Origin of the sequence: Streptomyces sp. NPDC004667, assembly GCF_040609475.1 — a bacterium.
Taxonomy (GTDB): Bacteria; Actinomycetota; Actinomycetes; order Streptomycetales; family Streptomycetaceae; genus Streptomyces.
This window is the reverse complement of sequence record NZ_JBEXKC010000044.1, coordinates 1-55,133: the sequence shown is the minus strand read 5'-3', so window position 1 is coordinate 55,133 and position 55,133 is coordinate 1. Positions and strand designations below refer to the sequence as shown.

The 55,133-nt window shown below is 72.5% G+C and carries 55 protein-coding genes and 2 pseudogenes (1 of these 57 running past the window's edge); 37 read left to right on the top strand and 20 right to left on the bottom strand.

Going from position 1 to position 55,133, the window contains the following annotated elements; all coding sequences use genetic code 11:
- A protein-coding gene (locus ABZW32_RS23765; protein ID WP_356218940.1) for a class I SAM-dependent methyltransferase crosses the window boundary here: on the bottom strand, positions 1-258 show its beginning. The gene continues 486 nt to the left of window position 1, outside the view; only the first 258 of its 744 coding nucleotides appear in the window; its start codon is at positions 256-258; its stop codon lies off the left edge, out of view.
- 91 nt (positions 259-349) lie between these two features.
- Complete coding sequence (locus ABZW32_RS23760) at positions 350-1,360, bottom strand: transposase (RefSeq protein WP_356218937.1); 1,011 nt, start codon at positions 1,358-1,360, stop codon at positions 350-352.
- 288 nt (positions 1,361-1,648) lie between these two features.
- On the opposite strand from ABZW32_RS23760, the gene ABZW32_RS23755 reads away from it, so the two are divergent.
- Positions 1,649-2,236 carry a TetR/AcrR family transcriptional regulator gene (locus tag ABZW32_RS23755; protein WP_356218934.1) on the top strand — a complete coding sequence of 196 codons (588 nt, stop codon included), beginning with the start codon at positions 1,649-1,651 and terminating at the stop codon, positions 2,234-2,236.
- Here ABZW32_RS23755 and ABZW32_RS23750 read toward each other — a convergent pair.
- Together ABZW32_RS23750 and ABZW32_RS23745 are read right to left on the bottom strand one after the other, a co-directional pair.
- A complete protein-coding gene (locus ABZW32_RS23750; protein WP_356218976.1) occupies positions 2,233-3,183 on the bottom strand; it encodes an NAD-dependent epimerase/dehydratase family protein in 951 nt (316 codons plus the stop codon). The genes ABZW32_RS23755 and ABZW32_RS23750 overlap by 4 nt on opposite strands.
- Before the next feature lie 14 nt (positions 3,184-3,197).
- Complete coding sequence (locus tag ABZW32_RS23745; RefSeq protein ID WP_356218931.1) at positions 3,198-3,827, bottom strand: ScbR family autoregulator-binding transcription factor; 630 nt, start codon at positions 3,825-3,827, stop codon at positions 3,198-3,200.
- Between the two features lie 116 nt (positions 3,828-3,943).
- Here ABZW32_RS23745 and ABZW32_RS23740 point away from each other — a divergent pair, with 116 nt between their 5' ends.
- From ABZW32_RS23740 to ABZW32_RS23695, 10 genes are all read left to right on the top strand, one after another.
- Positions 3,944-4,918: a ScbA/BarX family gamma-butyrolactone biosynthesis protein gene (locus ABZW32_RS23740; protein WP_356218928.1), complete on the top strand. Its 975-nt coding sequence runs from the start codon at positions 3,944-3,946 to the stop codon at positions 4,916-4,918.
- A gap of 355 nt (positions 4,919-5,273) precedes the next feature.
- A complete protein-coding gene (locus ABZW32_RS23735; protein WP_356218925.1) occupies positions 5,274-5,843 on the top strand; it encodes an NADPH-dependent FMN reductase in 570 nt (189 codons plus the stop codon).
- Positions 5,843-6,454, top strand: coding sequence for a serine O-acetyltransferase EpsC (epsC, locus tag ABZW32_RS23730; RefSeq protein WP_030228479.1), 612 nt, complete (start codon positions 5,843-5,845; stop codon positions 6,452-6,454). Before ABZW32_RS23735 ends, epsC begins: the two co-directional genes overlap by 1 nt.
- A 91-nt stretch (positions 6,455-6,545) precedes the next feature.
- Positions 6,546-7,634 (top strand): cysteine synthase family protein, encoded by a 1,089-nt coding sequence (locus ABZW32_RS23725; RefSeq protein WP_356218922.1) that lies wholly within the window; start codon positions 6,546-6,548, stop codon positions 7,632-7,634.
- A gap of 160 nt (positions 7,635-7,794) precedes the next feature.
- Positions 7,795-9,126, top strand: a complete 1,332-nt coding sequence (locus ABZW32_RS23720; RefSeq protein ID WP_356218919.1) for an MFS transporter — start codon at positions 7,795-7,797, stop codon at positions 9,124-9,126.
- Positions 9,123-10,358, top strand: a complete 1,236-nt coding sequence (locus ABZW32_RS23715; RefSeq protein WP_356218916.1) for an ATP-grasp domain-containing protein — start codon at positions 9,123-9,125, stop codon at positions 10,356-10,358. The genes ABZW32_RS23720 and ABZW32_RS23715 overlap by 4 nt, the downstream gene beginning before the upstream one ends.
- Entirely contained in the window at positions 10,358-11,698 is a 1,341-nt protein-coding gene (locus ABZW32_RS23710) for an ATP-grasp domain-containing protein (protein ID WP_356218913.1), read from the top strand. Before ABZW32_RS23715 ends, ABZW32_RS23710 begins: the two co-directional genes overlap by 1 nt.
- Positions 11,695-12,957 (top strand): hypothetical protein, encoded by a 1,263-nt coding sequence (locus tag ABZW32_RS23705; protein WP_356218910.1) that lies wholly within the window; start codon positions 11,695-11,697, stop codon positions 12,955-12,957. The genes ABZW32_RS23710 and ABZW32_RS23705 overlap by 4 nt, the downstream gene beginning before the upstream one ends.
- A gap of 143 nt (positions 12,958-13,100) precedes the next feature.
- Complete coding sequence (locus tag ABZW32_RS23700; RefSeq protein ID WP_356218908.1) at positions 13,101-14,345, top strand: serine hydrolase domain-containing protein; 1,245 nt, start codon at positions 13,101-13,103, stop codon at positions 14,343-14,345.
- Positions 14,346-14,427: 82 nt separating this feature from the next.
- Positions 14,428-14,901, top strand: a complete 474-nt coding sequence (locus tag ABZW32_RS23695; RefSeq protein WP_356218905.1) for a GNAT family N-acetyltransferase — start codon at positions 14,428-14,430, stop codon at positions 14,899-14,901.
- 33 nt (positions 14,902-14,934) lie between these two features.
- On the opposite strand, the gene ABZW32_RS23690 is transcribed toward ABZW32_RS23695, so the two are convergent.
- Positions 14,935-16,599, bottom strand: a complete 1,665-nt coding sequence (locus tag ABZW32_RS23690) for a bifunctional 3'-5' exonuclease/DNA polymerase (RefSeq protein WP_356218974.1) — start codon at positions 16,597-16,599, stop codon at positions 14,935-14,937.
- Between the two features lie 201 nt (positions 16,600-16,800).
- Here ABZW32_RS23690 and ABZW32_RS23685 point away from each other — a divergent pair, with 201 nt between their 5' ends.
- Positions 16,801-17,982 (top strand): DUF2786 domain-containing protein, encoded by a 1,182-nt coding sequence (locus ABZW32_RS23685; RefSeq protein WP_356218902.1) that lies wholly within the window; start codon positions 16,801-16,803, stop codon positions 17,980-17,982.
- Positions 17,983-17,998: 16 nt separating this feature from the next.
- On the opposite strand, the gene tatA is transcribed toward ABZW32_RS23685, so the two are convergent.
- Positions 17,999-18,250: a Sec-independent protein translocase subunit TatA gene (gene tatA, locus ABZW32_RS23680; protein WP_356218899.1), complete on the bottom strand. Its 252-nt coding sequence runs from the start codon at positions 18,248-18,250 to the stop codon at positions 17,999-18,001.
- 140 nt (positions 18,251-18,390) lie between these two features.
- Between tatA and ABZW32_RS23675 the strand changes: the two genes are divergently transcribed.
- Positions 18,391-20,448: an FUSC family protein gene (locus tag ABZW32_RS23675; RefSeq protein ID WP_356218896.1), complete on the top strand. Its 2,058-nt coding sequence runs from the start codon at positions 18,391-18,393 to the stop codon at positions 20,446-20,448.
- Between the two features lie 119 nt (positions 20,449-20,567).
- On the top strand, positions 20,568-20,813 hold the full coding sequence (locus tag ABZW32_RS23670) for a DUF397 domain-containing protein (protein ID WP_356218893.1): 246 nt from the start codon (positions 20,568-20,570) through the stop codon (positions 20,811-20,813).
- A gap of 124 nt (positions 20,814-20,937) precedes the next feature.
- Here ABZW32_RS23670 and ABZW32_RS23665 read toward each other — a convergent pair whose 3' ends face one another.
- Positions 20,938-21,447, bottom strand: a complete 510-nt coding sequence (locus ABZW32_RS23665) for an ATP-binding protein (RefSeq protein ID WP_356218890.1) — start codon at positions 21,445-21,447, stop codon at positions 20,938-20,940.
- A 327-nt stretch (positions 21,448-21,774) separates the two neighbouring features.
- On the opposite strand from ABZW32_RS23665, the gene ABZW32_RS23660 reads away from it, so the two are divergent.
- The 5 genes and pseudogenes from ABZW32_RS23660 to ABZW32_RS23640 all read left to right on the top strand — a co-directional run.
- The gene (locus ABZW32_RS23660; protein ID WP_356218887.1) at positions 21,775-22,653 is read left to right on the top strand and encodes a helix-turn-helix transcriptional regulator; all 879 of its coding nucleotides are present in this window, start codon (positions 21,775-21,777) and stop codon (positions 22,651-22,653) included.
- Between the two features lie 90 nt (positions 22,654-22,743).
- Positions 22,744-24,201 (top strand): aldehyde dehydrogenase family protein, encoded by a 1,458-nt coding sequence (locus tag ABZW32_RS23655; protein ID WP_356218884.1) that lies wholly within the window; start codon positions 22,744-22,746, stop codon positions 24,199-24,201.
- A 103-nt stretch (positions 24,202-24,304) separates the two neighbouring features.
- The gene (locus ABZW32_RS23650; RefSeq protein WP_356218881.1) at positions 24,305-24,814 is read left to right on the top strand and encodes a DinB family protein; all 510 of its coding nucleotides are present in this window, start codon (positions 24,305-24,307) and stop codon (positions 24,812-24,814) included.
- An 83-nt stretch (positions 24,815-24,897) separates the two neighbouring features.
- Positions 24,898-25,656, top strand: a complete 759-nt coding sequence (locus ABZW32_RS23645; RefSeq protein ID WP_356218878.1) for a MerR family transcriptional regulator — start codon at positions 24,898-24,900, stop codon at positions 25,654-25,656.
- A gap of 152 nt (positions 25,657-25,808) precedes the next feature.
- Positions 25,809-26,447: pseudogene (locus ABZW32_RS23640) on the top strand (VTT domain-containing protein); the annotation flags it as partial.
- 164 nt (positions 26,448-26,611) lie between these two features.
- Here the strand turns inward: ABZW32_RS23640 and ABZW32_RS23635 are convergent.
- A complete protein-coding gene (locus tag ABZW32_RS23635; RefSeq protein ID WP_356218875.1) occupies positions 26,612-28,258 on the bottom strand; it encodes a threonine/serine exporter family protein in 1,647 nt (548 codons plus the stop codon).
- Positions 28,259-28,450: 192 nt separating this feature from the next.
- Positions 28,451-28,945, bottom strand: coding sequence for an inorganic diphosphatase (locus ABZW32_RS23630; RefSeq protein WP_007264878.1), 495 nt, complete (start codon positions 28,943-28,945; stop codon positions 28,451-28,453).
- A gap of 153 nt (positions 28,946-29,098) precedes the next feature.
- On the opposite strand from ABZW32_RS23630, the gene dacB reads away from it, so the two are divergent.
- The 7 genes from dacB to ABZW32_RS23595 all read left to right on the top strand — a co-directional run bounded on the left by dacB (position 29,099) and on the right by ABZW32_RS23595 (position 36,820).
- The gene (gene dacB / locus ABZW32_RS23625; protein ID WP_356218872.1) at positions 29,099-30,550 is read left to right on the top strand and encodes a D-alanyl-D-alanine carboxypeptidase/D-alanyl-D-alanine-endopeptidase; all 1,452 of its coding nucleotides are present in this window, start codon (positions 29,099-29,101) and stop codon (positions 30,548-30,550) included.
- Positions 30,551-30,589: 39 nt separating this feature from the next.
- Positions 30,590-31,735, top strand: a complete 1,146-nt coding sequence (locus ABZW32_RS23620) for a zinc-dependent metalloprotease (protein WP_356218869.1) — start codon at positions 30,590-30,592, stop codon at positions 31,733-31,735.
- A 194-nt stretch (positions 31,736-31,929) separates the two neighbouring features.
- A complete protein-coding gene (tilS, locus tag ABZW32_RS23615; protein ID WP_356218866.1) occupies positions 31,930-33,000 on the top strand; it encodes a tRNA lysidine(34) synthetase TilS in 1,071 nt (356 codons plus the stop codon).
- A gap of 67 nt (positions 33,001-33,067) precedes the next feature.
- Complete coding sequence (gene hpt / locus ABZW32_RS23610) at positions 33,068-33,628, top strand: hypoxanthine phosphoribosyltransferase (RefSeq protein WP_030228417.1); 561 nt, start codon at positions 33,068-33,070, stop codon at positions 33,626-33,628.
- 217 nt (positions 33,629-33,845) lie between these two features.
- The gene (ftsH, locus tag ABZW32_RS23605; RefSeq protein WP_356218862.1) at positions 33,846-35,879 is read left to right on the top strand and encodes an ATP-dependent zinc metalloprotease FtsH; all 2,034 of its coding nucleotides are present in this window, start codon (positions 33,846-33,848) and stop codon (positions 35,877-35,879) included.
- Between the two features lie 96 nt (positions 35,880-35,975).
- Positions 35,976-36,584 (top strand): GTP cyclohydrolase I FolE, encoded by a 609-nt coding sequence (gene folE / locus ABZW32_RS23600; RefSeq protein ID WP_007264872.1) that lies wholly within the window; start codon positions 35,976-35,978, stop codon positions 36,582-36,584.
- 14 nt (positions 36,585-36,598) lie between these two features.
- Positions 36,599-36,820, top strand: a complete 222-nt coding sequence (locus ABZW32_RS23595; protein WP_356218859.1) for a hypothetical protein — start codon at positions 36,599-36,601, stop codon at positions 36,818-36,820.
- A gap of 8 nt (positions 36,821-36,828) precedes the next feature.
- Here ABZW32_RS23595 and ABZW32_RS23590 read toward each other — a convergent pair whose 3' ends face one another.
- The 6 genes from ABZW32_RS23590 to ABZW32_RS23565 form a co-directional block, all read right to left on the bottom strand.
- Positions 36,829-37,314 carry a DUF3180 domain-containing protein gene (locus tag ABZW32_RS23590; RefSeq protein WP_356218856.1) on the bottom strand — a complete coding sequence of 162 codons (486 nt, stop codon included), beginning with the start codon at positions 37,312-37,314 and terminating at the stop codon, positions 36,829-36,831.
- Positions 37,315-37,372: 58 nt separating this feature from the next.
- Positions 37,373-37,981, bottom strand: coding sequence for a 2-amino-4-hydroxy-6-hydroxymethyldihydropteridine diphosphokinase (gene folK, locus ABZW32_RS23585; protein ID WP_356218853.1), 609 nt, complete (start codon positions 37,979-37,981; stop codon positions 37,373-37,375).
- Positions 37,978-38,337: a dihydroneopterin aldolase gene (folB, locus tag ABZW32_RS23580; protein ID WP_351815760.1), complete on the bottom strand. Its 360-nt coding sequence runs from the start codon at positions 38,335-38,337 to the stop codon at positions 37,978-37,980. Before folB ends, folK begins: the two co-directional genes overlap by 4 nt.
- Positions 38,338-38,468: 131 nt before the next feature.
- On the bottom strand, positions 38,469-38,912 hold the full coding sequence (locus tag ABZW32_RS23575) for a nuclear transport factor 2 family protein (RefSeq protein WP_356218849.1): 444 nt from the start codon (positions 38,910-38,912) through the stop codon (positions 38,469-38,471).
- Between the two features lie 28 nt (positions 38,913-38,940).
- Entirely contained in the window at positions 38,941-39,813 is an 873-nt protein-coding gene (gene folP / locus ABZW32_RS23570) for a dihydropteroate synthase (protein ID WP_356218846.1), read from the bottom strand.
- A 493-nt stretch (positions 39,814-40,306) separates the two neighbouring features.
- Positions 40,307-42,154 (bottom strand): phosphatidylglycerol lysyltransferase domain-containing protein, encoded by a 1,848-nt coding sequence (locus ABZW32_RS23565; RefSeq protein ID WP_356218843.1) that lies wholly within the window; start codon positions 42,152-42,154, stop codon positions 40,307-40,309.
- A 152-nt stretch (positions 42,155-42,306) separates the two neighbouring features.
- Here ABZW32_RS23565 and ABZW32_RS23560 point away from each other — a divergent pair, with 152 nt between their 5' ends.
- Complete coding sequence (locus tag ABZW32_RS23560; protein WP_356218840.1) at positions 42,307-43,416, top strand: alpha/beta hydrolase-fold protein; 1,110 nt, start codon at positions 42,307-42,309, stop codon at positions 43,414-43,416.
- A gap of 52 nt (positions 43,417-43,468) precedes the next feature.
- Here the strand turns inward: ABZW32_RS23560 and ABZW32_RS23555 are convergent, their stop codons facing one another.
- The gene (locus ABZW32_RS23555; RefSeq protein ID WP_356218837.1) at positions 43,469-44,440 is read right to left on the bottom strand and encodes an ATP-binding cassette domain-containing protein; all 972 of its coding nucleotides are present in this window, start codon (positions 44,438-44,440) and stop codon (positions 43,469-43,471) included.
- A 150-nt stretch (positions 44,441-44,590) separates the two neighbouring features.
- Between ABZW32_RS23555 and ABZW32_RS23550 the strand changes: the two genes are divergently transcribed.
- The 4 genes from ABZW32_RS23550 to ABZW32_RS23535 all read left to right on the top strand — a co-directional run bounded on the left by ABZW32_RS23550 (position 44,591) and on the right by ABZW32_RS23535 (position 48,173).
- The gene (locus ABZW32_RS23550) at positions 44,591-45,280 is read left to right on the top strand and encodes an ABC transporter permease (protein ID WP_356218834.1); all 690 of its coding nucleotides are present in this window, start codon (positions 44,591-44,593) and stop codon (positions 45,278-45,280) included.
- A gap of 4 nt (positions 45,281-45,284) precedes the next feature.
- Complete coding sequence (locus ABZW32_RS23545) at positions 45,285-45,950, top strand: ABC transporter permease (protein WP_356218831.1); 666 nt, start codon at positions 45,285-45,287, stop codon at positions 45,948-45,950.
- 40 nt (positions 45,951-45,990) lie between these two features.
- On the top strand, positions 45,991-46,974 hold the full coding sequence (locus tag ABZW32_RS23540; RefSeq protein ID WP_356218828.1) for an ABC transporter substrate-binding protein: 984 nt from the start codon (positions 45,991-45,993) through the stop codon (positions 46,972-46,974).
- 98 nt (positions 46,975-47,072) lie between these two features.
- Positions 47,073-48,173, top strand: coding sequence for a hypothetical protein (locus ABZW32_RS23535; RefSeq protein ID WP_356218825.1), 1,101 nt, complete (start codon positions 47,073-47,075; stop codon positions 48,171-48,173).
- Positions 48,174-48,229: 56 nt separating this feature from the next.
- Here ABZW32_RS23535 and ABZW32_RS23530 read toward each other — a convergent pair whose 3' ends face one another.
- The 4 genes from ABZW32_RS23530 to ABZW32_RS23515 all read right to left on the bottom strand — a co-directional run bounded on the left by ABZW32_RS23530 (position 48,230) and on the right by ABZW32_RS23515 (position 51,036).
- Positions 48,230-48,562, bottom strand: a complete 333-nt coding sequence (locus ABZW32_RS23530) for a hypothetical protein (protein WP_356218822.1) — start codon at positions 48,560-48,562, stop codon at positions 48,230-48,232.
- A gap of 80 nt (positions 48,563-48,642) precedes the next feature.
- Entirely contained in the window at positions 48,643-48,858 is a 216-nt protein-coding gene (locus ABZW32_RS23525; RefSeq protein ID WP_356218820.1) for a hypothetical protein, read from the bottom strand.
- A gap of 129 nt (positions 48,859-48,987) precedes the next feature.
- A complete protein-coding gene (locus ABZW32_RS23520) occupies positions 48,988-49,845 on the bottom strand; it encodes an arylamine N-acetyltransferase (protein WP_356218818.1) in 858 nt (285 codons plus the stop codon).
- 48 nt (positions 49,846-49,893) lie between these two features.
- The gene (locus ABZW32_RS23515) at positions 49,894-51,036 is read right to left on the bottom strand and encodes an NADH-quinone oxidoreductase subunit D (RefSeq protein WP_356218815.1); all 1,143 of its coding nucleotides are present in this window, start codon (positions 51,034-51,036) and stop codon (positions 49,894-49,896) included.
- A 31-nt stretch (positions 51,037-51,067) separates the two neighbouring features.
- On the opposite strand from ABZW32_RS23515, the gene ABZW32_RS23510 reads away from it, so the two are divergent.
- The 6 genes and pseudogenes from ABZW32_RS23510 to ABZW32_RS23485 all read left to right on the top strand — a co-directional run.
- Complete coding sequence (locus tag ABZW32_RS23510) at positions 51,068-51,559, top strand: PH domain-containing protein (RefSeq protein ID WP_356218812.1); 492 nt, start codon at positions 51,068-51,070, stop codon at positions 51,557-51,559.
- 173 nt (positions 51,560-51,732) lie between these two features.
- Positions 51,733-53,007 (top strand): PH domain-containing protein, encoded by a 1,275-nt coding sequence (locus ABZW32_RS23505; protein ID WP_356218971.1) that lies wholly within the window; start codon positions 51,733-51,735, stop codon positions 53,005-53,007.
- A 174-nt stretch (positions 53,008-53,181) separates the two neighbouring features.
- Positions 53,182-53,514 carry a hypothetical protein gene (locus tag ABZW32_RS23500; protein ID WP_356218809.1) on the top strand — a complete coding sequence of 111 codons (333 nt, stop codon included), beginning with the start codon at positions 53,182-53,184 and terminating at the stop codon, positions 53,512-53,514.
- A gap of 20 nt (positions 53,515-53,534) precedes the next feature.
- Entirely contained in the window at positions 53,535-53,846 is a 312-nt protein-coding gene (locus tag ABZW32_RS23495; protein ID WP_266839869.1) for a pore-forming ESAT-6 family protein, read from the top strand.
- A 47-nt stretch (positions 53,847-53,893) separates the two neighbouring features.
- Positions 53,894-54,274 carry a DUF6507 family protein gene (locus ABZW32_RS23490; RefSeq protein WP_356218806.1) on the top strand — a complete coding sequence of 127 codons (381 nt, stop codon included), beginning with the start codon at positions 53,894-53,896 and terminating at the stop codon, positions 54,272-54,274.
- Positions 54,271-55,133 (top strand): annotated as a pseudogene (locus ABZW32_RS23485) (hypothetical protein); the annotation flags it as partial. The gene ABZW32_RS23490 and the pseudogene ABZW32_RS23485, both read left to right, overlap by 4 nt.

The window sequence follows — 55,133 nt, the reverse complement described above, 5'->3', positions numbered from 1 at the left end:
GGTGACCCGTCCGTGGGGGTCGCGCGCCGCGAGCTTCTCCAGCATCTGCTCGGAACCGTCGATGCCGTGCACCGTCAGCCCGCGCTCCGCGAGCGGTATCGCTATCCGGCCGTTGCCCACGCCGAGTTCCAGGACGCGGCCGCCCTCCGGGGCCAGCTCGGCGAGGAAGTCGACGGCGTCCGAGATGTCCGGCGACGCCGGGGGGTACATCAGGTCGTACACGTCGGCGAGGGCGTCGTACGTGGTGGGAGATCCCATGGTTTCCTCTTTCGGAAGGGGTGTGGTCGACGGCGTTTCGTGGCGCCGGGCAGCGCGAGTGCCGGACGGGCGCCGGGCCGTCGTGTGTGGTCTATGCCGCCGCGGGCAGGGCGGCGAGGTGGTACGGAAGGTCCGCCGTGGGCTGCCGGCCGTACGCGTACGCGGCCGAGACGAGCGTCATGTGGTGGTGCCAGCCCGGAAACGACCGGCCCTCGAAGTCGCCGAGCCCGAGATCGCTCTCCATGTACCGCACGGCCTCCTGCGCGAGTCTCAGCGTCCTTGTCAGCGCGAGCAGTTCCTCGGTCCGACGGTGCGCCATGTTGGTCAGCCAGGTCCGGTCCGCCGGCCGCCCCGGACGGGTCCGGGTGGTGAAGGCGCGGTACGAGGGCTGCCCCTGGTCCGCGTGCACCGGCCCCGACATCGCCGTCGCGGCGCGTGCGAAGGCCAGGTGCCCGGGGACCGCCACCACGAAGTCGTGGCCGCGCAGGGCGAGGCCCCGGACGAACGCCTCCGCGCCGGCGTGCGAGGACACGTCGGCCACGACCGGCACCGCGGGCAGCCGGGTGTGCGTGGCCAGCGCGTCCACGAGGCCGAGGGCCTGCACCTCGGCGGGCCGGTGGGCGACGCCGTCCGGGATGCGGACCCGACGGCGCCGGGCGGGATCCCCCGTCCAGCACTCGGGCAGGTACAACGCCCAGTCGACGGGCAGCGCTTCGCGGTCCCCGGCCAGGAACAGTCCGGTGCCGACCTGCCCGTTGACGGACCGTCCGTCGATCGGGCTGAAGCGGCGGTGCACCCCGCAGGAGTGGTCGCCGCGCTTGCGCAGGACCACGTCGTCGAGCACCCAGGCGCGGGGAGCCGTGCGCTCCTCGGCCCAACGGGCCAACTCCCGGCGGACCGGTTCCCAGTCCCATGGACTGGCGTTGACGAACTGGTGAAGTGACTGAAAGGCCGTTTCCCGGTCCGATACCGCTGCGGCGAGCCGCCGCACGGTCTTCTTGCCGGATGTGCCGAGCAGCCCGCGCAGGTAAACCTCGGCCCATCGACGCTGGTCGGTCCGGCGCAGGCTGCCGAAGGTGGCCTCGGCGAACACTGAGATCATGCAAAAAGAATAGCGAACGTTCTGTTTTTTTCTAGGGCTGCTCTAGGGTGGTGGACTACTTCGGCAAGTCGTGCGGTGAACCGCCCATTGATGCTCGGTCAGCCGTTCCGAAGGCTCCGGATACGTGGAGAAACCGGTGCGTTTTAGGCAACTAGGCCTTGTCTGATGGGCGTGGTGTTCCGCACGCTGGCCCCCACGGGCGTCGCAGAAGGTGCCCACCCCAGCGCACGACACCCACGCACGACATCCACGCGCGATCCGTCCGGGTGTGGCGACATCGGAGAGAGCATGGTGCAGCAGGAGAGGGCAGTCCGGACGCGCGGTACCGCCGTACTGGCAGCCGCTTCGGAGTTCTACCGCGCCGGATACGGCGGGACGTCCCTGAAGGCGATCAGCAAGGCCGCGGGCATCTCCATGGGCGCGGTCACCTTCCACTTCGACAGCAAGGCCGAACTCGCCGAAGCCGTCGCCGAGGAGGGGTGCGCGGCGGTACGTTCGGCGCTCGACGAGGCGGCCGACCGCCGCCGCGGAAAGGCCCTGGTCGACCTCGGCAACGTGATGCTGGAGCTGGCCCGTCTGCTGAGGGACGACGTCACCGTACGCGCGACCGCCCACCTCGCCCGGGAGCTGCCCGACATAGAGGACTGGACTTCCCTGTGGCACCCCGTCGTGGCGGGGCTGGCCCGCGAGGCCTACGACAAGGGCGAACTGCACGCCGCCGCCGACCCGGCGGGCGTCGCGGCGCTCGTCGCGCACCTGATCTGGGGGGCCGAGGCGACGCTGCGCAGCGCGTGTCCGGACGGGCCGGGCGGGGCGGTGGACCAGCTGGAGGGCATCTGGCTCCTCGTCCTCGACGGGATCGGCGCCGAGCGCTAGCGGAGAGGCCCGGGCCGGCCCAGCGCCCCCCGGTACCAGGGAGCCGCCGACGCCAGGCGCGCCACCGGACCCGGACCCGGAGGGCAGTGCGCCACGCGCCACACCTCGTCGCTGCGGTACCAGTGGTCCCGCGCCAGCAGGGAGAACTGCCGCTCGCTCACGGTCCCCGGTGTGGCTCGCAGCAGGCTCACGCACTCGTCCCACGCCAGGTCGGTGTCCACGGACGGCAACACGCCCAGCTCCGCCAGCTCCGCCAGCACCTCGCCGGTGCGCACGGGCGAGGGATGGCCGGCATGGAACACCCGCCCGGTCGCCCCGCCGTTCCCGGGGAGGGAGGGCAGGACGGCGAGCGCTGCGACGAGCCGGGCCAGGTCGGTGACGTCCACGGCGGAGAGCAGGCCCCGGCCGCCGTCCCACCGCGCGGGCACCCGGTCCACGAGTTCGGCGAGGGCGGGAACCACCCACCGGTCCCCGGTGCCCATCACCAGTCCCGGCCGCAGCACGGTCGCGCCCGCTGCCAGCGCGTGCGCCTCTCCGGCCAGCCGGGTCCGGCTGGTCGCCGACACGGGGGCCGGTACCAGCTCGCCGACGGCGGCACCCCGGTGCGGCCCGGGGCCGTACACCGCCGCCGTGGACAGGTGGACCACCCGCCCGGTACCGGCCCGGACGGCCTCGGCCATCAGGGCCGCCGTACCGCGGACGTTGACCGTCTCGCACAGGGCCTCGTCCGGGCTGACCACGCCGGCCAGGTGCAGCAGCACGTCCGCGCCCTCGCACGTGCCGGCCAGGGACCCGGGCCGCGCGAGGTCCGCCGGGACCCACTCCGTGGCGCCGCCCGCACCGGTCCCGGGCGCCCGCCGCCCGACGGCGCGGACGGACACGTCCCCTCGGCGGCCGAGCTCCCCGAGAACCGCCGCCCCGATGAAGCCTGTCGCACCCGTGAGCACCACCCGCAGCGGGTTCACGGGGTCCCGGGCCGGCGGGGCTCGGGCGTGGCGCGCAGTTGGGCCAGTGTCCGCGGGGTGGCGATGCACGGCAGGAGGTACTTCCAGAGCGCGGCGATCCGCTGCGGGAGATCCGTACGCCCCGTCGCGATCTGCGAGAACAGCTGCGTCCCGCTGTACGCGCCGACCAGTACCTGGGCGAACTCCCGCTCGTCGACGCCGGGCAGCAGCTCGCCCCGTTCGCGGGCCACGAGGAGCAGGCCGTGGAACTGCTCCACCCACTGCTGGTACGCGGTGTCGTCCTGGAGGCCGAACTCCCCCTGCTCGACGGCGAGACGCACACCGGCCCGGAAGAGGACGTTCTCCTGGAGCTCCCGGCCCACGTGGAAGGTGATGTCGATCAGCCGCTGGAGCCCGTCCTCACCCGGCGGGAGCTGGACGTAGTCCCGCTGGGCCAGCATGACGCAACGGGCGAGGTCCTGCTTCGACTTGAAGTGGAAGTACATGCCGCCCTGGGTGACGCCGGCCCGCCCCATGATCATGCTGATGCTGGCGCCGTGGAACCCGAGCTCGTCGAACGTCTCGGCGGCGGCGCGCAGGATCGCCTCCCGGGTCTTCAACGCACGGTCCTGCTTCAACCCCGCCATGGATCACACCGCCGGCACTCGACAAACAAAACGAACATTCTCTATTTTACAGAGGGGCCTCCGTCGACCGTCAGCTCGGGGGCCGCACACGCACGAAAGTGCACGCAAGGGGGAACATGCTCGTCACCGCCCATGGGCCGAAATCCGCCGGAGCACCGGTCCTGACCACCACCGTGCCCCGGGAATACGTCCACCGCGCCGCCCTCTCCGAGGTATTCCTCACGGGTTGGCAGCGCACCGGCGCCCACGCCTTCACCATCACGGCCCAGTGGCCGCGCAGCCACAGCTTCTACACCGCCACGGCGGGGCTGCACGATCCGCTGATGCTGTGCGAGACCGTGCGCCAGACCTTTCCGCTGCTGCTCCACACCGCGTACGGAACCCCGCTCGGCCACCAGCTGAGCTGGTCGCGGTTCAGCTACGCCCTCAATCCGCACGCGCTGCAGGTCGAGCGCACCCCCGCCGAGCTGGAACTGCGGGTCACCGGCACCGAGTTCGTAGAACGCCGGGGCATCCCGGCCGCGGTCTCCCTCGACATCGCAGTCTTGCGTGACGGCACGCAGATCGCCGTTGCCGACAGCCGGTTCGGCTGCATCGCACCCGCGGTCTACCGACGCGTCCGCGCGGACCGCGCGGACCTCCCGCGGGTGTTCGCCGCGGTCCCCGATCCGATCGCCCCGCTCGACCCCGCGACGGTGGGCCGGGACAACGCCCGCGACGTCGTGCTCGGCCGCTCGGACATCCCGGGCCGCTGGCCCCTGCGCGTGGACGCCACCCACCCCGTCCTCTTCGACCACCCCGTCGACCACGTTCCCGGCATGCTCCTGCTGGAGGCCGCACGGCAGGCTGCCCACGCCGTGTACCCCTCGGGGGGAACGGTGCTGCCCACCTCGATGGACATCACCTTCCACCGCTACGTCGAATTCGACTCCCCCTGCTGGATCGAGGTCCGTCCCCACCCCTCCCCCGGAGTGGCCCCCGGGGCGTTCCGGATCGATGCCGTCCAGGGCGGGGAGGTCGCCTTCACCGCGGAGGTCACCGTCGTGCCGCCCCCGTCTCGGACGCGCCCGGCGGCAGCACCGTCCGTCTGACGCCGGCTTCGGGACGTCCGGCTCCCCCAGGGGGCCGGACGTTTCGGCGGCGGCTCCTGCCAAGCCCCAGGTCACCCACCACGACCTGGGGCTTTCGCCTTGTCCGGCCGTGGCCGCCGTCCGTGGGCCGCGGGGAGCCGCTCCGGGGCGTTGCCGGACGGTGTGCGGTGTCGGAGAGCGGATGCCGGACACGGTGTGCCGTGCGGGTGTGGTGGGTGCGTAGTGGGGGTGGGGTGGGTCTCCGGCGGGGTCCTAGTGGGGTTCGAGTCCGGCATCGGGGTCGGCTGGCACCGTTGCGTGGGGGACGCGGGCCGGTCGTAGGCCTGTCGGCCGAGGCCCGGATGAAGGAGTTCCTGTGGTGAAGATCGTTTTGATGTCGGGCAGTACCCGTCAGGACTCGGTGAACGGCGCCGTGCTGGAGACGGTGCGCCACATCCTGGCGGGGCTGCCGGACGGGCACGAGAGCGTGTCGCTGGCCGTGGCGGACCTGCCGTTCTACGAGGCCGGGCTGGAGCGGTCCGGTGCCTCGGCAGCGGTGCGCGAGGCCCAGGAGCTGGTCGCCGGCGCCGACGCGCTGTTCATCAGCACCCCCTCCTACAACGGCGAGATGCCGGGCGCGCTGAAGAACGCGCTGGACTGGCTGTCCCGCGGCATCGACGGCCCGAGCGCGCTGTCCGGGAAGGTGACGGCCGTGGCCAGTGCCTCCCCCGGAGCGCGCGGCGCCCTCGACGCCCAGGCCGGGCTGGTCGGCGTACTCACCCGGTGCGGTGCGCGGGTCGTGGAGCACGAGCCGGTCTCCGTCGCCGGTGCGGGCGGGCAGGCCACCGAGGACGGCCGGTACACCGACCCGGAGCTCGTGGCGCGGCTGGAGAGCCTGACCGGCGCGGTGCTGGCGGCGGTCGACGCGGCCGAGGTGCTCGTCTGATGGCCGGAGACCGGATAGGGCTCCTCCGGATCATGAAGGAGGACCTGGAGGTGGTGGTGGCGCGGGACCCGTCCATGCGCAACCGCCGCGAGGCGCTGCTGCACGCGGCGCTGCCCGCGCTGTGGTCGCACCGGGTCGCGCACCGGCTGCACCGGCGCGGGATGCGGATGACCGCGCGGATCATCGCCTGGTACGCCCGCCGCGGCACCGCCGTGGAGATCCACCCCGGTGCCGTGCTCGGCCGGCGCGTGTTCATCGACCACGGCGCGGCCGTCGTGATCGGCGAGACCGCGGTGGTCGGGGACGACGTGACCATCTACCACCAGGTGACGCTGGGCGCCGTCGGGTGGTGGAGCGACAACGCCCGCCCCGAGGGCGAGCGCCGCCATCCGGTGGTGGGCCGCAACGTCGTGCTCGGCACGAACGCCACCGTGCTGGGTCCCGTCACCATCGGCGAACACGCCGTCATCGGCGCACAGGCGCTGGTCAACAAGGACGTGCCCCCGGGAGCGCGGGTGCTGGCGGCCACCGCCGTGATCAAGGCGGTCGGCAAGGAGCCGGAGCCCATGGAGGACCTGTACGCCGTGACCGCCTCGGCCGGCTCCTGGTAGCCCCGTCCGCGTTCCGGCCCCGCCGGCGTACGGCCGTCCGTACGACCACCCGAACCAGCAGCCGTACGAACCGACTTGTGAGGACCCAGACGTGGACAGCAGTGAGAACCGCCGCATCGCCGACAGCATCGAGGACCTGATCGGGTCGACCCCGCTGATCCGCCTGCGCTTCGAGGACACCGCGCCGGGCACCGAGGTGCTGGCCAAGCTGGAGTCCGCCAACCCGATGTCCACCAGCAAGGACCGGGCCGCCCTGTTCATGCTGCGGGCCGCCGAGGAGCGCGGCGAGATCACGCCCGGCAGCGGCACCGTCATCGAGGCGACCTCCGGCAACACGGGCATCTCGCTGGCCGCGCTCTGCGCCGCCCGCGGCTACCGCTGCGTGATCGTGCTGCCCGACAGCGCCACCCGCGAGCGGGTCGCCCTGCTCAAGGCGCTCGGGGCGGAGGTCGTGCAGACCCCGCGCGACGCGGGGTACTCCGGCGCGATCGCCAAGGCCGAGGAGCTGCACGCCTCGATCCCCGGGTCCTGGTTCCCCTGCCAGCACGAGAACGCCGACAACGTGCGGGCGCACTACGAGACCACCGGCCCGGAGATCTGGGCCGACACGGCCGGCCGCGTCGACGTGCTCGTCTGCGGCGTGGGCACGGGCGGGACCCTGACGGGCATCGCGAAGTACCTGAAGGAACAGGACCCGACCATCCGGGTCGTCGCGGTCGAGCCGGAGAACTCGCCCGTGCTCTCCCAGGGCACCGGCGGCCAGCACCGGATCCCCGGCCTCAACGGCGGGTTCGTGGCCCCGACCACCGACGTCGCCCTGATCGACAGCGTGGTGACCGTCTCCGACGAGGACGCGATGACCGCCGCCCGGGGGCTCGCCCGCCGTCAGGGCGTCTTCGTGGGCGTCTCCTCCGGCGCCGTCGCGCACGCCTGCGCCCGGCTGGCCGCGCATCCGGACTACATCGGGGCCTCGATCGTCACGGTGCTGCCCGACACCGGCGAGCGCTACCTCAGCCTCTGGGAGGAGGACGAGGCGGAGGCCGCCGCGGCCGCCTCCCGGGACGGCGGCGCGGTCAAGCACGTCGCAGAGCAGTCCGTCGCCGAACAGCCCGTCGCTGAGCAGCACGTCGCCGGGAAGGCCGCCACCGGGCAGTCCGCCGCGCTGACCGCGCGGTCCTGACCCCCTCCGCCGCGGGGCCGGCTGCGCCCTCCCCTTCGCAAAGGAACCCAGACATGCCGGTGACCGCCCAGCACGCCGAGTCCGTCCCCGTACCCGTACCCGTACCCGTACCCGCCGAGAGCGCCGGCCCCGCCGGCGGGGGGCGTGAAGGGGCCGCGGCATGAACGTCCGCGACCTGCATCCGAACATCAAGCTGAGGCTCGGCGTCGGATTCGTCCAGCGGCTGCTCGGCATCATGCTGATGCCGCTGATGGTCATCCACCTCGCCGCGCTCTACGGTGCGGCCGCGGCCGGCGTGCTGACCATGGTGGTCGCCGCCGCGGGCATCGCCAGCAACTTCCTCGGCGGCCACCTGGCCGACGTCCACGGCCGCAAGCCGCTGATGGTCGCCGGCGAGGTCGGCGCGGCCCTCACCTTCGGGCTGCTCGCCCTGGCCAACTCGCCCTGGTGGCAGTCCGGGTCGGTGACCTTCGTCCTCTTCCTGCTCAACACCTGCCTCGCGAGCGCGGCCACCCCGGCCGCCGACGCGATGATGATCGACGTCTCCACCCCCGAGACCCGGACGCTCGTCTACACGATCAACTACTGGTCGATCAACATGGCGTTCACCGCCGGCGCCCTGATCGGCGGCTTCTTCTACGGTGACCACTTCACCCTGTTGCTGACCGCCGCGGCCGTACTGTCCGCGGCGACCGCGCTGGTCGTGCGGTGGTGGATCGCCGAGAGCGCCCCGGAGTCCGCCAAGGAGCAGGCCGCGGGCGTTCCGGCGATGCTCCGCGGCTACCTCGCCGTCTCCCGGGACCGGGTGTTCCTGCGGCTGGTGGGCGCCGCGATCCTCACCCGGGCCGTCGAGGTCCAGATCGGCTACTACATCGCCGTCCGGCTCGCGGACGAGTTCCCCGAGCAGGCGCTGGCCGGCCTGGAGCGCTGGTTCCCGGCGGTGGACGGGGTCGCGATGCTCGGCATCCTGCGGGCGGTCAACACCGCGCTGGTCGTCGTCTTCGCCCTGTTCACGGGCAGCATGTTCCGCCGGCTCCCGGACCGGGTGCGGCTCTACGCGGGCATCGCCGTCTTCACCGCCGGATACATGGTCCTCGCCGTCAGCAACAGCGGCTGGATCCTGATCGCCGGCGCGGTCGTGTTCACCCTCGGGGAGATCATGAACGTGCCGGTCAAGCAGGCCATCCTGGCCGACCTCGTCGACCCGGTCGCCCGCACCAAGTACCTGGCCGCCTACGGACTGGTGCCGCGCATCGGACTGCTCGTCGGCTCGCTGTGCGTGACCGTGGGGGCGTTCCTCTCCCCGGTCGGCATGAGCCTGCTCTACGGAGCCGCCGGCCTCGGTGCCATCCTCGTCTACCGCTCCCTGCTGCCGCTGCGCGAGGCCCGCCGGGCCGCCGCCGAGCAGGACCCCGCCGCCGAGCAGGAACCCGCCGCCGCGGACCAGAACCCGCAGGCCGCCGCGCCTGCCCGGAACGGAGCCACGTCATGACCCACCCCCGCACCGCCGGCCGGCTCCTGATGGTGATGCCGTACGAGCAGCTCGTCCGCAAGGCCGTCGAGGCCGGCTTCCGGGTCTGGTCGGTCTGGGACCCGAAACTGCGCACCGCCGCCTACCTCGACCAGGTCGCGGCGCACTCGGAGGAACTGCTCCTCACCGACTTCGAGGACGAGGCCGCGCTGCGCGCCCTGGTGGCCCGCACGGCCCGGGAACACCGGGTCGACCACGTACTGCACCTGGGCAGCGAGAAGAGCATGGCCCCGGTGGTCGCCGAGGCGGAGGCGCTGGGCCTGTCCCCGAACAGCGCCGCCTCGGTGCGGCTGCTCAACGACAAGCACGCCATGCGCGGCCTCCTCAACGCGGCCGGGGTCTCCGTGGTCCGCGCCCGGGAGGCCGCCGGCCTCGCGGAAGTCGAGCCGCTGCTGGCGCAGTTCGGGTTGCCGGCCGTGGTCAAGCCCACCAACTCCGCCGGCAGCCGCGGGGTCGCGCTGGTGCGCACCGCCGCGGACCTGGCCGAATGGACCGAGCGGGTCAAGGCGGCCGGCATCGAAGGCCCCTTCATCGTCGAGGAGTTCCTGGAGGGCCCGGAGTTCAGCGTGGAGACCCTGAGCGTCGGCGGCGCGCACCAGGTCGTCGGGATCACCGCCAAGCAGACCAGCGGGCCGCCCGGATTCGTCGAGACCGGGCACGTCCATCCGGCCCCGCTCGACCCGGCGCGGGCGCAGGCGATCCGCTCCACCGTCACCGCCCTGCTCGACCTCTCGGGCTTCGCCTTCGGCCCCGCCCACACCGAGGTGATCCTCACTCCGGCCGGGCCGCGCGTCGTGGAGTCCCAGGCCAGGCTCGGAGGCGACCGGATCCCGCTCCTCGTGGAGGTGGCCACCGGCTTCGACCTGGAGGCCGCGATCTTCCGCGGGCTGGCCGGGGAGGACGTGCGGGCGCCCGCCGCCCACCGGTACGCCTCCGTCGGCTTCTTCCGGCTGCCCGCGGGACGGCTGGAGTCCGCCGAGGGCCTGGACGGGCTCAAGGCCCTGGACCACGTGCACGCCGTGCACTTCCCGTACGGACCCGGTGACGTCCTCCCGCTCACCACCGATTCCGGCACCCGCCACGGCTACGCCGTCGTCGACGCCGCGAGCCCCGCCGAGGCCGCCGAGCGGATCGCCGCCGCCCACGCGGCGCTGCGCGCCCGGACCACCCCCACCCCGAAGGAAGCCCCGTGATGACCGCGCCGACCGCGCAGACCGCGCCCGCGCCCGCTCCCGTCCCCACCCCGGGCGCCGCCCCCGCCGACCGGACCGTGCTGCTCGTCGGCGGTACCGACCAGCACCTGGAGCGGGCCAAGGACCTGGGCGTCCGCGTCGTACTGCTCCAGCACCCCGACAAGGTCAACGCCTTCCAGACCGGGCTGGCCGACGTCCTCCTGATGATCGACTACACCGACTGGGCGACCGTACGGCCGCTCGCCGAGGCCGCCCGCGAGGTCTGGGACTTCGACACCGTCATCTCGCTCACCGAGGGCGGCCTGGACATGGCGGCCCGGCTGAACGACCACTTCGGCTTCCCCGGCACCCGCCCCGAGGTCAGCCGTCGCATGCGCAACAAGTACCTGATGCGGCAGCACCTGACCGACCACGGGCGGCTGTCGATCCACTGGGACCGGGTCACCGACCGGGAGTCCCTGGACGCCTTCGCCGGGCGGGCCGGCTTCCCGTTCATCGTCAAGCCCACCGACGCCACCGCGAGCTTCGGCCTGATCAGGGTGGACGGCGCCGGGGAGCTCGACGCGGTGTGGGAGCGGATCGAGGAGCTGCGCGGACGGCGCACCGACCGTGGCTCGACCCTGTACACGGTGAACGAGTTCCTGATGGAGTCCTACCTCGACGGCCCCGAGTTCAGCGTGGAGGCCCTCAGCTTCGCCGGCCGCCACGTGGTGGTCGCCGTGACGGAGAAGCTCGTCGACGACACGCACTTCGCGGAGCTGGGCCACGCCCTGCCCGCCCGGCTCGCACCCGAGGACCACGCCCGGATCACGGCCGCGGTCGCGGACTTCCTGGACACGATGGGCGTGACCGACGGGCCCAGCCACACCGAACTGCGCCTGGGATCCCGCGGCCCGGTCGTCATCGAGTCCCACAACCGGGTGGGCGGCGGCCACATCAACGAACTCGTCGAGGCGGCCTACGGGATCGACCTCATGGGCTACGGAATGGCCTGGCCCCTGGGCCTCGTCGAGCCGCTGGCCGGGCCCCCGGCGGCCCGCGCCGGGGCCTGCACCCGCTTCGTGCTCCGCGACCCCGGAACGGTCACCGCCGTGTCGGGCGTGGAGGAGGTCGCCGCCCGCGCCGACGTGCTGGCCGTGGAGGTCTCCGTACGCCCCGGCGACCCGGTGCGCCCGCTGCGCGACAACTGGGACCGGCTCGGCTTCGCCGCCGTGACGGCGGCCGACACCGATGCGGCGATCGCCCTCTGCGAGCGGCTCACCGCGCGGATCCGCATCGACGTCGACCCGGCCGCCGGGCCCGCGGCGGCCCCGGCCGCCCTCGTCGGGGCGGCGACGTGACCGCGCTCGTCCTGCACCGCTTCCCGCTGGAGCCGTTCCCGTACGACCGGTGGCTGGACGGACTCGACGGCGGCGTCGTGCTGATCGCGGCCCGCGACCGGATCGAAGGCGGCGGCGAGCGGGTCCCGGACGGCCCCGGGGGCTACCGCCGGCTGGAGGTCCTCGACAGCTTCGACGACGAGGAGCGGCTCGACCGGCTGGCCGCGGACCTGGCCCACGCGTACGAGGTCACCCACGTCATCGCGTTCCACGAGGCGGACCTGCTCCGGGCGGCCCGGCTGCGGGAGAAGTTCGGCCTGCCCGGCCAACTGCCCGACGGGGTGCTGCCCTTCCGGGACAAGGTCCTGATGAAGGAGCGGCTGCGGGCGGCCGGCATCGAGGTCGCCCCGTACGCGCTGCCCGCCACGGCGGACGGGGCGCGGGCCTTCGCGGCGGAGCACGGCCTGCCGGTGGTCTTCAAGACCCGCGACGGTTTCGGCTCCGTCGGGCTGCGGATCGTGGGGACCGCCGGGGAACTGGAGGAGTACCTGGCCGAGGCCTACGCGCCCGCCGCCGGTCCCCGTGAGGACCTGCTGGTGGAGGCGTACGTACCGGGCCCGATGTGCCACGTGGACGGGGTGGTCGTGGCCGGACGCACCGTCATGGCCTGGCCCTCGCAGTACCAGTACGACCTCGCCTCCTACCAGGCCGATCCCGGTGCCCGGGTGGACCTCACCCTGGACCCCTCGGACCCGCTGACCCCGCGCCTGCTGGCGCTGGCCGAGGAGGCCCTCGGGGCACTGGGCGGGCCGGCGGACCACGCCTTCCACGCGGAGGTCTTCCACACGCCCGACGACCGCCTCGTGGTCTGCGAGGTCGCCGCCCGGCCGGCCGGGGCGCGCATCCGGGACGTGCTGGACGCGGTGTTCGAGGTGCACCCCGTGGAACTGGCGGCGCGGGCCCACACGGGACTGCCCCTGCCGGCCCTGGCGGGGCTCCCGGCCGGGCCGCAGGGCGGGCGGCTGCGGCCGGTCCGCATGGCGGGGCAGGTCCTGATGATGAAGCGGCCCGGCACGGTCCGCGCCATCCCGGTGATCCCGGAGGAGCCCTGGGTGCGGTTCTACGGGGTCTTCGCCGAGCCGGGGGAGGTCCTCGCCGAGGCCGCCCTCTCCTCGGACTTCCTGGCGGCGGCGGTGCTCTCGGCGCCGACCCGGCAGGAGTGCGAGCGGCGCCTGAGGGAGCTGGGCGGCCGTTTCGAGACGGAGATCGTGATCGACTGATCCCGGCCCGCGTCCCGCGTCCCGCCCGCCCCGGCCTCGCCCCCCTTCCTCTTCCGGGCCCTCCTCGCCCCTGCGGTCGCAGGGGCGAGGAGGGCGGGGCTAGCGTGGGGAGGGAGCGGCGGCGCACGGGCAGGAGGCCGGGCATGACGACACGGTGGCGCAGCGCGGCGGTCGCGGCCGCCGCGGCGGGTCTGGTGGTGGTGCCGGTCGGCGTCGGAGCGGGCTACGCCCGGTACGCGGACGCGCCCCCGGCGGCGGCCGCCGCGACCCCCGCGGCCACGCCCCCACCGACCCCCGCGGCCCAGGGGTTCCCGAAGCTCACCCCCGAGGTGGCGGCCCGGCTGGACGCGGCGGTGCTGAAGGTGCAGCGCGAGGCCAGGGTCCCCGGGGTCATCGTGGCCCTCTCCGCCCCCGGCAAGGGCGAGTACGTACGGGCCTTCGGCGTGGCCGACAAGGCGACCGGAACGCCCATGACACCCGGCCTGAACATGCGGATCGGCAGCGAGACGAAGACCTTCACCGTGACGGCCCTGCTGAGACTGGTCGACCAGGGCAAGGTGGGCCTGGACGACCCCATCGGCAAGTACGTCGCGGGCGTCCCGAACGGCGGCAGGATCACCCTGCGCGAGCTGGCCGGCATGCGCAGCGGACTGTTCAACTACTCCGAGGACGAAGGGTTCTTCAAGGCCCTGACGAGCAACCCCCGGCGGAACTTCACCCCGCGGGAGCTCCTCGCGTACTCCTTCGGGCACCCCGTGAACTTCGCGCCGGACGCCAGGTTCGAGTACTCCAACACCAACCTGATCCTGCTGGGGCTGGTGGTGGAGAAGGTGAGCGGGAAGAAGCTCGCCGACTACATCGACCAGCAGGTGGTCAAGCCCGCCGGGCTGAAGCACACCCTCTTCCCGACCGGCGCGGAGTTCCCGAGGCCGCACGCGCACGGCTACACGGACCAGACCGCCGGCGGGAAGACCGAGGACGCCACCGACTGGAACCCCTCCTGGGGCTGGGCGGCCGGAGCGATGATCTCCGACCTCCCCGACCTGCGGAGCTGGGCGAAGACCCTGGCCACCGGCACCCTGCTGACCCCCGCCACCCAGGCGCAGCGGCTGAAGGTGAGCCCGGCCGGTGACCTCCCGGACACCGGCTACGGCCTGGGCATCTTCAACGTCGAGGGCTGGATCGGCCACAACGGGTCCCTGCCCGGCTACCAGTCGCTGACCGTGTACCTGCCGCAGGAGCGGGCCACCCTGGTCGTCCTGCTCAACACGGACACCGCCTCCGACGGCGCCGAGCCCAGTGCCCTGTTCGGCGAGGCCATCACCCGGGTCGTCACCCCCCAGCACCTCTTCAGGCTGCCCCCGCAGCCCGTCACGGGCCACCACTGAGGAACCTCCCGGATCCGCCGCTCCCGCCCGCCCGCCCCGCGCACAATGGGGCGGGCACGACGGCGGAACGAGGGAGACGTACATGGGTGACGACCTGACGGTGGAGATCCGCGAGGCGGGCGGGGCGGACGTGGAGACGGCCACCGGGCTGTTCCTCGGCTACCTCGACTTCTACGGGGTGCCCGCGGCCCGGGACCCGCAGGGCGCCCGGGAGTTCCTCGCGCGGCGCATCGGGAAGGGCGAGTCACTGGTGCTGCTCGCGGACGTGCCCGGAGCCGGCACGGTCGGCTTCGCACAGGTCTACCGGGCCTTCTCCTCCCTCACCCTGGGCACGGCGTGGATCCTGAACGACCTCTACGTCGCCCCGCCCGGCCGCTGCACCGGCGCGGGCCGGGCGCTGCTGCGCGAAGTGCTGCGCCGGGCGCGGGAGGAAGGGGTGGCGGGGGTGCAGCTGGAGACCGCCTACGACAACCGGGTCGCGCAGGGGCTGTACGAGTCGGAGGGCTTCGTGCGCGAGGAGTTCCACGTGTACTTCCACGACTTCGGCCGGGCCTGAGGAACGGCCCGTGCACCCGGCGGCCGACGCGGGTCATTTCGCGTCGGCGTAGCACTCCACGACCGCGGTGGTGAACGGGAAGCGGACGGGGGTGTCGCCGAAGGTGAGGCGGCCCGCCCGGTCGGCGGCGGCCCGGATCGCCTCGGCGACGGCCGGCGCCTCCTCGGCGGGGCAGTGCACGATCACCTCGTCGTGCTGGAAGAACACCAGCTCCGCGCGCATCCCCGCCGAGGCGAGGGACTGGCGCAGCGCGGCGAGCATCAGCAGGGCCCAGTCGGCGGCGCTGCCCTGCACGACGAAGTTGCGGGTGAAGCGGCCCCGGGCGCGGGTGTCGGCGGAGGCGTGGCCCGGTGTCCAGCCGTCGGGGCGGCTCCCGCGGTCCGGGCGGCGCCCGGTGCCGTCCGGGAGGTCCCCGGAGTCCTGGGGGAGCCCCGCCTCGCCCCCGTCGTCCTCGGCGGCGGTCACGGGCGGCGGGCAGGTCCGGCCGAGCCAGGTCCGTACGAGCCGGCCCTCCTCGCCCGCCCGCGCGGCCTCGTCCACGCAGGCCACCGCCCTCGGGAACCGGCGGCGCAGGGCGGCCAGGTTCTTCAGGCCGTCGCCGGAGGTCTGCCCGTAGACCGCGCCGAGCACGGCGAGCTTGGCCTGCTCCCGGTCGCCGGAGAAGCCCTGGCGGGAGACGGCCGCGTAGAGGTCCTCGGCGCGGCCCGCCACCTCCATGAAGGCCGGGTCGCGGGAGATCGCGGCGAGGACGCGCGGCTCCATCTGGTCGGCGTCGGCGACGACCAGCCGCCAGCCGGGGTCGGCGACGACAGCCCGCCGGATCACCTTCGGGATCTGCAGCGCCCCGCCGCCGTTGGTGACCCAGCGGCCGGTGAGGGTGCCGCCGGGGAGGAACTCGGGCCGGAACCGGCCGTCGTGGACCCAGTCGGCCAGCCAGGACCAGCCGTGGGCGGTGTAGATCCGGTACAGCTTCTTGTAGGCGATCAGCGGTTCCACGGCCGGATGGTCGAGCTCCTGGATCTCCCAGCGGCGGGTGGACCGCAGGGGGATCCCGGCCTCCGCGAACGCCTTGATGACGTCGGCCGGCAGGTCGGGCCGCACGCGGCGGCCGAACGCGGCGGAGACCTCGTCGGCGAGCGCGGCGAGGCGGCGGGGCTCGCCACGGCCCGCGTAGCGCTCGCCCAGCAGCTCGGTCAGCAGGGCGCGGTGGACGTCGGCCCGCCAGGGCAGTCCGGCCCGGTGCATCTCGGCGGCGATCAGGAACGCGGCCGACTCCGAGGCGGTGAGCAGCCGCATCCGGTCGGGACGGTCGGTCGCGGCGAGGCGGCGCGCCTGGTCGGCGTGGACGGCGAGCAGGGCGTCGAGGGCGACGGGGACGACGGGCCGCGGGTCGAAGAGGGAGTCCTGGGTGCCGGGTTCGGCGGCACGCTGCGGGGGGTCCGCGGGGACGGGCGCGTCGTTGAGGCGGGCCCAGGCGGCGGCCGCGGAGCGGGGTTCGCCGAAGCGGCCCTCGTGGCCGAGGAGCAGCAGCTCGGCGTCCTCGACGTCGTAGCAGCGCTCGACACGGACGCCGGCGGCGAGCAGGCGGGGGTAGACGGCGGCGGTGGACCGCCAGATCCAACGGGTCGCGGCGGGGGCGGCCCGGACGGCCTCGGCGGGGTCGCGGACGCGCAGGCGGGGGCCGGTGGCGGGCGGCACGGGCGCGGCGTGCCACCAGCCGTCGCCGTCTTCGGCGAGGGCCCAGGGGCCGGGTGCGTCGCTCACGGGTGCGAGTGTCCCACCCGGGTCTGACAAGGGCCTTCCCGGCGGGGCCCGCGCGCCGGGAGCGGGCCGGGAGCGGCCCGGGAGCGGCCCGGGAGCGGGCCGGGAGGGCGTGGGGGGGCATGTCAAGCTGAAGGGGTGAGTGAGTTCGCCGAAACCGTTGACCGGGCCTTCGCCGCCGCCCTCTACGCCCAGGACGACGCCGGGCTGGACACGGGCGCCTCGGTGCTCGCCGCCGACCCCGCGCGGTGGGGCGGGGTCGGGCGGGAGCTGCTCGCGCGCGGGGAGGCGTACGTACGGCAGGCCTGGGAGCGGGGCTGGCAGCCCGCCGACGTGCTGCGGCTGGTCCGCCGCGACCTGGACGAGCTCCACCTGCGGATCACCGCCGACCTGGTGGCCGCCGAGGGGCGCCGCTACGCACGCCTCCCGGAGGGGTGGACCGATGCCGAGGTCTGGTGGGACGAGGACGGGGCGTACGCCGAAGCGCTCGCGCGGCGCGTCAAGGCGGACCGGTTCACCCTGGCCACGGCCGTCCTGGAGGTGATGCGACTGCTGGTGCGGCTGCCGTCGATCGAACCGGTCGGCCCGCTCCCCGGCGACCTCACCGAGCAGGCGCACGCGCACATCGAGCCGCGGATGCTGGGGCGGATCCGGGCGCTGCTGGCGAAGGCCGAGGCGACGACGTACCCGGAGGAGGCCGAGGCGCTCAGCGCGAAGGCGCAGGAGCTGATGGCCCGCCACACGGTGGACGAGGCGCTGCTCGCGGCCCGCGGCGGCGGCCCGGCGCAGGTCCCGGGGGCCTGCCGGATCGGGGTGGAGCCCCCGTACGAGGAGGCCAAGGCGGTGCTGCTGGACGCGGTGGCCACCGCCAACCGCTGCCGGGCGGTGTGGAACAGCGGCTTCGAGTTCTCCACGGTGGTCGGCTTCGAGAGCGACCTGGAGGCGGTGGAGCTGCTCCACACCTCGCTGCTCGTGCAGGGCACGGCGGCGATGACCCGGGCCGAAGCGGCGCAGCGCGCCGGCGGGCGCAAGCGGACCAAGACCTTCCGGCAGTCCTTCCTGCTCGCCTACGCCAGCCGGCTCGGCCGCCGTCTGGCGGAGACCGCCGAGCACACGGCCACCGAGGCGGCCGACAACCTGCCGGCCCTGGTGGCCCGGGACGTCGCCGTCACCTCGCGGGCGGACGAGATGTTCCCCCGGACCACGACGACCCGGCTGCGCGGCGCCACCGACCACGCGGGCTGGGAGGACGGCACGGCGGCCGCCGACGCCGCGCACGTGGGCGCGGGGCGGCGGCCCCCGCTTCCCGGCAGGGGCTAGGGCCGGAGGCCGGAGGCTAGGCGGCCGGGGGCTGGACGGCCGAGGTCGGGACGGCCGGGGTCTCGGCGCGGCTCTCGGCGGGGGTCTCCGGGCGGGCCTCCGGCCGGGCGGCGTCCTCCGTGCGCATCGCGCGGGCCTCCGACTTCAGGATGCGCGCCGACTTCCCCAGGGAACGGGCCATGTCGGGCAGCTTCTTCGAGCCGAACACCAGCAGGCACACCACCAGGACGATGATCAGGTGCCAGGGCTCAAGGCCATTGCGGAGCATGTGCGTACCCACCTTTCGGACGACGGCCGGACCGTGACTGCGGCCGGTTGATGATCCGTCCCATGGAACAGCGGGGCAAGGGCTGCGCACAAACCTGAAGAAACCCTGAAGAAACCCTGAAAACGGCTACGCTCGACGCCATGAGCTGGCTCCGGGCGCTGAAGGACACCGCCCGCTCGGGCATGACGGTGGAACGGACCCGGCTGGAGCCCCTCGCCGCGGTCCGCGCCGCCGCCGGGCTCGCGCTCGTCATCGGCTTCGGCCTGGCCTTCCTCGGGCCCGGGGCGGCCGCCAGTTCCGCCTTCGGCGCCTTCATGGCGGCCATCGCCTCCTTCCAGCAGAGCTGGCGCCCGCGCCCGGTGCTCGCCCTCGCCTCGGGGCTGACCCTGGCCGTCTCCACCTTCGTCGGCTACCTGGTCGGCTCCTCCACCACCGGGCTCTTCCTGCTCCTGCTCGCCGTCTGGACGTTCGTGACGGGGCTGCTGTGGGCGGCCGGGCCCACCGCCGGGATCATCGCCTCCGGCAACGTCGCGATCATGCTGGTCACCGTCACCCTGCCGACCTCCGTCGCGCAGGCCGCCGGGCACGCGGTGGTGATCGCCGCCGGCGGGGTGGTCCAGGCGCTGCTGATCGTGCTCTTCCCGATCCGCCGCTGGGGCGACCGCCGCGACGCCCTGGCCGACGCGCTCGCCGCCGAGGCCGACTACGCCCGCCGGCTGCGGCAGGACCCGGCCGCCTCCTTCGACCCCGTGCCGCTGATGAAGGCCCGGGACGCCGCCGCCGTCACCGTCCGCCAGGCCCGGCGGCGGCCGGCCGAACTGCACGGGGCGCGGGGCCTGGCCGAGCGGATCCGGCCCGTGCTGGCCTCGCTCGCCGACCCGGCCGTCGGGGCGCCCGCGCGGGGCCCGGCCCGGGAGCGCGTGCGGGAGCTGCTCGCCGCCGCCGGGACGGTGCTGGACGCCGCCGCGCACGCGATCCGCCACGGGGACCCCGTACGGCTGCCCGCGCCGGCCCTGTCGGTGCTCAAGGCCCCCGACCTGCCCGACCTGCTCGGGGACGCGCCGCTGCGGGCCGCGCGGCGGCTGGCGGTGCTGCTGGACGACGTCCTGGAGACGGCCGGGCCGGGGTCGGGGCCGGGGTCCGGGCGGATCGCCGATCCGGCCGAGTCGAGGCTGCGGCCCTCGCTCGCGGAGCTGGCGCCGCTGGTGGCGCGGGCCGTACGGGCCGAGCTGCGGCCGGGGTCGCCGATCCTGCGGCACGCCGTCCGGGTCACGACGGTGGCCTGCGCGGGGTACCTGATCGGGCACGCGCTGCCGTTCGGGCACGCCTACTGGGCGCCGATGACCTCGGTGATGGTGATGCGGCCCGACTTCACCCAGACCTGGTCCCGGGCGGTGGCCCGGTTCGGCGGCACCCTGGTCGGGGTCGGCGTCGCGACGGCGATCGTGCAGCTGGCGCAGCCGGGGATGTACCTGTCGGGCGCGCTCGCGGTGGTCAGCGCGGGCCTGATGTACGCCCTGATGCGCACCGGGTACGCCGTCGCGCAGGTCTTCACATCGGCCTACGTGGTCTTCCTGCTCGGCATGGGCGGCGTCCGATGGGACCAGACCGTCCCCGACCGGATCGCCCTCACCCTGATCGGCGGGGTCCTGGCGATGGTGGCGTACGCCGTCTACCCCGCCTGGGAGACCCCGCGGCTGCGGACGCGCCTCGCCGACTGGCTGGCGGCCGTCGGGCGGTACGCGGCCGCCGTGCTCGGGCAGTACGCGGACCCGGCCGGGGCCCGGCGGGCCGACGTGCGGGAGGCGCTGCTGGAGTCCCGGGACGCCCGGATCGCCTGGCAGGAGGCGCTCGCCCGGGCGGCGGGGGAGCCGGTGCGGCACCGGGGGCTGTCCCGTGCGGCCGCCGACGGGGCGGGGGAGGCCCTGGCGGCGCTGGGCCGCCACGCGATGCTGTGGGAGGCCCACCTGCCGGACCGGACCCACGCCCCCGTGCCGGGGGCGGCGGAGCTGGCGCGGGCCCTGCGCGAGGCGACCGAGGCGGGGGCGAAGGCGGTGCGGGAGCGGCGGGTCCCGGAGTGGGACGGGGTCCGCGGACTGCTGCCCGACGGGAACGCCCCGGGAACGGCCGTTCTGCGGGGGGCCGGGGAGCAGCTGCTGGAGGCGCTGGACGAGGTCTCCGAGGCGCTCCGCCCGTAGAAAAGTGATCAACAGTGACGGGTGCGGTACCGCGCGTGCACGTGCATCTGCCCATGCATGCACTGATGAACACAGCTATGATCCGGTGGAGTTGACATCTGCACTATCGGGGGCTTCCTGTGGACCACGCGTACAACGGGATGGCAGCTGCAGAACTCGCTTCCTTGTATGAGCTGACCTGGCAGAAGAGCAGACACAGCAACTCGCAGGGATCCTGCGTGGAGTTCGCCAGACTGCCCGGCGGCGACGTCGCCATGCGCAATTCGCGCTTTCCCGACGGACCGGCGCTCGTGTACACGCCGGCCGAGATCGAGGCGCTGCTGCTGGGCGTCAAGGACGGGGAGTTCGATCATCTGATCGCCTGACGGAACAGCGCATCAATTCGAGCCGTGCACGTGCACTGGCCGGGACTGATCGAAACGATCAACCCCGGCCAGTCGTCCTGTTCGCAGCGTTGCGCCCCCCGTCGGCGCGGACCCCTCGGGAGGGTCAGTCCTGGAGCATGAAGAGCGCCCAGACGACCTTGCCGGTCAGCCTGCCCGCGAGCGGGTGCCAGCCCCAGTTGTCGCTGTAGGCGTCCACGAGGAACAGCCCGCGCCCGGACTCCAGGTCGCAGTTCTCGTCCGTCCGCTCCGGTGCGAACGCGCCGCCCGGCCGCTCCTCGCTGGGGTCGCGCACCGCGCACACCAGCCGGGTGCTCCACCGCATCAGGTGCAGCCGCACGGAGCCCTCGGGCTCCCCGCCGCAGCCGCGCGCGTCGTCCGGCAGGGCGTGCCGCAGCGCGTTGGTGACGAGTTCGGACACGACCAGGGAGACGTCGTCGAAGCGGTCGTCCAGGCCCCACTGGGACAGGGTGGACCGGGTGAACGAACGGGCGCCGCGCACCGCCTCGAAGCGGGCGGGAAGCGCACAGGACGCGGACCCGGAGACAGCCGTGGGGTCGACCGGGGGCAGCCCCTGCCGTAACGGCTCTAGCACGGTCGATCCATTCGTCCCCATGCGAGGCACTCCCGGGATTCGCGGACGGCGCGGCGGCTTTGTCCGAAGAGAACTGCGGGGTGGGTCCGGCGCCGGCGCGAAGAGCACGCAGGTGCGCGGCACCATCGTTCCGAATGCCGAAGCCGGATGCAAGGGCAGATGCACGTGCACGCGCCGGACCTGTCCACTCACGTGACGGTTCTTGCTCATTTCTTCCTACGCATACTTACGGACTTCTTTTCCGGGACGCCGGATTCCGTTACAGAACGAGTACGGTCCGATGCGTTTTGGTGGCAGACTCTCGCACCGGGGTACGGGGGCCCACGACGCACACGCGCAGACATTGCGATGGGGAGGGCAGGACTAGTGACCGCAGAAGCCAGCGGTTCCGTGGTGCGCCGCATCCTCCTGGGCTCACAGCTCAGGCGACTCCGAGAATCCCGCGGCATCACCCGTGAGGCGGCCGGCTACTCGATCCGCGCATCCGAATCGAAGATCAGCCGCTTGGAGTTGGGAAGGGTGAGCTTCAAGGCCAGGGACGTCGAAGACCTCCTGACGCTCTACGGGGTCACGGACGGCGCGGAGCGCGAGTCCCTGCTGGGGCTGGTCCGGGAGGCCAACGCGGCGGGCTGGTGGCACAGTTACGGCGACGTGCTGCCCGGGTGGTTCCAGACGTACGTCGGACTGGAGGGGGCGGCCTCCCTCATCCGCATCTACGAGGTGCAGTTCATCCACGGCCTGCTCCAGACGGAGGCGTACGCGCACGCCGTCGTCCAGCGCGGCATGCCCGGCGCGGGCGCCGCCGAGATCGACCGCCGCGTGGCGCTGCGCCTGGAACGCCAGAAGGTCCTGGTCTCCGAGAACGCCCCGGTCTTCCACGCCGTCCTCGACGAGGCCGCGCTGCGCCGTCCCTACGGCGACCGCGACGTGATGCGCGGACAGCTGGAACACCTGATCGAGATCAGCCAGCGGCCCAACGTGCACCTCCAGGTGATGCCCTTCTCCTTCGGCGGGCACGCGGGCGAGAGCGGAGCCTTCACCCTGCTGCGCTTCCCCGAGTCCGACCTGCAGGACATCGTGTATCTGGAACAGCTCACCAGTGCCCTCTACCTGGACAAAGAAGAGGAAGTGGGGCAGTACTCGCGGGCGATGGAACGGCTTCAGGCCGATTGTCCAGACCCTGACAAGACACGTGATCTCCTGCGTGGACTGCTCCAACTGTCTTGATCCGCACGTACTATGACGTCTGATCAGTGCATGACTGACCGATCGGTCTCCGGTGCAGCGCACGGGTGCGCGCTCGCAGTAAGGGATGGCATGTCGATATTCACCGACCTGGCTCACCAGTACATCGACGGCGAATGGCTGGCCGGCACCGGTTCGTGGGACATCATCGACGTCAACCCGTACAACGGGGAGAAGCTCGCGGCCATCACGGTGGCCACCGTCGAGCAGGTGGACCGGGCCTACCGCGCGGCCGAGCGGGCCCAGCGCGACTGGGCGGCGACCAGCCCCTACGCGAGACGTGCCGTCCTCGAACGCGCCCTGCGCATCACCGAGGAACGCCACAAGGAGATCGTCGAGGCGATGATCGACGAGCTCGGCGGGACCCGTCCCAAGGCCGAGTACGAGGTCCACCTCGCGATGGAGTTCCTGCGCGAGGCGATCCAGCTGGCCGTCCGCCCCGAGGGCCGCATCCTGCCCTCGCCGGTCGCGGGCAAGGAGAACCGGGTCCAGCGCCTGCCCGTCGGGGTCGTCGCCGTGATCAGCCCCTTCAACTTCCCCTTCCTGGTCACCCTGAAGTCGGTCGCCCCGGCCCTGGCGCTGGGCAACGCCGTCCTGATCAAGCCGAACCAGAACGCCCCGGTCGCGGGCGGCGGGATCATCGCCAAGATCTTCGAGGACGCGGGGCTGCCCGCCGGACTCCTCAACGTCCTGGTCACCGACATCGCCGAGATAGGCGACGCGATCCTCACCCACCCCGTCCCGAAGGTCATCTCCTTCGCCGGGTCCGACCGCACCGGCCGGCACGTCGGAGCCGTCGCCGCCCGCCACTTCAAGCGGACCGTCCTGGAACTGAGCGGCAACAGCGCCCTCGTCGTCCTCGACGACGCCGACGTCGACTACGCGGTGGACGCGGCCGTCTTCAGCCGCTTCGTCTTCCAGGGCCAGGTCTGCATGGCCGCCAACCGGATCCTCGTCGACGCCTCCGTGGCCGAGGAGTTCACGCAGAAGTTCACCGCCCGGGTCCGCGCCCTGAAGACCGGCGACCCCCGCGAGGCCGACACCCACATCGGCCCGCTGATCAACTCCTTCCAGGCCGACGCCCTGACCGCGCTCGTGGACCGCGCCGTCGAATCGGGCGCCCGGGCGCTCGTCCGAGGGTCTACGCGCGGCAACCTCGTCGAACCGACCGTCCTGGCCGGACTCCCCGAGGACTCCCCCCTGCTGGGCCAGGAGATCTTCGGCCCCGTGGCCCTGCTGGTGGTCTTCGACGGCGAGGACGAGGCCGTGCGCCTGACCAACGCCACCCCCTACGGGCTGAGCGGAGCCGTGCACACGCGGGACGTCGAGCGCGGCGTCCGCTTCGCGCAGCGCATCGAGACCGGAATGATCCACGTCAACGACTCCACCATCGGCGACGAGCCGCTGACCGCCTTCGGCGGCGAGAAGGCCTCGGGCCTGGGCCGGCTGGGCGGCGAGGCCACGGTGGAGGCCTTCACCACCCAGAAGTGGATCTCGGTGCAGCACGGCCGGACGAACTTTCCGTTCTAGGGGTCCATAGAGGACACGACCTGTCCGCAATGCTCCGTAACGTGAGTCCCGTCAGCAGGAAAGCGATGCGGGAAGCACCCCACACGGAAAAAGGCGGTCGGTCATGGCTCACCCCACCGAAGAGATCCCCGGCGACGAGCGCGGCACGCTCCTGCTCTTCGTCGAGAACCAGCGCGAGGCGCTGCGGCAGGCGGCCCGCGGGCTGACGGAGGAGCAGGCCGCGAGCCGTCCCACCGTGAGCGAGCTGTCGCTGTCCGGTCTGGTCAAGCACGCGGCCGAGGTGGAACTGAACTGGCTGCGGATGGCCCAGGGCAAGCCGAACGAGCACGGCCGGGCCCCGCAGGACTGGCACGAGGGCTTCCGGCTGACCGAGGACGAGACCACCGCCTCGGCGCTCGCCTTCTGGGACGGCGTCAAGGAGGAGACGGACGCCTTCGTCGCGTCCGTGCCAAGCCTGGACGACTCGTTCCCGCTCCCGCCCGCGCCCTGGTTCCCCGACGCCGAGGTGTCCATCCGCTGGATGCTGCTGCACCTGGTGCGCGAGTTCGCCCGGCACGCGGGCCACGCGGACATCATCCGGGAGTCCCTGGACGGCACGAAGGCCATGGGCTAGCCGGTCCGCCGCGGAACGGACTTGCACCTCACGCGGCGTGAGGACCCACAGTGAAGGGCGTACCCAACCAGAGGAGCGGGAAGATGGGCTACTCCGTGGGCCAGGTCGCCGGTTTCGCCGGGGTGACGGTGCGCACCCTGCACCACTACGACGAGATCGGCCTGCTCTGCCCGAGCGGGCGCAGCGGGGCGGGGCACCGGCGGTACGACGACGCCGACCTCGACCGGCTGCAGCGGATCCTGTTCTACCGGGAGCTCGGCTTCCCGCTCGAAGAGGTCGCGGTCCTGCTGGACGATCCGGAATCGGACCCGAGGGAGCACCTGCGCCGGCAGCACGCCCTCCTGTCCGAACGGATCGCCCGGCTCCAGCAGATGGCCAAGGCCGTTGAGCACGCCATGGAGGCGAAGAAGATGGGCATCAACCTCACGCCCGAGGAGCGGTTCGAGGTCTTCGGGAACAAGGACCCCGAGCAGTACCGGGAGGAGGCGGAGCAGCGCTGGGGCCACACCGACTCCTACGCCGAGTCGCAGCGCCGGGCCGCCTCGTACACCAAGGCCGACTGGCAGCGGATGCAGGACGAGGTCGCCGACTGGAGCGCCCGGTACGCCGCGCTGATGGAGTCCGGGGAGCCGTCCGAGGGCGTGGCCGCGATGGACCTGGCCGAGGAGCACCGCCTGCACATCACGCGGTGGTTCTACGACTGCCCGTACGAGATGCACACCTGCCTCGGTGACATGTACGTCTCGGACGAGCGCTTCAAGGCCTTCTACGACGCCATGCGGCCGGGCCTCGCGGAGCACCTGAGGGACGCGATCACGGCCAACGCCGTGCGCGGGGTGTAACCGCTCCGTCGCCGTGCGGTGGCCGCGATCTCGCTCACACGACCCCCTCCGGGCCTGGAACCCGGCGGGGGTCGTGTGCGTTGATAATTGAGACCAGCTTCTTGTCGCCCCCCACCGCCGACACCCCCCTGATCCAGGAGAGCCCGGAACTCGTGTACACGCTTGCGCTCGGCCCTGAGTGGCTGTCCCCGGAGTACCTGATCGGGCATTTCGGCCTGATCGGCATCCTGGTCATCGTCTTCGCGGAGTCCGGCCTCTTCGCGTTCCTGCCCGGCGACTCCCTGCTCTTCACGGCGGGCCTGTTCGTCGCGAGCGGCAGCATCAGCCAGCCGCTGTGGCTGGTGTGCACCCTGATCGTGGCGGCCGCGATCCTAGGCGACCAGGTGGGCTACCTGATCGGCAAGTACTTCGGCCCGAAGCTCTTCAACCGGCCGAACAGCAAGGTCTTCAAGCGCGAGAACCTGGACGCCGCGCACGAGTTCATGGAGAAGCACGGCCCCAAGGCGATCGTGCTGGCCCGGTTCGTGCCGATCATCCGCACCTTCGCGCCGATGGTCGCGGGCGCCGGCGCGATGAAGTACCGGACCTTCCTGACCTTCAACGTCATCGGCGGCATCGCCTGGGGCGCGGGCGTCACCTGCCTCGGCTACCAGCTCGGCCAGTTCGAGGTCATCAAGAACAACGTCGAGCCGATCTTCATCGGCATCGTGCTGGTCTCCGTCATCCCGGTGATCTTCGAGGTGCTGAAGTCCCGCAAGGAGAAGGCGAAGGCCGCCGCCGAGGCCCCCGCGGCCCCGTACGGCGCCCCGGAGGAGCCGCAGGCCCCCGGCCAGCGCGGGCGGCACGCCAAGCGCTAGACGGCCCGCCACGGCCCCTCGTACGCCCCGGAGACCAGGTGTCCCCGGGGCGTTCGCGTACCCGGGGCGTTCGCGTACCCGGGAAGGGGCCGCGGCGCTCAGAAGCCGCGGGTGCGCTTGGCCGCCCGGCGTTTGGCGGCGCTCTGCGCGCCCGGGATCCGCATGAAGAGCCGGGAGACCTCCGACCCCAGGTTCACCCCGATCGCGATGGCGAGGGCGATGGCGGCGGCGTTGACGAGCGAGGCCAGCCCCGCGTCCAGCCGGTTCTCGGCGATCGACAGCAGCCCGTAGTACGTCGCCGAGCCCGGAAGCAGCGGTCCGATGGCCGCCGTGACGTAGGGCAGGGCGGAGGCGAAGCGGTAGCGGGAGAAGAGCTGCCCGAACAGGCCCACCAGCCCGGCCGCGATGGCCGTGGACGGTACGGGGGGCAGCTCGGCGGCCCGCAGCGCGCCGAAGGTGACCCAGGCGACCCCGCCGTTGAGGGTCACGATCCACACCGTCGAGCGCTCCTGCTGGAGCAGGATCGCGAAGGTGAACACCAGGACCATCGAGGCCAGGATCTGGAGCAGCGGCCGGCTGGGGATCTGCAGGATCTCGTCCGGGTTCGGCTGGGCGCCGAACTGGAGGCCCACGTAGAGCACCACGAGCACGCCGACGATGATCCCGATGAAGAGGTACATGACCTCCAGCAGCCGGGCCGACGCCGTGATGTAGAAGCCGGTCAGGCCGTCCTGCACGCCCGCGACCAGGGCCCGTCCGGGCAGCAGGGCGAAGAGCCCGCCGGTGATCACGGCGGAGGCGCGGACGTCGATCTCGGCGATCTTCAGGGCCACGCCGATGGCCGCGGGGGGCATCGCCGCCACCACGAACTGGTAGAACTCCGGCAGCCCGCGCCCGGCGCAGTACCAGGCGAGCCGGTCGCCGAGGACGGCGCCGAGGGCCGCGCAGAAGAACACGGTGACCCCACCGCCGACCAGGACGGACGCGGCTCCCGCCAGCAGTCCGGCGGCGGCCGTGAGCACCCAGGTGGGGTACGGGTGGCGGTTGCGGCGGATCTCGGCGAGCCGGCGGTAGGCCTCCTCCAGGGAGACCTCCACCTCGTGCGCGCTGATGTCGTCCACCAGCCGGAAGACGGCGGCCAGCCGGGTGTAGTCCGTGCCGCGCCGGCGGACGGTGCGGTTCGCCGAGACCGGGTTGCCCACCAGGGAGGGGTGGTAGGTGATCGACAGCATCGTGAAGGTGACGGTGGGCTCGCAGCGGTCCAGCCCGTAGGAGCGGGCCACGGCGAACATCGCGGCCTCCACGTCCTCGGCGCCCTCGCCGCCCGCGAGCAGCAGCTCGCCGATGCGCAGGGTGAGGTCGAGCACGCGGCCCACGGCGGGGCCCGACTCGGGCTGCTTCTGGGCCGGCTCGGGCACCGGGCGCACGTCCACCGGCATGCGCAGCATCGTGCGCATCCGGTCCTGCCAGGGGGACTCCGTCATCCGGGAGACCGGGAAGCCCGGACCGGGGGTGTAGGCGGGCGGGGAGTGCTGGGCGCTGTAGGTGGCCGGAGCGGCGAAGGCGGAGCCCTCCTCCGCCTCGGCGGACGGCGCCGCCATGCCGTCGGGGACGGCGAACTCGGAGGTCGGCTGGTCGTCGGCCGGCACCTCCGGAGCCGTCCCGGGGGGCGGGGTGAAGGCGCTGCGCGCCTCGTCGGACTTCGGCTTCCGGTCCTCGGGACCGGGCCCTTCGGCCTCCGCCACGCATCCTCCCACCCTTGATCACACGGCGGTATCAGTATGCGGAATCGTTTCATCCGTCGCGAAACCAGCGGTTGCCCGGGGGGCCGGGCGGGCAAACGCCGCGGCGGGCGGCACCCCGGTGTGGGGTACCGCCCGCCGCGAGCGTCTGCGGGCTCAGGGGGAAGCCCCCCGGCCCGGGTCACCGAGCGGAGCTCAGTGGTGGCCGCCCTGCGCCTCCAGGCGCTTGAACGAGGCCTCGATCTCGGCCTCGGCCTCGGCGCGGCCGACCCAGTTGGCGCCCTCGACGGACTTGCCGGGCTCCAGGTCCTTGTAGACCTCGAAGAAGTGCTGGATCTCCAGGCGGTCGAACTCGGAGACGTGGTGGATGTCGCGCAGGTGCTCGACACGCGGGTCCGAGGCCGGCACGCAGAGCAGCTTGGCGTCGCCGCCCGCCTCGTCGGTCATGTTGAACATGCCGATCGCGCGGCACTTGATCAGGCAGCCCGGGAAGGTCGGCTCGTCGAGGATGACCAGCGCGTCCAGCGGGTCGCCGTCCTCGCCGAGGGTGTTCTCGACGAAGCCGTAGTCCGCCGGGTAGCTGGTCGAGGTGAAGAGGCGACGGTCCAGACGGATCCGGCCGGTCTCGTGGTCCACCTCGTACTTGTTCCGCGAACCCTTGGGGATCTCGATGGTGACGTCGAACTCCACGTCCTGCTCCTCCATGATCAGCTCCGGCCCTGTGCCGAAGCCCGATTGCTTCGAGACGGCATTTGAATCAAATGCGCGCGCGTCCGGCCCAGCCCTGCCGGGTGGGGTGCCATGCTCGCGGCAAGACGCAGTGGTTAAGTGTCCCTCACGCATATGTGTGATCGCGAAAGGGGCTGGTCCGAGGTGCCATTGGTCAGGACGTGGCAGCTCATCGCGGGGTCGGCCGTGGCCGGCCTCGCCCTCGCGGCGGCGGCGGTGGCCACCACCGGTCCCTGGGACTCCGGCCAGCGTAAGGCCGAGCGGGACAGGGCCGCCTCCTGGATCCACTTGGGTGGCGCAGATCACGCGGCCGGAGGCCTGCCCCAGGCCGCGCCGAGCGCCCCCGGGGTGCTCGCGGGCATCGGACCGCGCCCCGCGAACGCCGTGGGCGCGGCGCCGGACGCGCTCGCCGGGGTGCTCGCGCCCCTGCTCGCCGACCCCGCCCTCGGGAACGTCCGGGGCGCCAGCGTCGTCGACACGGCCACCGGACGGGTGCTCTTCGAGTCCGGCTCCGGTGAGGCCATGACCCCCGCCTCCACCGTCAAGATCGCCACCGCGAGCGCGGCGCTGGCCGCCCTCGGCCCCGAACACCGGATCCGGACCACCGTGACGCCCGGAGCGGGCCCCGGCCAGATCGTCCTGGTCGGCGGCGGCGACCCCTCCCTCACCGCCAAGAAGAAGAGCCCCGCCGGATCCGGCGGCAGCCTGGTCGCCCTCGCCGCCGACACCGCCCAGGCCCTCAAGGCAGCCGGCACCGCCTCCGTCACCCTCGCCTACGACGACTCGCTCTACACCGGCCCCGCCCGCCACCCGATCGGCCCCAACGACAACATCGCCCCCGTCACCGCCCTGATGGCCGACGAGGGCCGCCCCGACGACTCCACCTCCGGACCCGTCACCCGCTCCGAGGACCCCGCCAAGGACACCGCCCGCGCCTTCGCCGCCCTGCTGCGCGACCGCGGCATCACGGTGAACGGCGACCCCGCCCGCGGCAAGCCCCCCACCGGGGCCCAGCCGATGGCCACCACCCTCTCCACCCCGCTCGCCGGGCTCGTCGAGCGGATGCTGACCAACAGCGACAACGACATCGCCGAGGCCCTCGCCCGCCAGACCGCCCTCGCCACCGGCCAGAACCCCGGCTTCGAGGGCGCAGAGAAGGCCGTCTCCGACAAGCTCGCCTCCCTCGGCGTCGACCTCACGGGCTCCCGCTTCGCCGACGGCAGCGGCCTGAACCGGGCCGACAAGGTCACCACCCGCCTCCTGACGGGCCTCCTCGCCGCCGCCGCCGACCCGCGCCACCCCGAGCTGCGGCCGGTCCTCACCGGGCTGCCCGTCGCCGGCTTCACCGGCACCCTGCGCGCCCGCAACGCCGGCACCTCCCCGGCCGCCGGCCTGCTCCGCGCCAAGACCGGCACCCTCACCGGGGTCAACTCCCTCGCCGGAACCGTCGTGGACCCCTCCGGGCGGCTGCTCGCCTTCGCCTTCCTGACGGCGGGCGCCGCGGACGGCTCCGCCGCCGAGAAGGGCCTGGACAAGCTCGCGGCCGCCGTCGCCACCACCTCGTAAGGGGGTCCCTACGGGCGCCGGTCCACGTACGGTTGACGCATGACGAGCATCGGTGGTGCCGAGATGGTCGACTGGAACCTCGCGGTGGCGACCGCGACCCGGCTCGTGCGGCCGGGTCCCGAAGTCACCCGCGACGAGGCGCGGGCCGTGGTGGCGGAACTCCGCCGGCACGCCCGGACCTCCGAGGAGCACGTGCGCGCGTTCACCCGGATGATGCCCGAAGGCCTCACCCTCCCCGACACCCCCGTCCTCGTCGTCGACCGGGCCGGCTGGGTCAAGGCCAACGTCGCCGGCTTCCGCGAACTGCTGGGCCCGCTGCTCGGCAAGATGCAGGACCGCCGCGCCGGCGCCCCCGGCGGCGCCGTCCTGGGCGCGGTCGGCGGCAAGGTCACCGGCGTCGAGCTGGGCGTGCTGCTGAGCTTCCTGGCCTCCCGCGTCCTCGGCCAGTACGAGACCTTCGCCCCCGGCGCGCCCGAACTGCCCGGCGCCGGCCCCACGGGCGGCCGGCTGCTCCTCGTGGCGCCCAACATCGTGCACGTGGAGCGCGAGCTGGAGGTGGCCCCGCACGACTTCCGGCTCTGGGTCTGCCTGCACGAGGAGACGCACCGCACCCAGTTCACCGCAGTGCCGTGGCTGCGCGCCCACCTGGAGGGCGAAATCCAGACGTTCCTCGGCGCCACCGAGATGGACCCGTCGACCATCCTGGAACGGCTCCGCGAGGCCGTCCAGTCCTTCTCCGGCGCCCGCCCCGAGGGGGAACGCGGGGACGAGGGCCGCTCGCTCGTCGAGCTCGTCCAGACCCCCGAGCAGCGCGAGGTCCTCAGCCGCCTCACCGCCGTGATGTCCCTGCTGGAGGGACACGCCGACTTCGTGATGGACGGGGTCGGCCCCGACGTCGTCCCCTCCGTCGCCGAGATCCGGGAGAAGTTCCAGCAGCGCCGCGCCGCCGGCGCGGGCCGCCTCGACGCCGCCCTGCGCAAGCTGCTGGGCCTCGACGCCAAGCTCCGCCAGTACCGCGACGGCGAGCGCTTCGTACGCGCCGTCGTCGGCCAGGTCGGCATGGACGGCTTCAACCGCGTCTGGACCTCGCCGAACACCCTGCCCACCAAGGCCGAGATCGCCCGGCCCGCGGACTGGGTGGCGCGCGTCCACGGCAGGGGGAGCGCAGGAAGCGAAGAAAGGTGACGCGGGGGGCGTAAACATGTCTCACTGGGGGAAGCAGCGTCACCCTTCCGAGGGACCGTGGGCCGTGGAAGGGCGTGCGATGCTCGGGGAACGCCCCGTTTCTGTCACCATCAACGCACTCTGAGTGACGAACGGCTCCCCCCGCGCGACACCCTCACCCTCCGAGCATCCGAACTCCACGAAGGGCACCGGACATGGGTCCCCATCCTGCGGTCGCGGCGATACGCCTGGCGGTCCGCCGCGTACTCCACGACGTCCTCACCGACCTCACCGACCTGACCGACCTCACCCGTCTCCCCGGCGCCCCGGCGCCCCGGAGCCGCCCCCGCCCCGCCGCCGGCACCCCGCCGCTGGTCCTCGTCGCCTGCTCCGGCGGCGCCGACTCCATGGCACTCGCCTCCGCCCTCGCCTTCGAAGCACCCAAGCTCGGCATCCGGGCCGGCGGCATCACCGTCGACCACGGCCTCCAGGCCGGCTCCGACCTGCGCGCCGCGGAGGTCGTCACCCGCATGACCGCGCTCCGCCTCGACCCGGTGGAGTCCGTCGCCGTGCGCGTCGGCCGCGACGGCGGACCCGAGGCCGCCGCCCGCGACGCCCGCTACGCGGCCCTCGACGAGGCCGCCGACAGGCTGGGCGCCGCCGCCGTGCTGCTCGGACACACCCGTGACGACCAGGCGGAAACCGTCCTGCTGGGCCTCGCCCGCGGCTCCGGCATCCGCTCGCTCTCCGGCATGGCCGAAGTGTCCGGAGGCCCCGGCCGCACCCACCGCTACCGCCGCCCCTTCCTGCAGATCGACCGGCAGACCGCCCGCAAGGCGTGCATGGTCCAGTCCCTCCCCGTCTGGGACGACCCGCACAACATCGACCCGGCCTACACCCGCTCCCGGCTGCGCCACGAGGGCCTGCCCGCCCTGGAGAAGGCGCTCGGCAAGGGGGTCGTCGAAGCGCTCGCGCGCACCGCCCAGCTCTCCCGGGACGACGCCGACGCCCTCGACGCCTGGGCCGCCGACGCGGAGGCCGGAGTGCGCGACGAGGACGGCCGCCTGGAGTGCGCCAAGCTGTACGCCCTGCCCCCGGCCGTCCGCCGCCGGGTGCTGCGCAGGGCCGTGGTCGCGGCCGGATCCCCCGCGGGTTCCCTCTTCGCCCGCCACATCGAGGAAGTCGACCGCCTCATCACCGGATGGCGGGGCCAGGGCGCCATCAATCTGCCCGGCCGCGTCGAGGCCCAGCGGCAGGGTGGCAGACTTGTCATCCGGCAGGGCTGATTGGTGCTGAAACACGGCTGAGTCCTCCGGGGGGTACCCCCCGGAGCCCCGGCCGACAACGAAAGTGATGCGGGTGGACGAGAAGGACATGGGCAGCGACCTCCAGTCGGTGCTCATCACCAAGGAAGAGATCGACGCGAAGCTGGCCGAGCTGGCCGCGAAGATCGACGCGGAGTACGCGGGCAAGGACCTGCTCATCGTCGGTGTGCTCAAGGGCGCCGTGATGGTGATGGCGGACCTGGCGCGCGCCTTGTCCACCCCGCTCACCATGGACTGGATGGCGGTGTCCTCCTACGGCGCCGGGACCCAGTCCTCGGGCGTCGTCCGGATCCTCAAGGACCTGGACACCGACATCAAGGACAAGCACGTCCTGATCGTCGAGGACATCATCGACTCGGGCCTGACCCTGTCCTGGCTGCTGTCGAACCTGGGCTCCCGCCAGCCGGCCTCCCTGGAGGTCGTCACGCTGCTGCGCAAGCCCGAGGCCGCGAAGGTCGCGATCGACGTGAAGTGGGTCGGCTTCGACATCCCGAACGAGTTCGTCGTGGGCTACGGCCTCGACTACGCGGAGAAGTACCGCAACCTGCCGTTCGTCGGCACGCTCGCCCCGCACGTCTACGGCGGCTGAACCCCCCGGCCGGCGGTAACGTCGGCCGTCCCCGCCGCTTGCGCCCCCCGGGGGAACCTGGGGGCGGTTCCCTGCGTTGAGCGGGGGAGAGCGGGTCTGTCAGCCGTCCCACGAGGCCGCGGGTGACAATACAGGGGTACATTCCGAAGAACAGTCTTTACTCACAGCTGCATTTACCTACGGGCAGGAGGGACGGGGTGCCTGGCGCCCCGTATGGATGGACGTGAAGCGATACTTCCGTGGGCCGGTCATGTGGATCGTGCTGGCCGTCCTCGCCGTGGTCGTGTTGATGAACGTCGTCGGCTCCGGCGGCGGCTACAAGTCGGTGGAGACCAGCGAGGTCATCAAGGCGATCAACAGTGGCCAGGTGGAAAGCGCCAAGCTGACCACCGGTGACAGCCAGATGATCAAGATCGAGCTGAAAAAGGGCCAGAAGCTCGGCAACAACGACGGCACCAAGTTCCAGGCCAACTACATCGGGGATCAGGGCGTCCAGCTCGCCCAGAACCTCCAGACCAAGTACGAAGCCGGTCAGATCCCTGACGGATACTCCGTCACCCCGGACAAGACCAGCCCGTTCCTGAGCGTGCTGCTCTCGCTCCTGCCCTTCGTCCTCATCGTCGTCGTCTTCCTGTTCCTGATGAACCAGATGCAGGGCGGCGGCTCCCGGGTCATGAACTTCGGGAAGTCCAAGGCCAAGCTCATCACCAAGGACACCCCGAAGACGACGTTCGCGGACGTCGCGGGCTCGGACGAGGCCGTCGAGGAACTCCACGAGATCAAGGAGTTCCTCCAGGAGCCGGCGAAGTTCCAGGCGGTCGGCGCCAAGATCCCCAAGGGCGTGCTGCTCTACGGCCCGCCCGGCACCGGCAAGACCCTGCTCGCGCGTGCCGTCGCGGGCGAGGCGGGCGTCCCGTTCTACTCGATCTCCGGTTCCGACTTCGTCGAGATGTTCGTCGGTGTCGGTGCCTCGCGTGTCCGCGACCTGTTCGAACAGGCCAAGGCCAACGCTCCGGCGATCGTCTTCGTCGACGAGATCGACGCCGTCGGCCGGCACCGCGGTGCGGGTCTGGGCGGCGGTCACGACGAGCGCGAGCAGACCCTCAACCAGCTGCTCGTCGAGATGGACGGCTTCGACGTGAAGGGCGGCGTCATCCTGATCGCCGCCACGAACCGGCCCGACATCCTCGACCCGGCGCTGCTGCGCCCGGGCCGCTTCGACCGGCAGATCGCGGTCGACCGGCCCGACATGCAGGGCCGTCTGGAGATCCTCAAGGTCCACCAGAAGGGCAAGCCGGTCGCTCCGGACGTCGACCTCTCGGCCGTCGCCCGCCGCACCCCCGGCTTCACCGGTGCCGATCTCTCCAACGTCCTGAACGAGGCGGCCCTGCTGACCGCCCGCTCGGACATGAAGCTGATCGACAACCACATGCTGGACGAGGCGATCGACCGCGTCGTGGCGGGCCCGCAGAAGCGGACCCGGATCATGTCGGACAAGGAAAAGAAGATCACCGCGTACCACGAGGGCGGACACGCCCTGGTCGCGGCGGCCTCCCCGAACTCCGACCCGGTCCACAAGATCACGATCCTGTCCCGCGGCCGGGCCCTGGGTTACACCATGGTCCTGCCCGACGAGGACAAGTACTCGACCACGCGCAACGAGATGCTCGACCAGCTGGCGTACATGCTGGGCGGGCGCGCGGCCGAGGAGCTGGTCTTCCACGACCCGACCACGGGCGCGGCGAACGACATCGAGAAGGCCACCGCCACGGCGCGGGCCATGGTCACGCAGTACGGCATGACCGAGCGTCTCGGTGCGATCAAGTTCGGCGGCGACAACACCGAGCCGTTCCTGGGCCGCGAGATGTCGCACCCGCGGGACTACTCGGAAGAGGTCGCGGCGCTGGTCGACGAAGAGGTCAAGAAGCTCATCGAGACCGCGCACAACGAGGCCTGGGAGATCCTGGTCGAGAACCGGGACGTCCTGGACAACCTGGTCCTCGCGCTGCTGGAGAAGGAGACGCTGAACAAGGAGCAGATCGCCGAGATCTTCTCCACGATCGTGAAGCGTCCGGCCCGTCCCGCGTGGACCGGCTCCTCCCGCCGCACTCCTTCCACCCGTCCGCCGGTGCTCTCTCCCAAGGAGCTCCAGCTGACGAACTCCGCCAACGGCACCTCGGCTTCCGCCGCGTCGCCGGTGTCGACGGAGAAGGGCATCGAGGTGGCCCCGGAGGACCGCCCCGAGGCCTGACCCACCCGGAATGGAAGCCGCGCCCCCCAGGTTCTAGCCTGGGGGGCGCGGCACATTTGTACGACCCCCGCGTGTGCGGACAGGAACGAGGATGAGATGACCGACCCAGTGACCCTGACCGGTGGCGAGGGCACGATCGGCGAGTTCGACGAGAAGCGCGCCGAGGCGGCCGTCCGAGAGCTCCTGATCGCGGTCGGCGAGGACCCGGACCGCGAGGGCCTCCTGGAGACCCCGGCGCGGGTGGCGCGGGCGTACAAGGAGATATTCGCCGGCCTGTACCAGAAGCCCGAAGAGGTCCTGACGACGACGTTCGACCTCGGCCACGACGAGATGGTCCTGGTGAAGGACATCGAGGTCATGAGTTCGTGTGAACATCATCTTGTCCCGTTCCACGGCGTGGCGCACGTGGGGTACATCCCGTCCACGGACGGCAAGATCACCGGCCTGTCCAAGCTGGCCCGCCTGGTGGACGTCTTCGCCCGCCGCCCCCAGGTCCAGGAGCGGCTGACCACGCAGATCGCCGACTCCCTGATGGAGATCCTGGACCCGCGCGGCTGCATCGTGGTCATCGAGTGCGAGCACATGTGCATGACCATGCGCGGCGTGCGCAAGCCCGGCGCCAAGACCATCACCTCGGCGGTCCGCGGCCAGCTCCGCGACCCCGCGACGCGCAACGAGGCGATGAGCCTCATCATGGCTCGCTGAGTCCCGCTCCGTGCGTGTACCTGTCCGTGGACGCGGAGCGGGTGGCGCCCGCCCCGCGAGCGGCGGACGGCCGGCCCGTGGCGTCGGGCTCCCTGACGGACGGGGAGGGGTCCTACCTGGGCGAAGCGATGCTCTTCGTGCACGACGGCTTCCTCGCCGACCTGCAGCAGTTCTGCGTGTGGGAGGACCTGGGTGCGCTGGAGCCGCCGCTCTGGGAGCGGCTGACGCCGTACTGAGCGGCCGTTCAGGCGGTCGCGGGGGCCTTGCCCGGGTCGTCGTCCTCGGGGAGCTTCAGGACGTGTTCCAGGAAGAGGGCGGCCGCGATCACGGCCGCGCCCGCGAGGACGCAGCCGCCCGCGTACCAGGCCTGGTCGCGGCGGGCGGGCACGTCGAGGGAGTCGGTCAGCAGGAAGACGCCGACCCCGCCGTACATGCCGGCCACGAGGGCCGCGACCAGGGCGCTGGCCTGGCCGAAGACCACCGCGCGGGCCGCCATCAGCGGCTCCACGCCCTTGGCCCCCGGCCGGCGCTCGCGCTGGGCCTTCAGCCGGGCCCGCATCGACAGGGCCGTCGCGAACAGGACGACGGCGATCACCGCCAGGACGATCGGCGCGGCCAGTGGGACGCCCGGCAGGGTCCCGTAGGCGTTCCACAGCCGTGCGCCCGCCCAGGACAGCACCCCGGCGATCACGAAGATCCCCGCCAGGACCGCCGGCCTCAGTTGCTTCACTTGCCCGTTCCCCACTCTCGGCGACTGGCCCCCATGGCCCTGAACAGGCTACTAACGACTACTCCGGGAGGCGGAGTTCCAGGTCGGGGCGCGGCGTGAGGCCGCTCGGGCCGATTTCGGCCAGCAGGGCGGCCACGGGGCCGTGGCCGGGGAGCTGGGCCTCGGGCTCGATGTCGTGCCACGGGGCCAGGACGAAGGCGCGCAGGTGGGCGCGCGGGTGCGGCAGGGTCAGGACGGGGTCGTCGGAGACCACGTCGGCGTAGGCCACGATGTCCACGTCGATCGTGCGGGGCCCCCAGCGCTCCTCGCGGACGCGGTCGTAGGCCTCCTCGATGGCGTGGGCCCGCTCCAGGAGCGAGGAGGGCGGCAGGGTGGTCTTCACCGCGACGACGGCGTTGAGGTACGAGGGCTGCGAGCCGGGCTCGACGCCCCACGGCTCGGTCTCGTAGACGGGGGAGACCGCCTTGACCCGCAGGCCCGGGGTGTCGCCGAGGGCGTCGACGGCGCCCTGGAGGGTGTCCAGGCGGTTGCCGAGGTTCGACCCGAGCGCGACGACGGCCCATTTGGGGTTGGACAGGGTCGTGTCCGCCGCGTCGACCGCCTCTACGACGGAGGCGGGTACCGGCTGGACGGTGGGGTCGCTCTGGGCGTTCAGGCCGTTGTTCATGCGCGGCTCCGGGTGATCGTGATGGTCACGTCGTCGAAGGGGACGGTGATGGGTGCGTCCGGCTTGTGGACGACGACCTCCACCTGTGCCACCGCTTCGTGCTTGAGGCACTGCTGGGCGATCCGCTCGGCGAGGGTCTCGATCAGGTCGACCGGCTCTCCCCGGACCACGTCGACGACCTCCTCGGCCACGACCCCGTAGTGCACGGTCTTGGCCAGGTCGTCCCCGGCGGCCGCGGGGCGGGTGTCGAGGTGCAGTACGAGGTCGACGATGAAGGTCTGGCCCTCTTCGCGCTCCCGGGGGAAGACGCCGTGGTGCCCGCGAGCCTTGAGGCCGCGCAGTGCGACACGATCCACGCGAATCACTCCTGCTTTCGTAGGTGCTTCCGGTCCCGGGGCTCCCCGGGTCCATGGGCCTACGCCGAGTGCGGTCGGCGTCGTCCGCCTTCGAATTTACCTGCGACGAACCTCCGTCCCCGCCGTTGGGGTCAGTCGGTGCCCTCTTCCTCCTCGTCATCGGAGTCCGTGAGGACCGGAGAACCGTGGTGGGACCAGAGCCGCCAGCCCTCCGGTGTGCGTCGGAACACATTCGTGGCGACGACCAGCTGGCCGACCAGCGGACCCAGTTCCCCGGCCTCCCCGGACGGGCCGCCGCTGAGGATGTTCTCGGTGCACGTGACCAGGGCGGTGTCGCCTATGAGGGCCACCTTGGTGTCGGTGAGGAAGAACTGGATGTACTCCGTGTGGGACATGATCAGCGCGTACGAGCGCAGCACCTCGCCCCGCCCGGAGAGCACCGGCCATCCCGGGTGCACGCAGGAGATCTCGTCTTCGAGCCAGAGCGCCGACAGTGCGTCGAAGTCCCCCTGCTCCATGGCCTCGTAGAAGGCCGCGTTGACCTCTTCGACGGCTTCGATGTCGGTACGGCTCACCGTGCCCCTTCCCCGTTCCTCCGGTGGGTCACAGTGCCCCTTCCACGGCGCGGGCCACCCGAACCGCGTCGGCGGTCGCCCGTACCTCGTGCACCCGGACGGCCCAGGCGCCCTGGTGGGCGGCGATGGCCGAGACGGCGGCGGTGGCGGCGTCCCGCTCGCGGGCGGGCGGCGGGGCGGCGTCGGCCCCACCCGCCAGGACGCGGCCGAGGAAACGCTTCCGCGAGGCGGCGACCAGCAGCGGGAAGCCGAGCTCGCGCAGCTCGCGGAGGTGGGCGACCAGGGCCAGGTCGTGCTCGGCGTTCTTCGCGAAGCCGAGGCCGGGGTCGACCACCAGCCGCTCGGGGGCGATGCCGCCGGCGACGACGGCGTCGATGCGGGTCCGGAGCTCGGCGGTGACCTCGCCGAGGACGTCCTCGTAGACGGCGAGGCTGTTCATGCCGTCGCTGAACCCGCGCCAGTGCATGACGACGAACGGCACCTCGGCGGCGGCGACCGCCGGGATCATGCCGGGGTCGGCGAGGCCGCCGCTGACGTCGTTGACCAGGGTGGCACCGGCCGCGACCGCTTGGGCGGCGACGGCCGCGCGCATGGTGTCGACGGAGACGGTCACGCCCTCGGAGGCCAGGCCGCGGACGACGGGGACGACGCGGCGCAGTTCCTCGTCGGCGTCGACGCGGGAGGCGCCGGGGCGGGTGGACTCGCCGCCGACGTCGACGAGGTCGGCGCCCTGGGCGACGAGGTCGAGGCCGCGCTTGACGGCGGCGGTGGTGTCGAACCAGCGGCCCCCGTCGGAGAAGGAGTCGGGGGTGACGTTGACGACGCCCATGACCCCGCAGCGGTCCCAGTCGGGCAGCCCTGTCACCAGGCCCCTGGAGGCGGGCCCGCGGTTGGTGTTCATGGTCCCAGGGTAGGGCCCCCGCCCTTGCCCTGGCCGGGCGGTGCGGTGGGGGTGGTGCTGCGCGGGCCGCTCCCCGCCCCGCCCTTCCGCCGTTCCCCGGGGCTGCGCCCCGGACCCCTTTCGGGGGCTCCGCCCCCGGACCCCCGCGCCTCAAACGCCGGCGGGGCTGGAGGGTGGGGGCTCCGCCCCCGGGCCCCGCGCTTCAAGCGCGGGCGGGGCTGGGGGGTGGGGGTTCCGCGCCCGGCCCCCGCGCCTCAAACGCCGGCGGGGCTGGGGGGTGGGGGTTCCGCCCCCGGACCCCCGCGCCTCGAACGCCGGCGGGGCTGGAGGGTGGGGGTTCCGCGCCGGACCCCCGCGCTTCAAGCGCCGGCGGGGCTGGGGGGTGGGGGTTCCGCGCCGCGGGCCTCCTCGGGCGTCGGCGGGGCCGGGAACGGGGGGACATGGCGATGGGGCCGACGCTGCGCCATGGCAGGGCCGGCCCCATCGGTGGCGGTCAGGCCGCCTGGACCTCGCGTTCCTTCTGGGCCGGGACCGTCGCGTGGTCGTGGGCGCAGGTGCGGACCGGCTTGGGGCCGCGGCGGCCGGCGAACAGGCGCGGCAGGGCCAGCGTCACGAAGCCCTCGGCCTGCATCACGGCGAAGCCGATGCGGGGCAGGTCACGGGTCTGGCGGTAGACCATGAAGCGCGGCTCCCAGCGGGGGCGGAACTTCGCGTTGAACTTGTACAGCGACTCGATCTGGAACCAGCGCGACAGGAAGACCAGCAGGCCGCGCCACATCCGCAGTACCGGGCCGGCGCCGATCTTCTCGCCGCGGGCCAGCGCCGAGCGGAACATCGCGAAGTTCAGCGAGACCTGCTCGATGCCGAGCGACGGGCACGCCTCCAGGGAGGCCACGATGAGCAGCTCGTTCATGCCGGGGTCGGCGGCGCGGTCGCGGCGCATCAGCTCCAGCGACATGCCGTCCTTGCCCCACGGGACGAAGTGCAGGACGGCCTTGAGGTCGCCGAACGGGCTGGTGTCGCCCTCCTCGACGCGGTGGGCGGTGGCGATGAAGCAGTCGCCGTCGCCCTCCTCGCCGACCCGGCCCAGCGCCATGGAGAAACCGCGCTCGGTGTCGGTGCCGCGCCAGGCGGCGGCGGCGCCCCGTACCCGCACCAGCTCCTCCTCGGTCAGCTCGCTGACGCGGCGGACCTGGGTGGTGTAGCCGTTGCGCTCGATGCGCTTCACCATCTGGCGGACGTTGCGCATGGGGCGTCCGGAGAGGGAGAAGTCTTTGACGTCGACGATCGCCTCGTCACCGAGTTCCAGGGCGTCCAGCCCGGTCTCGCGGGTCCAGACCTCGCCGCCGGTCTCGCTGCAGCCCACGACGGCGGGGGTCCAGGAGTGGGCCTTGGCCTCCTCCATGAAGCGCTCGATGGCGCCGGGCCAGGCCTCGACGTCACCGATCGGGTCGCCGGAGGCGAGCATCACGCCGGAGACGACGCGGTAGGTGACGGCCGCCTTGCCGCTGGGGGAGAAGACGACGGCCTTGTCGCGGCGGAGCGCGAAGTGGCCGAGGGAGTCGCGGCCACCGTGCTTGGCGAGCAGCTCGCGCAGCTTCGCCTCGTCGTCGACGGTGAGCCGGGCGGCCGGGTGCTCGGGGCGGAAGGCCAGGTAGATCGTGGTGACGGCGGTCAGCATGCCGAGGGCGCCGAGGGAGTAGCCGACGGTCCAGGAGACCCGGCCGGCGTAGTCGACGGGGCCCTCGAAGCCGAAGAGGCCGTAGACGACGTGGGTGATCTGCTCGTACAGGCTCGGGTGGCCGACGACCTTGCCCGGGTGGACGTTGACGATCACCAGGCCGAGCCCGATGGAGCCGGCGCTCATCAGCACGAAGTTCGCGAGCGCCTTCCAGCGGCTGCGCGGGTCCGGCAGGGCCTTGAATTCACCCTGGTGGCGCACCAGCAGCGCGAGGAGCACCGCCGAGATGACCACGCCGATGACGGAGTGGCGGTACGCGAACTGCGCCACGGCGCCGGCGGGCAGCAGGATGACGGCGGCCCGCCAGGCCCGGCGCTTGCGGCGCTTGAGGCCGTGCGCGAGCAGCAGGATGAGGACACCGGCGCTGATGGCCAGCGCGGCGGCGAAGGGGCCCACGGAACCGGGCAGTACTTCGGTGACCGCGTGGATCCGGCTGTGACGGAACCGCGGGAAGACGCCCGCGGCGATGTCCAGCAGACCGACGATCATGACGGATGTGCCTACGAGGCCGGGGACGGCCTCCGGTCGTGGGCCTCGGAGGATTCGGCTGACCCGCTTCGGAACCTGTCCGGACTTATCGCCATCTATCCTGCTAGACATCGCTTCCCGTTGCTCCGCGAGAGATCATGTGGCCGAAGGCCGCGACAGCCTCCGGTGTGTGGTGCGTCCACTAGGACGACATCGAGGAGGAGCGGGTTCACTCTTCCGTCGGAAAAATCTAGTCCTGCCATCAGAAAGTCGACTGACTGCTCATGGGTCTCACCAGTAATACGGTTCTGGTCCTGGCCATCATCGCCGGTGTGCTGCTGTTCGGGGTGACGGTCTGGTTCTGGCCGAAGCTCTCCGGCCGCTCCTGGCGCTCGGTCTCCGGCCGGATCGGCCTCCTGCTCGCGACCCAGCTCGCACTGTTCTCCGCAGTCGGTCTCGCGGCCAACAAGTCGTTCCTCTTCTACGGTTCCTGGGCCGACCTGTTCGGTCAGGAGACGTCCATCGGCAAAGTCGTCGACCACTCGATGAGCAGCAAGGACATCAAGGTCATCGACAAGCAGAAGCTCGACGTGCCCGGCGGGGGCAAGCCGCAGGTCGGTGGCCAGATCCTGAAGGTCGCCATAACCGGGCAGAAGTCCAAGATAACGAGCCCGGGCTACGTGTGGCTGCCGCCGGAGTACTTCCAGCCGCACTACAAGGAGCAGAACTTCCCCGCGTCGATCGTCCTGACGGGGTACCCGGGTACCGCCGAGAACCTGATCAAAGGGCTGAACTACCCCATGACGGCCTTCAAGCAGGCCAAGCAGGGCAAGATGAAGCCGATGATCCTTGTCATGCTCCGGCCGACCATCGCGCCGCCGCGCGACACCGAGTGCGTGGACATCCCGGGCGGTCCGCAGACCGAGACCTTCTTCGCGCAGGACCTGCCGCAGGCCATCCAGGGGACCTTCCGGGTCGGCAAGAAGCCGCAGAACATGGGCTTCATCGGGAACTCCACGGGCGGCTACTGCGCCCTGAAGATCGCCGCGCAGCACCCGCAGACCTTCGGCGCCGCCGTGGGTCTGTCCGCGTACTACAAGGCCGCCGACGACGCGACGACCGGTGACCTGTTCCACGGGGACGACAAGCTGAAGAAGCGCGCGGACGTGCTGTACAGCCTGGACAAGAAGAAGCCGACCGGTACGTCCTTCCTCGTCACCACCAGCGAGAAGGGCGAGGACAACCTGAACGACACCAAGAAGTTCATCAAGCTGGTCAAGGGCCCGGACCGGGTCTCCTCGATCATCCTCGACAGCGGTGGCCACAACTTCAACACGTGGCGCCGGGAGATCCCGCCGATGCTGGTGTGGATGAGCGGTCGTATGCAGGCCTGATCCCCGGGGGACAGGTGCAGGGCCCGGCTCCGGTCGGGCCCTTTTCGTTTTCCTACGCCTCGCGCGCCCCTTGCAGGTCGGCGCGGCGCAGCGCCCGGTGGACGCCCTCCGGAGTCAGTACGCCGGCCAGCGCGCCCGTGTCCGGATCGGTGACCCCGATCCGCCCCGAGTCCTCCTGGAGCAGGGCCGCCAACGCCTCGCGCAGCGAGGCCCCCAGGGCCACCGCCGCGGCCGGTGCCGGGCCGTCCGGCGGGGTCAGGTCGGCCGGCTCGACGTGGGTGACCGCCAGGCGCTTGAGGCCGCGGTCCGCGCCGACGAAGGAGGCGACGTACCCGTTGGCCGGCGAGGCGAGCACCTCGGCGGGCCGGGCGAACTGCTCGATGGTCCCGTGGCCGTAGACGGCGATCCGGTCGCCGAGCCGGACGGCCTCCTCCAGGTCGTGGGTGACCAGCAGGATCGTCTTGCGGACCGTCCTCTGCAGGGTCAGGAACTCGTTCTGGAGCCGCTCGCGGACCACCGGGTCCACCGCCCCGAAGGGCTCGTCCATCAGCAGCACCGGCGGATCCGCGGCCAGCGCGCGGGCCACGCCGACGCGCTGGCGCTGGCCGCCCGACAGCTGCTCCGGGTAGCGGCCCCCGTAGACGGCCGGATCCAGTCCCACCAGTTCGAGCAGCTCGGCCGCCCGCGCGCGGGCCCGCGCCTTCGGGGTGCCGATCAGCCGGGGGACGGTCGCCGTGTTCTCCAGCACCGTCTTGTGGGGGAAGAGCCCGACCTGCTGGATGACGTAGCCGATCCGGCGGCGCAGCGCGACGGGGTCCGCGGCGGCGATGTCCTCGCCGTCGAGGAGGATCCGGCCCGAGGTGGGCTCGATCAGCCGGTTGACCATCTTCATCGTGGTCGTCTTGCCGCATCCGGACGGGCCCACCAGCGTGACCAGTTCGCCCTCCGCGACCTCGAAGGACAGGTCCTCCACGGCCGTCGTCCCATCGGGGTAACGCTTGGTCACATGCTCGAATCGGATCACCCGGCCATCCTCCCGCACCCGGAGCCGGGATGTGTGAAGGGCATGTTGCCCCTGTGCGAAGGAATCCGGCCATCGCCCGCCCCGGGGGTTATGGTCGCTCGTGGTCGTACATCCGAAATGTTGTTCGTGCGGTGAAGGGAGGTGGGGGACGTGACCGGGCAGGGCTGCCTGGTGGCCAACGACTGGATCTGCTGGGACTACGTGAGTTCCCGCGCCCAGGAACTCACCGACGCCACCGTCGAACACGTCTGGATCACGGGCGTCTCGGTGCTCATCGGCATCGCCGTGTCCGTTCCGCTCGCGCTGCTGGCCCGCCGCGGCCGCCGCTGGGCGGCCCCCGTGCTCGGGCTGACCACCCTCCTGTACACGGTCCCCTCGCTGGCCATGTTCTCGCTGCTGCTGCCGCTCTTCGGGCTCTCGGCCGCCCTGGTGGTGACCGGCCTGGTGCTGTACTCCCTGACCATCCTGGTGCGCAACGTGCTGGCCGGCCTGGAAGCCGTCCCCGAGGACGTACGGGAGGCCGCGCGCGGGATGGGCTACGGCCCCGCCCGGCTGCTGTGGCAGGTCGAACTGCCGCTGGCGCTGCCCGCGCTGCTCGCCGGGGTGCGGATCGTCACCGTCTCGACCGTGGCCCTGACCACCGTCGGCTCCATCGTCGGCAAGGGCGGGCTGGGCAACCTGATCGCCCCCGCCGTCAGCAGCTCCTTCAAGGCCCAGGTGCTCACCGCCTCCGTGCTGTGCGTCCTGCTCGCGCTGGTCGCCGACCTGCTGCTGCTCGGGGTGCAGCGACTGCTGACCCCGTGGACCAGGGCCGCCGCCCGCTCCGCGAAGGGGGCCTGAGGCCGTGGGCGCGCTGGGCGGGGCCTGGGAGTGGCTGGGGGACGGTGCCAACTGGTCGGGCGAGAGCGGGGTCTGGCACCGGCTCGCGGAGCACGTGTACGTCAGCGGGATCGCCCTGGCCATCGCCTGCGCAGTGGCCCTGCCCATCGGGCTGTGGCTCGGCCACCTCGGCAAGGGCGGCGCCCTCGCCGTCAACGTCTCCAACATCGGGCGGGCCGTCCCCGTCTTCGCGGTGCTGGCCCTGTTCATGGTCTCGCCACTGCGCAACGCCGGCTACCTGCCGACCATCGCCGCCCTCGTCCTGTTCGCCGTGCCGCCGCTGCTGACCAACGCCTACGTGGGCATGCGCGGGGTGGACCGCTCGGTGGTCGAGGCCGCCCGGGGCATGGGCATGTCGGGCGTCCAGCTGTTCCTGCGGGTGGAGCTGCCCCTCGCGCGCGGCCTGGTGATGACCGGGCTGCGCTCCGGCGCCGTGCAGGTCATCGCCACCGCCACGATCGCCGCGATGGTCGGCCAGGGCGGCCTCGGCCGGATCATCACCGCCGGCTTCAACACGTACAACACCGCGCAGGTCGTGGCGGGGGCCCTGCTGGTCGCCCTGCTGGCGCTGCTGGTGGAGGGCGTACTGGTGGCAGTGGACCGGCTGCTGCTGCGCACGCCGTCCCGCTGATCCCGTGATCCCCGTCCCCACCCCGAAACGGAGTACCTCCATGAGCAAGTCCACGCGTGTCCTCGGCGCGTCCCTGGGCGCCCTGGCCCTGACCGTGTCGCTGGCCGCCTGTGGCGGCGACAGCCTGGAGAAGACCAAGGACGGCGGTTCCTCCGCGGCCGCCCCCGCCGGGGGCGGCAAGGGCAAGCTGGTGATCGGCGCGGCCGGCTTCACCGAGTCCAACGTCCTGGCCGAGCTCTACGCACAGCTGCTCCGGCAGGAGGGGTACGGAGCCTCGATCACCACGGTCGCCAACCGCGAGCTGTACGAACCCGCCCTGGAGAAGGGTGAGATCGACGTGGTCCCGGAGTACGCGGCCACCCTCGCCGAGTTCCTCAACGCCAAGGTCAACGGCAAGGATGCGCCCAAGGACAAGCCCGTCGCCTCCAGCGACGTGAGCGCCACGGCGGCGGCGCTGGACAAGCTCGCGGCCCCGCTCGGCCTGAAGGCCCTGCCGGCGGGCGAGGCCGTCGACCAGAACGCCTTCGCCGTGACGAAGGAATTCGCCCAGAAGAACAATCTCAAGACCCTTTCCGACCTCGGAAAGTCCGGGCTGAAGGTGAAGATCGCGGCCGGTGACGAATGCTCCGTACGTCCCTTCTGCGCACCGGGGTTGGAGAAGACGTACGGAATCCAGGTTTCCGGGATCGACCCCAAGGGCGTCGGCACCCCGCAGGCCAAGCAGGCCGTCAAGGACGGGGCGGACCAGCTGGTGCTGACCACCACCACCGACGCCACGCTCGACGGCTACGGCCTGGTCCTGCTGGAGGACGACAAGAAGCTCCAGAACGCCGACAACCTCCTGCCGGTCGTCAACGCCAAGGACGCGGGCTCCCCGGACGTCGCCAACGCCCTCGGCGACCTCACCAAGGTGCTCACCACGGCCGACCTCGTCGAGCTGAACCGGAAGGTGGACGCGGAGCGGGCGAAGCCGGCGGACGTCGCGAAGGCCTATCTGGAGTCCAAGGGCCTTCTGACGAGGTAGCAGTTACGGGATTGAGGGGAATTCGTGGGGTAACCGCCCGGTAAGAGTTTGCCGGGCGGGTATCCCGCGCGAGGTCCACGCCCTGTAAATTTCAGGCCATGCCCCGTGGACGCCACCGCAATCCCGAACCCCTCCACCGTCTTCTCGCGCCGTGCGCCGTCGCCGGGGTCGGCGTGGCCAGCGCCGGTGCGGCCTGGCTGCTCGCGGAACCGTTGCCGCTGAGGCTGCTCGTGGCGCTCGCGGCGGCCGCGGGCGTCGGTGGCGCCGCACTCATGCGCTCCTGGGACCGGGCGGCCGGCCGCCGGGTCGCGGAGCTGGCCCGCGAGCGGGTCAAGGACGAGTGGAAGACGGACGAGCGGATAGCCGAGCTCGAATCCGATCTGGAGGAGGCGCGCGTCCTGCGCGCCAAGCTCGACACCAAGCTGCGGGCCAAGCGGGTCGAACTGGCGGGCCTGCGGGGCGAGCACGCCGCGCTGCTGCGCCGCTACGCGACCGCCGAGACCGAGCGCGCCAGCGCCCTGGAAAAGCGCCGGCTGCTCGCCATCGAGGCCGCCGGAGCCCCGGCGGCCGGGGCGAAGGAACTGCCCGCGGTCTCGGAGGAGCGCACCGGCAGCGGCGCCCCCACCCCCGTCGGCTACGCGCGGGCCAACGCGGCGCTGGTCGCCCTGCTGCGCAAGGCGGAGGCGAACGCCGCCGGCACCGCGGCCAAGGCCCTGGTACCGGCTCCGGCCGCGGGCACCGGCGCGCGCCCCGCGGCGGGCACGGCCGAGGGCACGGCCGCGGCCGCGGCACCCGACGCCGGCAAGGCCGAGGCCCCCGACGCCGGCGCGCACACCCGCCCGGCGGGCGGCGTTCCCGCGCCGGCGGTCCCCGCGCGCCGCCCGGCGGCGACGGTGGCCCCGTACGCGGCCCCGCGCCGCTCCGCCTCGCGCGTCGAGGGCGGCTTCGACTTCTTCGGCACCAAGACCACCGCCCAGGCCCGCGCCGCCATCGAGTCCGTGCAGAACGAGGACCTGGCCGACGTGGTCGGCGCCGAGGCCCTCGCCGTGCACAAGGCGGAGTCCGAAGGCTCCTCGGCGGGACCGCAGTTCAAGCCGGCCACGCCCGAGCAGCGCGCGCTGGGTCAGGTCATCGACCTGACCGAGCACGACGAGACCGAGCCGATCGACGTGGTCGGCCTGCGGACGGCGATCTCCTAGCGGGAGCCGCCCGCGGGGCCGTCCACAGCCTGTGGACGGGCGTGCGCGCGGGCCCGTCAGGGATACGCCGGGACGAGCCCCACCGCCACCGCCTCCAGCAGCAGCTGGGCGCCCAGTGCGGCCCGCCGCATCCGCCGGGGCGCGGTCAGCGCGGCGGCCAGCGCGATCGCCGCGGCCGCGGTGAGCACCAGGAACGCGGCGGCGGGGAACGGCGGGCAGCCGCCCTGCGCCAGGCAGCGGCCGCCGGTCTCCGTGGCCAGGACCAGCACCTTCGCCAGGACCAGGGCGGGCACGAACAGCAGAGCGGCCAGCACCGCGTTGCCGCGGATCCGCGCGGCGGGGGTGGGCTGCGGCAGGTCGAGGCGGTGGTACCAGGGTTTGCGGAACATCCCGCCATCGTGCCGCCGGGCGGCCCGCGCCGACATCCGTACGGATACTCAGCCGCGCGGCTCCCGCATCCGGTCCGGGCTCAGAACAGCGGCAGTTGGCCCGGCTGCGGCCCGAGGGCGAAGCCGTCCAGGGTCGGGGCCGAGGCGCCGAGCACCACCCGGGCCCGGGAGCCGGGGCAGGACACCAGGTCGCCGCGCCCACGGCCGGCCGGCGGGTCGTGGCGGGCGATCCGGCCGGCCGTCACGGCGCAGTCGCGGCCGCAGGCGGGGCAGGCCCGCCGGGGGGAGTGGGACATGCCCCCAGTCTGCCCTGCCGCGCCGACAGCGGGCCGCCCGGCCCGCCCGGCCCGCCAAGCCCGCCCGGCGCGCCCAAGACCGCCAAGCCCGCTCCGCCCCGCCCCGGGAAGCCGCTCGTCCGCCCGGGGTCAGTCGGTCCGGGTCCGGGAGGCCAGCCACCCGGTGTGGGCGCGGTCCACCCGCTCCCACAGCGCGGCCCGGTCCGCGGGGGTCAGGTCGTCGCCGGGGCGCCGGAAGACCGTGGAGAGGACCTCGTGGAACTCCTCGGCCGTGCCCAGTTCCCGCTCGGTCGTCACCTCCGCCGCGTCGATCCTGCGCAGCACCCGCCCGCGCAGCACGTCGACGCCCCGCGCGTCGCGACGGAACAGCGCGAGGGTCCGTACGAAGGGCGAGTCCTCGGAGGTGGACAGCCAGGTGTGCTTCGCCCGGAAGTCCGCCGTCGCCGCCGCGGCCGCGCGGAAGTTCATCCGGGGCATGTGCATGTCGGAGCTGAGCAGGCTCCAGCCCGGCCCCTCGCCCTCCAGCGGCTCCAGCGGCCGCATCGCGTAGCGGAAGCCGCCCTGTTCGTAGGTGCCCTCGCGCAGCGGCAGCGGCTCGTACGGGCCGTCGCCGAGACCGACGTCCACCCAGTACGCCTCCCCGTCGACGCGGACGGTCAGGGCGAGGTGCTCACCGTTGACCTCGCGCGAGGCGGCGTCGCCGTACACGCCGCCGGAGTGCCGGGTCACGTCGTAGCCCAGGGTTTCGAGGAGCAGCGCGAAGGCGCCGTTGAGGTGGTAGCAGTAGCCGCCGAGTCCGTCGGCGACGCGCCGGGCGGCGCCCTCGGGGTCCATGCCGGGCGGGCGGCCCAGCTGGATTTCGACGTTGTCGTAGGAGACGCGCTCCAGGTGCGCGCGCTGGAGCGCGAACAGTCCCTCGATGCTGGGCGCCCCGGGATCGATGACGCCGAGCCGGCGCAGGTAGCCGTCGAATGTGTCAGTGATCATTTCGCCACCGTAGGTCGCGAACGGCACCGACTCCCCTGGGTTTTCCCGCTATTTGTCAATATCCCCGACGACGAAGAAGAGCGAGCCCAGGATCGAGACCATGTCCGCGACCAGCTGCCCCGGCAGCAGCACGGCGAGGGCCTGGATGTTGTTGAAGGAGGCACTGCGCAGCTTCAGCCGGTACGGGGTCTTCTCGCCCTTCGAGACCAGGTAGTAGCCGTTGATGCCGAGCGGGTTCTCGGTCCAGGCGTACGTGCTGCCCTCGGGCGCCTTCAGCACCTTCGGCAGCCGCTGGTTGATCGGTCCGGGCGGCAGCTCCGCCATCCGGTCCAGGCAGGCCACGGCCAGGTCGAGGGCGTTGTGCGTCTGGTCGAGGAGCACCTCGAAGCGGGCCAGGCAGTCGCCCTCGGTGCGGGTGACCACCTCGAGGACGTCCTGGAGCTCCCCGTACGCCAGGTACGGCTCGTCGCGGCGCAGGTCGAAGTCGACGCCGGAGGCGCGGGCGATGGGGCCGGAGACCCCGTACGCGTGCACCGCCTCGGCGGACAGGACGCCGACGCCGCGCGTACGGCCGCGGAAGATCTCGTTGCCGTGCACGAGCTTGTCGTAGACGTCCATCCGGGTCCGGACGTCGGCGATGGCGGTGCGGGCCCGGCCGAGCCAGCCGGCGGGCAGGTCCTCCTTGAGACCGCCGACCCGGTTGAACATGTAGTGCATGCGGCCGCCGGAGATCTCCTCCATCACCGCCTGGAGCTCCTCCCGCTCGCGGAACGCGTGGAAGATCGGGGTGATCCCGCCCAGCTCCAGGGGGTACGAGCCGAGGAACATCAGGTGGTTCAGGACCCGGTTCAGCTCGGCGAGGAGCGTACGCATCCACACCGCGCGCTCGGGGACCTCCATGCCGAGCATCCGCTCGACGGCCATGACCACGCCCAGCTCGTTGGAGAAGGCCGACAGCCAGTCGTGGCGGTTGGCCAGCATCACGATCTGGCGGTAGTCCCGGGCCTCGAAGAGCTTCTCCGCGCCGCGGTGCATGTAGCCGACCACCGGTTCGGCGCTGACGATGCGCTCGCCGTCCAGCACGAGCCGCAGGCGCAGCACGCCGTGGGTGGAAGGGTGCTGCGGTCCGATGTTGAGCACCATGTCGGTGCTCTCCGCCGCACCGCCGATGCCGACCGTGGTCTCCGTCATGGGCGCATTGTCTCAGCCCTAGGGTGGGGGGATGGGAACGGGGACGAAGGCTGAGACGGGCGAGCCGGAGTGGGTGGGGCTGCCGGGCGGGCTGCTCCGGCTGCGGCGGCTGCTGCTGGTGATCTGGACGGTGCTGCTCACGGTGGCGACCGCCGTGCCGCTGGGGCTGCTGGCCGGGCCGGGGTGGGCGCTGTTCGGGGTGGTCTGGCTCGTCCTGCTCGCCTGGGGCTGGGTGATGCTCGGGCGGAACTGGCGGTCCTGGCGGTACGCCGAGCGGGCCGATGACCTGCTGATCAGCCGGGGCGTGCTGTGGCGGGAGCAGACGGTGGTCCCGTACGGGCGCATGCAGCTGGTGGAGGTCACCTCCGGGCCGCTGGAGCGCCGCTTCGGGCTGGCCTCCGTACAGCTGCACACGGCCGCCGCGGCGTCGGACGCCAGGATCCCGGGCCTGGTGCCCGGGGAGGCGGAGCGGCTGCGGGACCGGCTGACGGCACTGGGCGAGGCCCGATCGGCGGGGCTGTGACGGGGCCGGGGCCGGGGGCGGGGTCGGGGGAGCCGGTGGGGCGCCACCCCTCCGCCGAACCCGCCACCGCCGAACCCGCCACCGCCGAACCCGCCACCGCCGAACCCGCCTCCGCCGACCCCGCCGGCGTCGATCCTTCCGGGGCCGCCGATCCGGGGGGTGCGGAGCGCCGGCTGCACGTGCTGACCCCGCTGCGGCGGGCGTGGGTGCCGATCACGGCCACCCTCGGGCTGGTCCTCCAGCAGGGCGAGCGGGCCCAGGAGTGGGTCCGCTCCTTCCCCCTCGGGCTGCGGCTGCTCGCGCTGGCCGGGCTGGTCCTCGTCTTCGGCTCGTACGGCCTGCTCAGCTGGTGGTTCACCCACTACCGCGTCACCGACACCGAGCTGCGCATCCGCACCGGCCTGCTCTTCCGCCGCACCGCCCACATCCGCCTCGACCGGATCCAGGCGGTGGACGTCACCCGCCCGATGCTGGCCCGGGTGGCCGGCGTCGCCAAGCTCCGGATCGACGTGATCGGCACCGAGGAGAAGGACGAGCTGGCCTTCCTGAGCGAGCCCGACGCCGTCGCGCTGCGCGCCGAGCTGCTGGCCCGTGCGGCCGGTTTCGCCCCGGCCGAGGCGGCCGGGCTCGGTGAGGCCCCGCAGCGGGAGCTGCTGCGGGTGTCGGTCCGGGACCTGGTGGTCTCCCTGCTGCTCAGCCTCGGGGTGTGGGCCGCGCTGGCCGCCGGGCTGGTCGCCCCGGTGGTGGTGTGGCGGCTCAGCGACAACCTCTGGGCGTCGCTGGCCATCGTGCTGCCGCTGCTGGGCGCGATGTGGAAGGGCAGCCTGGGGCGTTTTCTCGCGGAGTACGACTGGACGGTCGCCGAGTCCCCCGACGGGCTGCGGCTGGACCACGGGCTGCTGGACCGGGCGCACGAGACGGTGCCGCCGGGGCGGGTGCAGACCGTACGGATCGTGGAGCCGTTGCTGTGGCGGCGGCGCGGCTGGGTCCGGGTGGAGCTGGCCGTGGCGGGCTCGAAGAACGGGGTGCTGGTGCCGGTGGCGACGCGGGCCGCCGCCCATGCCGTGATCGCCCGGGTGCTGCCGGGCGCGGACCCGGAGGCCCTGGCCTTCGCCCCGTCCCCGCGTGCGGGCTCGCGGTGGGTGGTGCCGGTGTGGTGGAAGGGGTACGGCCTGGCCGTTTCGGAGCAGTTGTTCGCAGCCCGGCACGGGCGGCTGTGCCGGCGTACGGAGATGGTTCCGCACGCGAAGGTGCAGAGCGTACGTCTCTCCCAGGGCCCGTGGGAGCGGGTGTGGGGGGTGGCCGACCTGCATGTGGACACCGGCGCGAACGGTACGGTCACGGCCCGGCTGCGGGCTGCCGAGGAGGCCGCCGCGCTGCTGGACGCGCAGGCGGTCCGCTCCCGGACTTCCCGGGCGGCGGCCGGGCCGGACCGCTGGATGACCTGAGGTGACCGCTCCCGTACAGCCGGTGCGGAAAAGGCTGTTGGAGGGCTGGATCCAGCCGAGGGGCAATTTTCGGACATACGTTCAGGCCAGCTGAAACCGTGTTTGTGTTCGCAACGTCCCTTCGGTAGACAGGTATGGACGCAAGTGACGGCACAACACGTCAGGGGTGGGTGAATGAAGTTCGACATGGGCAGCACCACGCTGTCCGAGCTGGGCAAGGCCACGGGCGGCTCCAGCGACGACCTCGGCACGCTGATCAAGCTGCTGATCGCGGCGGCGGACCCGCTGGAGGGCAAGTTCAACGGTGTCGGCCGGTCCGCGTTCGACTCGTTCAAGCGGCGCTCGGACGCCATCACCGCGGAGCTGAACGGCTCGCTGCGGGCCATCATCGGCGGTCAGCAGGGCATGGACACCTCCTTCACCACCGGTGACCAGGAGCAGGGTGACAACGCCCACCAGAACATGGGCTCCGCCAACTTCGACGCCGCTCGCTTCGGCGCGCGCTGAGACCGGGGGATCGATCAGACATGGGACAGAACCAGGACCGCACCTCGTACGACATCGCCGCCTCCGTGGAGGTACAGGGCGGACTCGGCGGGATCATCGGCCAGTTGGAGCGGGTGCTCGGCGACCGTGACGCGGCGGTGAAGGCGGCGATGTCCGAGTTCACCGCCGACGGCGTCTCGGACGAATACCACGGCAAGGAAGTCCGCTGGAACCGGGCGGCCAACGAGGTGCGCGACATCATCCGCCTCGTGCGCAGCACGCTGGAGCAGAACGACTCGACCGCGCAGGCCACCCTGCAGAAGGCCAAGGCGGCGGTCGACGGCATCGGCTGAGGCCGGCCGGGACGGATCACGGGGATACGGGGACACGGGGGTAGGTCATGGACTGGGACATCAAGCCGTCCGGCGTGCAGGGGGTCGTCAACAAGACGATCACGGCCGCGGGAGGCTTCCAGACGGCGGGCAAGACGCTCCAGACGGAGCTGCCGGAGGCGGCCAAGCACGCCGGCACGGTCACCGAGGGCGGCAGCACCGCGGGCGAGGGCGGCGGCATGGGCCCGATCGCGGGCGCGCTGGGTGAGCTCATGGCCTCCCACGCGACCCGTATCGCGTACATCAGCGCGCGCACGGAGGCTTCGCTCAACGGCGCGATCAAGGCCACGACGGCCTACGTGCACGGAAACATCGAACAGGCTCAGAACGCCCAGAACGAGGCGCTGAAGGAGCCGAAGATCGATCTTCCGGGGGCGGAGCAGAAGTGACGGATCACGTACCGATCAATCCGTGCACGATCCCGCAGTTCACGGGTGACCTCGAGGCGTTGGAGCAGGACAAGAACGCGATCACGACGGCGGCGGGGACGTTCCGTGATGCCGGTTCGAACGTGGACTCTGAGTTCCAGGGCCTGTCGGCGTTCTACTCGGCGCCGGAGGCGGCGCAGTTGTTCGCGACGACGAAGCCGGTGAAGACGGACAGTGACTTCTTCGCGGATCAGCTGGAGTCGGCGGCGACGGCGCTGGGTGAGTACATCACCGAGGCGCGGCCGATCGTGGCGCGGCTGAAGGAACTCCAGGCGAAGGCGACCACCTTCAGTAACAAGATCAGTGGTGACAAGCACTGGAAGGACGACGGGGACAAGATCGATGAGAACAACGATCTGATCCACGACGTCAACGCCGCCGTCTCCGCGTTCTGGGCCGCCGAGCGCACCTGCGCGAACAAGATCCGTGCCCTCTACTGTGCGGCGCCGTTGACGGCGGATGACGGTTCGCACGGCGCGAACATGTACGGGTACAAGGGCGATGACCTGAACAAGGCGCAGGATCTGCCGTGGGGTTCGCAGCTGGAAGAGACGCACCGGGCCTGGGAGATCGGGTACTGGGCGAAGTCGTTCGTGTGGGACGGTCTGATCGTCGACGGGATCTGGGGCACCATCCGCGGCCTGGGCACCCTCGTCGGCGTGGACGGGTGGGACAAGGCGGGCCAGGCCTGGACCGGTCTCGCGAAGCTCGCGACGGGCCTTGCCATCACGTCGATGCCGGGGATCGGTACGGCGTTCTGGCTGGCCGATGACAAGGACCTGCCGCCCTGGATCCGTGATTCGCGTACCGCGATGAAGGA

What these genes read in the sequence shown, in the direction of transcription:
- ABZW32_RS23665 (WP_356218890.1), bottom strand. Translation starts at nt 21,447, where the DNA reads ATGGGGACGAATGGATCGACCGTGCTAGAGCCGTTACGGCAGGGGCTG.
- dacB (WP_356218872.1), top strand. Translation starts at nt 29,099, where the DNA reads ATGTGTGATCGCGAAAGGGGCTGGTCCGAGGTGCCATTGGTCAGGACG.
- ABZW32_RS23525 (WP_356218820.1), bottom strand. Translation starts at nt 48,858, where the DNA reads ATGTCCCACTCCCCCCGGCGGGCCTGCCCCGCCTGCGGCCGCGACTGC.
- ABZW32_RS23645 (WP_356218878.1), top strand. Translation starts at nt 24,898, where the DNA reads ATGGGCTACTCCGTGGGCCAGGTCGCCGGTTTCGCCGGGGTGACGGTG.
- epsC (WP_030228479.1), top strand. Translation starts at nt 5,843, where the DNA reads ATGGCCGGAGACCGGATAGGGCTCCTCCGGATCATGAAGGAGGACCTG.
- ABZW32_RS23530 (WP_356218822.1), bottom strand. Translation starts at nt 48,562, where the DNA reads ATGTTCCGCAAACCCTGGTACCACCGCCTCGACCTGCCGCAGCCCACC.
- ABZW32_RS23495 (WP_266839869.1), top strand. Translation starts at nt 53,535, where the DNA reads ATGGGACAGAACCAGGACCGCACCTCGTACGACATCGCCGCCTCCGTG.
- folE (WP_007264872.1), top strand. Translation starts at nt 35,976, where the DNA reads ATGACCGACCCAGTGACCCTGACCGGTGGCGAGGGCACGATCGGCGAG.
- folP (WP_356218846.1), bottom strand. Translation starts at nt 39,813, where the DNA reads ATGAACACCAACCGCGGGCCCGCCTCCAGGGGCCTGGTGACAGGGCTG.
- folK (WP_356218853.1), bottom strand. Translation starts at nt 37,981, where the DNA reads ATGAACAACGGCCTGAACGCCCAGAGCGACCCCACCGTCCAGCCGGTA.
- tatA (WP_356218899.1), bottom strand. Translation starts at nt 18,250, where the DNA reads ATGCTCCGCAATGGCCTTGAGCCCTGGCACCTGATCATCGTCCTGGTG.
- ABZW32_RS23760 (WP_356218937.1), bottom strand. Translation starts at nt 1,360, where the DNA reads ATGATCTCAGTGTTCGCCGAGGCCACCTTCGGCAGCCTGCGCCGGACC.
- tilS (WP_356218866.1), top strand. Translation starts at nt 31,930, where the DNA reads ATGGGTCCCCATCCTGCGGTCGCGGCGATACGCCTGGCGGTCCGCCGC.
- hpt (WP_030228417.1), top strand. Translation starts at nt 33,068, where the DNA reads ATGCGGGTGGACGAGAAGGACATGGGCAGCGACCTCCAGTCGGTGCTC.
- ABZW32_RS23720 (WP_356218919.1), top strand. Translation starts at nt 7,795, where the DNA reads ATGAACGTCCGCGACCTGCATCCGAACATCAAGCTGAGGCTCGGCGTC.
- ABZW32_RS23740 (WP_356218928.1), top strand. Translation starts at nt 3,944, where the DNA reads ATGCTCGTCACCGCCCATGGGCCGAAATCCGCCGGAGCACCGGTCCTG.
- ABZW32_RS23655 (WP_356218884.1), top strand. Translation starts at nt 22,744, where the DNA reads ATGTCGATATTCACCGACCTGGCTCACCAGTACATCGACGGCGAATGG.
- ABZW32_RS23650 (WP_356218881.1), top strand. Translation starts at nt 24,305, where the DNA reads ATGGCTCACCCCACCGAAGAGATCCCCGGCGACGAGCGCGGCACGCTC.
- ABZW32_RS23565 (WP_356218843.1), bottom strand. Translation starts at nt 42,154, where the DNA reads ATGTCTAGCAGGATAGATGGCGATAAGTCCGGACAGGTTCCGAAGCGG.
- ABZW32_RS23515 (WP_356218815.1), bottom strand. Translation starts at nt 51,036, where the DNA reads ATGACGGAGACCACGGTCGGCATCGGCGGTGCGGCGGAGAGCACCGAC.
- ABZW32_RS23500 (WP_356218809.1), top strand. Translation starts at nt 53,182, where the DNA reads ATGAAGTTCGACATGGGCAGCACCACGCTGTCCGAGCTGGGCAAGGCC.
- ABZW32_RS23490 (WP_356218806.1), top strand. Translation starts at nt 53,894, where the DNA reads ATGGACTGGGACATCAAGCCGTCCGGCGTGCAGGGGGTCGTCAACAAG.
- ABZW32_RS23710 (WP_356218913.1), top strand. Translation starts at nt 10,358, where the DNA reads ATGACCGCGCCGACCGCGCAGACCGCGCCCGCGCCCGCTCCCGTCCCC.
- ABZW32_RS23560 (WP_356218840.1), top strand. Translation starts at nt 42,307, where the DNA reads ATGGGTCTCACCAGTAATACGGTTCTGGTCCTGGCCATCATCGCCGGT.
- ABZW32_RS23745 (WP_356218931.1), bottom strand. Translation starts at nt 3,827, where the DNA reads ATGGCGGGGTTGAAGCAGGACCGTGCGTTGAAGACCCGGGAGGCGATC.
- ABZW32_RS23620 (WP_356218869.1), top strand. Translation starts at nt 30,590, where the DNA reads ATGACGAGCATCGGTGGTGCCGAGATGGTCGACTGGAACCTCGCGGTG.
- ABZW32_RS23535 (WP_356218825.1), top strand. Translation starts at nt 47,073, where the DNA reads ATGCCCCGTGGACGCCACCGCAATCCCGAACCCCTCCACCGTCTTCTC.
- ABZW32_RS23695 (WP_356218905.1), top strand. Translation starts at nt 14,428, where the DNA reads ATGGGTGACGACCTGACGGTGGAGATCCGCGAGGCGGGCGGGGCGGAC.
- ABZW32_RS23715 (WP_356218916.1), top strand. Translation starts at nt 9,123, where the DNA reads ATGACCCACCCCCGCACCGCCGGCCGGCTCCTGATGGTGATGCCGTAC.
- ftsH (WP_356218862.1), top strand. Translation starts at nt 33,846, where the DNA reads ATGGACGTGAAGCGATACTTCCGTGGGCCGGTCATGTGGATCGTGCTG.
- ABZW32_RS23540 (WP_356218828.1), top strand. Translation starts at nt 45,991, where the DNA reads ATGAGCAAGTCCACGCGTGTCCTCGGCGCGTCCCTGGGCGCCCTGGCC.
- ABZW32_RS23700 (WP_356218908.1), top strand. Translation starts at nt 13,101, where the DNA reads ATGACGACACGGTGGCGCAGCGCGGCGGTCGCGGCCGCCGCGGCGGGT.
- ABZW32_RS23510 (WP_356218812.1), top strand. Translation starts at nt 51,068, where the DNA reads ATGGGAACGGGGACGAAGGCTGAGACGGGCGAGCCGGAGTGGGTGGGG.
- ABZW32_RS23660 (WP_356218887.1), top strand. Translation starts at nt 21,775, where the DNA reads ATGGGGAGGGCAGGACTAGTGACCGCAGAAGCCAGCGGTTCCGTGGTG.
- ABZW32_RS23520 (WP_356218818.1), bottom strand. Translation starts at nt 49,845, where the DNA reads ATGATCACTGACACATTCGACGGCTACCTGCGCCGGCTCGGCGTCATC.
- ABZW32_RS23755 (WP_356218934.1), top strand. Translation starts at nt 1,649, where the DNA reads ATGGTGCAGCAGGAGAGGGCAGTCCGGACGCGCGGTACCGCCGTACTG.
- ABZW32_RS23675 (WP_356218896.1), top strand. Translation starts at nt 18,391, where the DNA reads ATGAGCTGGCTCCGGGCGCTGAAGGACACCGCCCGCTCGGGCATGACG.